The organism is Microtetraspora sp. NBRC 13810 (assembly GCF_030268685.1).
Taxonomy (GTDB): Bacteria; Actinomycetota; Actinomycetes; order Streptosporangiales; family Streptosporangiaceae; genus BSRQ01.
Genome location: NZ_BSRQ01000002.1, coordinates 570503 through 628011, shown reverse-complemented (window position 1 = coordinate 628011; position 57509 = coordinate 570503). Strand labels below are relative to the sequence as shown.

The 57509-nt window shown below is 71.5% G+C and carries 50 protein-coding genes (2 of these 50 running past the window's edge); 31 read left to right on the top strand and 19 right to left on the bottom strand.

Going from position 1 to position 57509, the window contains the following annotated elements; translation table 11 throughout:
* Positions 1-179 carry the start of a cytochrome P450 gene (locus tag QSK26_RS06600; protein ID WP_285774064.1) on the bottom strand. Its footprint begins 1036 nt before the window's first position, so the window shows 179 of its 1215 coding nt (coding positions 1-179); the start codon lies at positions 177-179; its stop codon lies off the left edge, out of view.
* A gap of 189 nt (positions 180-368) precedes the next feature.
* On the bottom strand, positions 369-3575 hold the full coding sequence (locus tag QSK26_RS06595; RefSeq protein WP_285774063.1) for a glycosyl hydrolase family 95 catalytic domain-containing protein: 3207 nt from the start codon (positions 3573-3575) through the stop codon (positions 369-371).
* A gap of 423 nt (positions 3576-3998) precedes the next feature.
* On the opposite strand from QSK26_RS06595, the gene QSK26_RS06590 reads away from it, so the two are divergent.
* From QSK26_RS06590 to QSK26_RS06560, 7 genes are all read left to right on the top strand, one after another.
* The gene (locus QSK26_RS06590; RefSeq protein WP_285774062.1) at positions 3999-5321 is read left to right on the top strand and encodes an L-fuconate dehydratase; all 1323 of its coding nucleotides are present in this window, start codon (positions 3999-4001) and stop codon (positions 5319-5321) included.
* Positions 5318-6064 (top strand): SDR family NAD(P)-dependent oxidoreductase, encoded by a 747-nt coding sequence (locus QSK26_RS06585; RefSeq protein ID WP_285774061.1) that lies wholly within the window; start codon positions 5318-5320, stop codon positions 6062-6064. The genes QSK26_RS06590 and QSK26_RS06585 overlap by 4 nt, the downstream gene beginning before the upstream one ends.
* Positions 6065-6136: 72 nt before the next feature.
* Positions 6137-7177: a sugar ABC transporter substrate-binding protein gene (locus tag QSK26_RS06580; RefSeq protein WP_285774060.1), complete on the top strand. Its 1041-nt coding sequence runs from the start codon at positions 6137-6139 to the stop codon at positions 7175-7177.
* Entirely contained in the window at positions 7174-8670 is a 1497-nt protein-coding gene (locus QSK26_RS06575; protein ID WP_285774059.1) for a sugar ABC transporter ATP-binding protein, read from the top strand. Before QSK26_RS06580 ends, QSK26_RS06575 begins: the two co-directional genes overlap by 4 nt.
* Positions 8667-9668 (top strand): ABC transporter permease, encoded by a 1002-nt coding sequence (locus tag QSK26_RS06570; protein ID WP_285774058.1) that lies wholly within the window; start codon positions 8667-8669, stop codon positions 9666-9668. Before QSK26_RS06575 ends, QSK26_RS06570 begins: the two co-directional genes overlap by 4 nt.
* Positions 9668-9973, top strand: a complete 306-nt coding sequence (locus tag QSK26_RS06565) for an L-rhamnose mutarotase (RefSeq protein WP_285774057.1) — start codon at positions 9668-9670, stop codon at positions 9971-9973. The genes QSK26_RS06570 and QSK26_RS06565 overlap by 1 nt, the downstream gene beginning before the upstream one ends.
* Positions 9970-10902 carry an aldo/keto reductase gene (locus QSK26_RS06560; protein ID WP_285774056.1) on the top strand — a complete coding sequence of 311 codons (933 nt, stop codon included), beginning with the start codon at positions 9970-9972 and terminating at the stop codon, positions 10900-10902. The genes QSK26_RS06565 and QSK26_RS06560 overlap by 4 nt, the downstream gene beginning before the upstream one ends.
* A gap of 348 nt (positions 10903-11250) precedes the next feature.
* Here the strand turns inward: QSK26_RS06560 and QSK26_RS06555 are convergent, their stop codons facing one another.
* Together QSK26_RS06555 and QSK26_RS06550 are read right to left on the bottom strand one after the other, a co-directional pair.
* Positions 11251-11925: a FadR/GntR family transcriptional regulator gene (locus tag QSK26_RS06555; protein WP_285774055.1), complete on the bottom strand. Its 675-nt coding sequence runs from the start codon at positions 11923-11925 to the stop codon at positions 11251-11253.
* 304 nt (positions 11926-12229) lie between these two features.
* A complete protein-coding gene (locus QSK26_RS06550; RefSeq protein WP_285774054.1) occupies positions 12230-12898 on the bottom strand; it encodes a TetR family transcriptional regulator in 669 nt (222 codons plus the stop codon).
* A 181-nt stretch (positions 12899-13079) separates the two neighbouring features.
* Here QSK26_RS06550 and QSK26_RS06545 point away from each other — a divergent pair, with 181 nt between their 5' ends.
* From QSK26_RS06545 to QSK26_RS06525, 6 genes are all read left to right on the top strand, one after another.
* Positions 13080-13859 (top strand): acyl-CoA dehydrogenase family protein, encoded by a 780-nt coding sequence (locus QSK26_RS06545; protein WP_285774053.1) that lies wholly within the window; start codon positions 13080-13082, stop codon positions 13857-13859.
* Entirely contained in the window at positions 13832-14221 is a 390-nt protein-coding gene (locus QSK26_RS06540; RefSeq protein WP_502888680.1) for an acyl-CoA dehydrogenase family protein, read from the top strand. Before QSK26_RS06545 ends, QSK26_RS06540 begins: the two co-directional genes overlap by 28 nt.
* A gap of 85 nt (positions 14222-14306) precedes the next feature.
* A complete protein-coding gene (locus QSK26_RS06535) occupies positions 14307-14804 on the top strand; it encodes a Zn-ribbon domain-containing OB-fold protein (protein WP_285774052.1) in 498 nt (165 codons plus the stop codon).
* Positions 14804-15226, top strand: coding sequence for a MaoC/PaaZ C-terminal domain-containing protein (locus tag QSK26_RS06530; RefSeq protein ID WP_285774051.1), 423 nt, complete (start codon positions 14804-14806; stop codon positions 15224-15226). Before QSK26_RS06535 ends, QSK26_RS06530 begins: the two co-directional genes overlap by 1 nt.
* Complete coding sequence (locus tag QSK26_RS42085) at positions 15223-15501, top strand: hypothetical protein (RefSeq protein ID WP_502888676.1); 279 nt, start codon at positions 15223-15225, stop codon at positions 15499-15501. The genes QSK26_RS06530 and QSK26_RS42085 overlap by 4 nt, the downstream gene beginning before the upstream one ends.
* A complete protein-coding gene (locus QSK26_RS06525; protein ID WP_502888675.1) occupies positions 15486-15995 on the top strand; it encodes a thiolase C-terminal domain-containing protein in 510 nt (169 codons plus the stop codon). Before QSK26_RS42085 ends, QSK26_RS06525 begins: the two co-directional genes overlap by 16 nt.
* A 24-nt stretch (positions 15996-16019) precedes the next feature.
* Here the strand turns inward: QSK26_RS06525 and QSK26_RS06520 are convergent, their stop codons facing one another.
* Together QSK26_RS06520 and QSK26_RS06515 are read right to left on the bottom strand one after the other, a co-directional pair.
* On the bottom strand, positions 16020-16670 hold the full coding sequence (locus QSK26_RS06520) for a cysteine hydrolase family protein (protein WP_285774050.1): 651 nt from the start codon (positions 16668-16670) through the stop codon (positions 16020-16022).
* Positions 16671-16798: 128 nt separating this feature from the next.
* Entirely contained in the window at positions 16799-17878 is a 1080-nt protein-coding gene (locus QSK26_RS06515; RefSeq protein ID WP_285774049.1) for a Gfo/Idh/MocA family protein, read from the bottom strand.
* 208 nt (positions 17879-18086) lie between these two features.
* On the opposite strand from QSK26_RS06515, the gene QSK26_RS06510 reads away from it, so the two are divergent.
* Together QSK26_RS06510 and QSK26_RS06505 are read left to right on the top strand one after the other, a co-directional pair.
* Positions 18087-18509, top strand: coding sequence for a RidA family protein (locus tag QSK26_RS06510; RefSeq protein WP_285774048.1), 423 nt, complete (start codon positions 18087-18089; stop codon positions 18507-18509).
* A 10-nt stretch (positions 18510-18519) separates the two neighbouring features.
* Positions 18520-19623 (top strand): aminotransferase class V-fold PLP-dependent enzyme, encoded by a 1104-nt coding sequence (locus tag QSK26_RS06505; RefSeq protein WP_285774047.1) that lies wholly within the window; start codon positions 18520-18522, stop codon positions 19621-19623.
* Here the strand turns inward: QSK26_RS06505 and QSK26_RS06500 are convergent.
* Positions 19620-20423 carry an SDR family oxidoreductase gene (locus tag QSK26_RS06500; RefSeq protein ID WP_285774046.1) on the bottom strand — a complete coding sequence of 268 codons (804 nt, stop codon included), beginning with the start codon at positions 20421-20423 and terminating at the stop codon, positions 19620-19622. The two genes, QSK26_RS06505 and QSK26_RS06500, sit on opposite strands and share 4 nt — an antisense overlap.
* A gap of 146 nt (positions 20424-20569) precedes the next feature.
* On the bottom strand, positions 20570-22540 hold the full coding sequence (locus QSK26_RS06495) for an RNA polymerase sigma factor (RefSeq protein WP_285774045.1): 1971 nt from the start codon (positions 22538-22540) through the stop codon (positions 20570-20572).
* A 474-nt stretch (positions 22541-23014) separates the two neighbouring features.
* Here QSK26_RS06495 and QSK26_RS06490 point away from each other — a divergent pair, with 474 nt between their 5' ends.
* The 5 genes from QSK26_RS06490 (at position 23015) to QSK26_RS06470 (ending at position 26930) form a co-directional block, all read left to right on the top strand.
* On the top strand, positions 23015-24142 hold the full coding sequence (locus QSK26_RS06490; RefSeq protein WP_285774044.1) for an ABC transporter ATP-binding protein: 1128 nt from the start codon (positions 23015-23017) through the stop codon (positions 24140-24142).
* Positions 24135-24794 (top strand): ABC transporter permease, encoded by a 660-nt coding sequence (locus tag QSK26_RS06485; RefSeq protein ID WP_285774043.1) that lies wholly within the window; start codon positions 24135-24137, stop codon positions 24792-24794. Before QSK26_RS06490 ends, QSK26_RS06485 begins: the two co-directional genes overlap by 8 nt.
* Positions 24791-25462, top strand: a complete 672-nt coding sequence (locus tag QSK26_RS06480; RefSeq protein ID WP_285774042.1) for an ABC transporter permease — start codon at positions 24791-24793, stop codon at positions 25460-25462. The genes QSK26_RS06485 and QSK26_RS06480 overlap by 4 nt, the downstream gene beginning before the upstream one ends.
* A gap of 32 nt (positions 25463-25494) precedes the next feature.
* Positions 25495-26406 (top strand): ABC transporter substrate-binding protein, encoded by a 912-nt coding sequence (locus tag QSK26_RS06475; RefSeq protein WP_285774041.1) that lies wholly within the window; start codon positions 25495-25497, stop codon positions 26404-26406.
* Positions 26407-26468: 62 nt separating this feature from the next.
* The gene (locus tag QSK26_RS06470; RefSeq protein ID WP_285774040.1) at positions 26469-26930 is read left to right on the top strand and encodes a flavin reductase family protein; all 462 of its coding nucleotides are present in this window, start codon (positions 26469-26471) and stop codon (positions 26928-26930) included.
* A gap of 49 nt (positions 26931-26979) precedes the next feature.
* On the opposite strand, the gene QSK26_RS06465 is transcribed toward QSK26_RS06470, so the two are convergent.
* The 3 genes from QSK26_RS06465 to QSK26_RS06455 form a co-directional block, all read right to left on the bottom strand.
* On the bottom strand, positions 26980-27921 hold the full coding sequence (locus tag QSK26_RS06465) for a LuxR C-terminal-related transcriptional regulator (protein WP_285774039.1): 942 nt from the start codon (positions 27919-27921) through the stop codon (positions 26980-26982).
* 174 nt (positions 27922-28095) lie between these two features.
* Positions 28096-29484 carry an alpha/beta hydrolase gene (locus tag QSK26_RS06460; RefSeq protein ID WP_285774038.1) on the bottom strand — a complete coding sequence of 463 codons (1389 nt, stop codon included), beginning with the start codon at positions 29482-29484 and terminating at the stop codon, positions 28096-28098.
* Positions 29485-29626: 142 nt separating this feature from the next.
* Entirely contained in the window at positions 29627-30622 is a 996-nt protein-coding gene (locus QSK26_RS06455; RefSeq protein WP_285774037.1) for a LacI family DNA-binding transcriptional regulator, read from the bottom strand.
* Positions 30623-30775: 153 nt separating this feature from the next.
* Here QSK26_RS06455 and QSK26_RS06450 point away from each other — a divergent pair, with 153 nt between their 5' ends.
* Genes QSK26_RS06450 through QSK26_RS06440 form a run of 3 tightly spaced genes read left to right on the top strand, consistent with a single transcriptional unit; the run spans position 30776 to position 33908 of the window.
* Positions 30776-31684: a nitrilase family protein gene (locus tag QSK26_RS06450; RefSeq protein WP_285774036.1), complete on the top strand. Its 909-nt coding sequence runs from the start codon at positions 30776-30778 to the stop codon at positions 31682-31684.
* Positions 31684-32868: a hypothetical protein gene (locus tag QSK26_RS06445; RefSeq protein ID WP_285774035.1), complete on the top strand. Its 1185-nt coding sequence runs from the start codon at positions 31684-31686 to the stop codon at positions 32866-32868. The genes QSK26_RS06450 and QSK26_RS06445 overlap by 1 nt, the downstream gene beginning before the upstream one ends.
* Before the next feature lie 32 nt (positions 32869-32900).
* Positions 32901-33908, top strand: coding sequence for an alpha/beta fold hydrolase (locus QSK26_RS06440; RefSeq protein ID WP_285774034.1), 1008 nt, complete (start codon positions 32901-32903; stop codon positions 33906-33908).
* Positions 33909-33923: 15 nt separating this feature from the next.
* On the opposite strand, the gene QSK26_RS06435 is transcribed toward QSK26_RS06440, so the two are convergent.
* The 6 genes from QSK26_RS06435 to QSK26_RS06410 form a co-directional block, all read right to left on the bottom strand.
* Positions 33924-35624 carry a S49 family peptidase gene (locus QSK26_RS06435; RefSeq protein WP_285774033.1) on the bottom strand — a complete coding sequence of 567 codons (1701 nt, stop codon included), beginning with the start codon at positions 35622-35624 and terminating at the stop codon, positions 33924-33926.
* Between the two features lie 39 nt (positions 35625-35663).
* Positions 35664-37643 carry a S8 family peptidase gene (locus QSK26_RS06430; RefSeq protein WP_285774032.1) on the bottom strand — a complete coding sequence of 660 codons (1980 nt, stop codon included), beginning with the start codon at positions 37641-37643 and terminating at the stop codon, positions 35664-35666.
* Positions 37644-37842: 199 nt separating this feature from the next.
* Positions 37843-40023 (bottom strand): 1,4-alpha-glucan branching protein GlgB, encoded by a 2181-nt coding sequence (glgB, locus tag QSK26_RS06425; RefSeq protein ID WP_285774031.1) that lies wholly within the window; start codon positions 40021-40023, stop codon positions 37843-37845.
* Positions 40024-40206: 183 nt separating this feature from the next.
* Entirely contained in the window at positions 40207-41523 is a 1317-nt protein-coding gene (locus QSK26_RS06420; RefSeq protein ID WP_285774030.1) for a maltokinase N-terminal cap-like domain-containing protein, read from the bottom strand.
* On the bottom strand, positions 41520-43232 hold the full coding sequence (gene treS / locus QSK26_RS06415; RefSeq protein WP_285774029.1) for a maltose alpha-D-glucosyltransferase: 1713 nt from the start codon (positions 43230-43232) through the stop codon (positions 41520-41522). The genes QSK26_RS06420 and treS overlap by 4 nt, the downstream gene beginning before the upstream one ends.
* A 91-nt stretch (positions 43233-43323) precedes the next feature.
* Positions 43324-45468 (bottom strand): alpha-1,4-glucan--maltose-1-phosphate maltosyltransferase, encoded by a 2145-nt coding sequence (locus QSK26_RS06410; protein ID WP_285774028.1) that lies wholly within the window; start codon positions 45466-45468, stop codon positions 43324-43326.
* A gap of 397 nt (positions 45469-45865) precedes the next feature.
* Between QSK26_RS06410 and glgP the strand changes: the two genes are divergently transcribed.
* From glgP to QSK26_RS06395, 3 genes are all read left to right on the top strand, one after another.
* On the top strand, positions 45866-48463 hold the full coding sequence (glgP, locus tag QSK26_RS06405; RefSeq protein ID WP_285774027.1) for an alpha-glucan family phosphorylase: 2598 nt from the start codon (positions 45866-45868) through the stop codon (positions 48461-48463).
* A gap of 87 nt (positions 48464-48550) precedes the next feature.
* A complete protein-coding gene (locus QSK26_RS06400; protein WP_285774026.1) occupies positions 48551-49567 on the top strand; it encodes a MurR/RpiR family transcriptional regulator in 1017 nt (338 codons plus the stop codon).
* A gap of 152 nt (positions 49568-49719) precedes the next feature.
* Positions 49720-51261, top strand: a complete 1542-nt coding sequence (locus QSK26_RS06395) for a glycoside hydrolase family 10-like protein (RefSeq protein WP_285774025.1) — start codon at positions 49720-49722, stop codon at positions 51259-51261.
* A 107-nt stretch (positions 51262-51368) separates the two neighbouring features.
* On the opposite strand, the gene QSK26_RS06390 is transcribed toward QSK26_RS06395, so the two are convergent.
* Positions 51369-51719, bottom strand: a complete 351-nt coding sequence (locus QSK26_RS06390; protein ID WP_285774024.1) for a DUF952 domain-containing protein — start codon at positions 51717-51719, stop codon at positions 51369-51371.
* 125 nt (positions 51720-51844) lie between these two features.
* Positions 51845-53746 carry an N-acetylmuramoyl-L-alanine amidase gene (locus tag QSK26_RS06385; protein WP_285774023.1) on the bottom strand — a complete coding sequence of 634 codons (1902 nt, stop codon included), beginning with the start codon at positions 53744-53746 and terminating at the stop codon, positions 51845-51847.
* 191 nt (positions 53747-53937) lie between these two features.
* On the opposite strand from QSK26_RS06385, the gene QSK26_RS06380 reads away from it, so the two are divergent.
* The 5 genes from QSK26_RS06380 to QSK26_RS06360 all read left to right on the top strand — a co-directional run.
* Positions 53938-54711: an enoyl-CoA hydratase/isomerase family protein gene (locus QSK26_RS06380; protein ID WP_285774022.1), complete on the top strand. Its 774-nt coding sequence runs from the start codon at positions 53938-53940 to the stop codon at positions 54709-54711.
* A 75-nt stretch (positions 54712-54786) separates the two neighbouring features.
* A complete protein-coding gene (locus QSK26_RS06375) occupies positions 54787-55173 on the top strand; it encodes a hypothetical protein (RefSeq protein WP_285774021.1) in 387 nt (128 codons plus the stop codon).
* Positions 55170-56396 (top strand): DUF6395 domain-containing protein, encoded by a 1227-nt coding sequence (locus tag QSK26_RS06370; protein WP_285774020.1) that lies wholly within the window; start codon positions 55170-55172, stop codon positions 56394-56396. Before QSK26_RS06375 ends, QSK26_RS06370 begins: the two co-directional genes overlap by 4 nt.
* Entirely contained in the window at positions 56393-57235 is an 843-nt protein-coding gene (locus QSK26_RS06365) for a M55 family metallopeptidase (protein ID WP_285774019.1), read from the top strand. The genes QSK26_RS06370 and QSK26_RS06365 overlap by 4 nt, the downstream gene beginning before the upstream one ends.
* A gap of 7 nt (positions 57236-57242) precedes the next feature.
* Positions 57243-57509: the 5' end (the start) of a flavin monoamine oxidase family protein gene (locus QSK26_RS06360; protein ID WP_285774018.1), read on the top strand. Its footprint extends 1386 nt past the window's final position; the window shows 267 of its 1653 coding nt (coding positions 1-267); its start codon is at positions 57243-57245; the stop codon falls past the right edge of the window.

Here is a 57509-nt window from a genome sequence, read left to right as displayed (position 1 = left end):
GACACGGTCACGACGTCTTCGAGCTTGGTGACCGCCCAGAAGGCGGGCCAGTCCAGCTCCTCGTCGCCCTTGTGCCGGAACACCGGCGCGTTCGCGCGCAGCCACGCGAACTGGTCGTGCGGCGCGCCCTCACGGGCGTAGTGGTCGTAGTCGACCAGGTCGATGTCAGAGGGGTTCATCGGCGGCACCCGGTTCACTAGAACGCGTTCTATACCTGGTCAAGGGTACGGCAAGCGCGGGCGGCCCACGACCACCCGCGGCGTATCGTCCCCTTTCACGCGGAGGCCGCCCGCCCCGTGCGGGGCGGGCGGCCGGTGCCGTACGGTCGCGGGCTTCGGGGGAGGGTGCCGCCCGCGGCGTGCGGCGGGTCAGAACGCGATGTCGCGCCAGGTGCCGACCTCGGCGGCGGGCAGGGCCGTCGGCAGGACGGCCATGCGGTCCACCGCGCCGGAGAGGCGCTGGCCGCCGCCCTGGTCGGCGGCGAACCGGAGCGGCCTGGCGGTGCAGCCGGTGATGCCGTCGGTCGGCACCGTGCCGCCGCCGGCGCGGGCGCCGTCCACGTAGACGTTCACCGCGCCGGTCCGGTCCATCGTGACCACCAGGTCGACATAGCGGCCGGTCGGCACGGTCGCGTTGGTGGTGATGTTCTGACCGGAGCCGATGAACCTGAGCCGGTTGTCCGGGGTCAGGTCCAGGATGATCCCGTCGTTGCCCGGGTTGCCCGAGGGCTGGCTGTCGAAGAGCCGCCGGTAGCCGCTCCCCGCCACCTTCACCTCGGCGGCGAACGTCGCCTCCTGGAGATAGCCGAGCTTCGTGTCCCCGGAGGTGAGGTAGTTCGAGCCGTCCAGGACCAGGCCGCTGCCGGTCGGCGCCGTGGCGTCGTAGGCGGCGGCGCCGGAGACGGTGGCGTTCCTGCCGTTGCCCGAGGCGTCGGCGACGGTGCCGCCCCCGGCCGGGTCCCAGGCCACCACCGGCTTGTCCGCGGGCGGTACGGCGCACGGCGGCAGGTACACCACCGCGGAGTCGGCCGCGCTCCAGGAGTCGGCGCGGACTTCGGCGGAGATCGTCGCGCTGCGGGTGCCGTCGGTCGGCGGGGCCGAGACGCTGAACGTCGCGGTCCGGGTCCTGCCGGCGGGCACGGCGGGCAGCTTCACCGTGGCGGGCTCGGCGGTCCAGCCCTGCGGCAGGCCGAGCGTGACCCTGCCCGCGGGCACGGCGCGCCGGCCGAGCGCCGAGACGGTCACCTCGACCGGGAAGGTCGAGTCGGGCGCGGCCTCGGCGGCCGGGGTGACGGTGACCGCGATCTCGTTCTTGATCGTGTAGGACTTGCCCGCCCTGGCGTTCCAGCTCAGCGTGTCGCCGGAACGGTGCGGGCCGACCTCGTGGCCCTGCTCGTCGTAGACCCGGTAGCGGCCCTTGACGAAGTCGGAGCGGACCTTGATCTGCCCCGTCCTGCTGATGTGCAGCGTGACCTCCTTGGCCGCGCCGTCCTGCCAGGACGCGTCCATGGTCACGTCACCGCGGGCCCGCAGGCCGGTGACCGAGCCCTCGCGCCACGCCGAGGGGAGCGCGGGCAGCACGTGGATCTCGTCGTTCTGGCTCTGCACCAGCATCTCGGACATGCCGGAGGTGGCGCCGAAGTTGCCGTCGATCTGGAACGGCGGGTGGGTGTCCCAGAGGTTCTCCAGGGTGGAGGACTTGAGCTGCTCGCTCAGCATCTTGTGCGCGTGGTCGCCGTCCAGCAGCCGCGCCCAGAAGTTGATCTTCCATGCCTTGCTCCAGCCGGTGCCGCCGTCGCCGCGCGCGGTCAGCGAGACCTTGGCCGCCTGGCCCTCCGGGCTGTCCGGGGTGATCTGCCGGCCGGGGTGCAGGGCGAACAGGTGGGACACGTGCCGGTGCTCGTTGTTCGGGTCGTCCCAGTCGGTCTTCCACTCCTGGAGCTGGCCCCACGAGCCGATCCTGATGCCCGGGTCGAGCTTGGCGAGCGCGGCCCGCACCTCGGCCTGGAAGGAGTCGTCGATCTTGAGGACCTTGCCCGCCTCCAGCACGTTGCTGAACAGGTCCCAGACGATCTGCTGGGACATCGAGGCGCCCGCGGAGAAGTCGCCCTGCTCCGGTGAGTAGCTGGGGGAGACGACCAGCTTGCCGTCACGCGGGTCGGCGTAGAGGTTGTCCAGCCAGAACTCCGCCGCGCCCTTCATCACCGGGTAGGCGGTCTCCCGCAGGTACTTCGTGTCCAGCCCGAACCGGTAGTGGTCGTACATCTGCTGGGTCAGCCAGGCCCCGGCCTCGGGGAACCAGAACGACGACGCGTAGTCGTGCACGCCGGTGAAGCCGAACGGGTTCGTCTCGTTCATCACCACCCAGCCGCGCGACCCGAACATGTCCTGCGCGGTCTTCTGACCGGCGGGGACCATCGACTTCACGTAGTCGTCGTAGGCCCCGGTGGTCTCGGCGAGGTTGGTCTGCTCGGCGAGCCAGTAGTTCATCTGCAGGTTGATGTTGACGTGGTAGTCGGCCGACCACGGCGGGTTGGTGGAGTTGTTCCACACGCCCTGCAGGTTGGCCGGCAGCGAGCCGTCCCTTGAGGAGGCGATCAGCAGGTAGCGGCCGTAGGCGAAGAACATCGCCTCCAGCGCCCGGTCGTCGGCCGAGGAGCCGCCGGTGTACGCCGCGCGCAGCCGGTCGGTCGGGATCGCCGGGGTGGAGCCGCCGAGGTCCAGCCTGACCCGGTCGAACAGCTTCTTGTAGTCGGCCTGGTGGGCCTTCTTGACCCGGTCGTAGCCCTGCGCCGCGGCCTTGTCCACCGCGGCGGTCACCGCGGCGTGCGGGTCGGTCCCGCGGTAGGCCGGATAGGTGTCGGCGTAGTCGGTGCCCGCCGACAGCACGAAGACCGCGCTGTCCGCCTCGCTCACGGTGATCCGGTCGGCCCCGTCGGTACGGCTGCCGCCCTCGGTCAGCACCTGGACCTGGGCCTCGAACTTCATCCCGTTGTCGGCCAGCGTGCCCTTGATCGTGAGACGCCCGCCGGAGACGGTGACCTGCTTGTCGTTGCGCGGCGACGACGTGCGCAGGGAGAAGGAGACCTTGCCCTTCTGGTCGCCCGCGATGCGGCCGACGATGACGTTGCCCGGGTAGCTGGCGAAGTACTCGCGGGTGTAGCCGACGCCGCCGGCGGTGTAGCCGACGCGGGCCACCGCGTCGCGCAGGCTCAGCTCCCTGCGGTAGTTCGTGGCGTCGGTGTGGCCGGTGTCCAGCCACAGGTCGCCGAAGGTCTGGTAGGCGCCGAAGCCGGACTTCGGCTGGCCGAGCTTCGCGGCCACGGAGTTGGGGGTCATCCGGCCGTCGCGGTCGATCTGCGCCTGCACGTCGGCGATCGCGCCGGGCCGGGGGGCGGTCCAGTTGCCGAAGTTGTAGTTGCGCGCGCCGGGGCCGCCGGTCCACAACGTCTTCTCGTTGAACTGGATCTGCTCGCTGCCGACTCCGCCGAAGACCATGGCGCCGAGGGCGCCGTTGCCGATCGGCAGGGCCTGGGTTTCCCAGTCGGTGGCGGGTTTGTCGTACCAGAGGGTCAAGTCATCGGGTCTATCCGTGGCGCTCGCCACGGTGGTCGGCGCGGCCTGAGCCGTCGCCTGAAGCGGTAAGCCGATCAGCAGGCAAGCGGCCGCCATGGCCACTGCGCTCGCCCGGAGTCTGGGGGGTGACTGCATCGAAAGCTCCGATCACGTCAGTCGTTCAGCTCAAGGGGATATCACCGAAACCCATCTGTAACAAGACATTTCATCCGATGTTTGACCGAGTAGTGATAAACCAGATAACGGTCGGATGTAGCTATCCAGGATGTCTTGACATGCCATAGGAGCCTCGATCAGCATCACGAGACAAGACATCCGATGTCTGATCGAAGGATACGGTGTGAAGGTGTTGCGAGTGGGATCGGTCGGCAGTGCCCGGCCGGTGGCGGGGGCCGCCGCTGCCCTCATCGAGGTGGTAGGCGCATGAGCGCTCAGCCGTACGGGCAGGCGGAGGAGAGCGGCTCCTACCGCATCGTGGCGATGGAGACACACGACATCCGCTTCCCCACCTCACGTGAGCTCGACGGGTCGGACGCGATGAACCCCGACCCCGACTACTCCGCCGCCTACGTGATCCTGCGGACCGACGACGGCGCCGAAGGGCACGGTTTCGCCTTCACCATCGGGCGTGGCAACGACGTGCAGACCGCCGCCATCCGGGCCCTGGAGCCCTACATCATCGGCCGCGACGCGGAGGACCTGGGCGCGCGGTACAAGGAACTCGTGTACGACTCGCAGCTGCGCTGGCTCGGCCCGGAGAAGGGCGTCATGCACATGGCGATCTCCGCCGTGGTCAACGCCCTGTGGGACCTCAAGGCCCGGCGTGCCGGCAAGCCGGTGTGGCTGCTGCTGGCCGAGATGACGCCGGAGGAGATCGTCGGCCTGGTCGACTTCCGCTACCTGTCGGACGCGATCACCCCCGAGGACGCCCTGGCCATCCTGCGCAGGGCCGAGCCGGGCCGCCGGGAGCGGATCGAGCACCTCAAGCAGCACGGCTACCCGGCCTACACGACCTCGCCCGGCTGGCTCGGCTACGGCGACGAGAAGCTGCGCCGCCTGTGCGCCGAGGCCATCGCCGACGGTTTCACCCAGATCAAGCTGAAGGTCGGCGCCGACCTCGACGACGACATCCGCAGGATGCGGATCGCCCGCGAGGAGTGCGGCCCCGGCTTCCCGATCGCGATCGACGCCAACCAGCGGTGGGACGTCGACACCGCCATCGCCTGGGTCAACGCGCTGGCCGAGTTCGACCCGTGGTGGGTCGAGGAGCCGACCAGCCCGGACGACGTGCTCGGCCACGCCGCCATCGCCAGCGCGATCGCGCCGATCAAGGTCGCCACCGGTGAGCACGTGCAGAACCGCATGATCTTCAAGCAGATGCTCCAGGCCGGTTCGCTCAGCTACCTGCAGATCGACGCGGCCCGGGTCGGCGGCGTCAACGAGAACATCGCGATCCTGCTGCTCGCCGCGAAGTTCGGCGTGCCGGTCTGCCCGCACGCCGGCGGCGTGGGGCTGTGCGAGCTGGTGCAGCATCTGTCCATGTTCGACTTCGTCGCGGTGAGCGGCTCGATGGACAATCGCGTGATCGAGTACGTCGACCACCTCCACGAGCACTTCGCCGACCCCGTGGAGATCAAGAACGGCGCCTACGTCGCGCCGCTCGCCCCCGGCTTCGGCGCCGCCATGCGCCCGGAGTCGATCGCCGAGTACACCTTCCCCGACGGACCCGCCTGGAGGAGCGAATGAGCGAGTTCACCGGACTCAAAGCCCTCGTCACCGGTGGGGGCTCCGGCATCGGGCTGGCCGCGGCGACGGTGCTCGCCGACCGCGGCGCCCACGTCGCCTGCCTCGACCTGAAGCCGCCGGGGGAGCCCTTCGTGGGCGTGCAGGCCGACGTGACCGACGACGCCTCGGTACGACGGGCGGTGGCCGAGGCCGCCGAGCGCCTGGGGGGCATCGACATCGTGGTCAACAACGCCGGCATCGGCGCGGCCGGCACGGTGGAGGCCAACTCCGACGAGGAGTGGCACCGGGTCTTCGACGTCAACGTCGTCGGCATGGTCCGGGTGGCCAGGGCCGCCCTGCCGTACCTGCGCTCCTCCCAGCATGCCGTGATCGTCAACACCTGTTCGATCGCGGCCACCGCCGGCCTGCCCGACCGGGCGCTCTACAGCGCGACCAAGGGCGCGGTGCTGTCGCTCACCCTCGCGATGGCCGCCGACCACGTCCGTGAGGGCATCCGGGTCAACTGCGTGAACCCGGGCACCGCGGACACCCCGTGGATCGGGCGACTGCTCGACGCCGCGACCGACCCTTCGGCGGAACGCGCCGCGCTGAACGCGCGCCAGCCGATGGGCCGCCTGGTCTCGGCCGACGAGGTGGCCGCTGCCATCGCCTACCTCGCGAGCCCGCTCGCCTCCGCCACCACGGGCACCTCGCTCGCGGTGGACGGCGGCATGCAGGGGCTGCGGTTGCGCCCGACGTCCTGACCGGCGATCTTCGGCCTGGGCGGCCGCCTGGCCGTCATCACCCCCCTGAAATATGTTGAATCGAGGCGAAAGATGAAGATCGGACCAGCAGCGGCCGTGGCCGCGCTCGCCCTGGCATTGGTTGCATGCGGCACCACGAACGACAGTGCCACCACGACCCCCGGGGCGTCCGGAGCCGCGGGCGGGAAGGTCGGCATCGACTTCCCGCGCGCCGACTCCGACTTCTGGAACTCCTACAACAAGTACGTCCCCCAGATGGCCACGGAGCTCGGGGTCGACCTGATGCCGCCGACCAACTCCCAGAACGACGTGGCCAAGCTGGTCGCCAACACCCAGGCCCTCACCAGCCAGGGCGCCAAGGCGATCGTCATGGCCCCGCAGGACACCGGCGCGATCGCCTCCACGCTCCAGCAGCTGGAGAACAAGAAGATCCCGGTGGTGACCGTGGACACCCGCCCGGACAAGGGCAAGGTGTACATGGTGGTCCGCGCCGACAACAAGGCGTACGGCACCAAGGCCTGCGAGTTCCTCGGCGAGAAGCTGGGCGGCAAGGGCAAGGTCGTCGAGCTCATGGGCGCGCTGTCCTCGATCAACGGGCGGGACCGGGCCGAGGCGTTCCGCGAGTGCATGTCGACGAAGTTCCCCGACATCCAGATCTTCGAGGAGCCGACGGAGTGGGAGGGCACCAAGGCCGCCTCCATGCTCCAGACGCGCCTTGAGCAGCACCCCGACATCAAGGGCATCTACATGCACGCGGGCGGCGTCCACCTGGCGCCGACCCTCCAGGTGCTCAAGGCCAAGGGTCTGCTGGTCAAGCCGGAGGACCCGAAGCACGTGTTCGTGGTGTCCAACGACGGCATCCCGCAGGAGTTCGAGGCGATCCGCAACGGCGAGATCGACGCGACCGTCTCCCAGCCCGCCGACCTCTACGCGAAGTGGGCGCTCTTCTACGCCAAGGCCGCCGTGGAGGGCAAGACCTTCCAGCCCGGCCCGACCGACCACGACAGCACGATCATCCAGCTCCCCAACGGTCTGGAGGACCAGCTCCCCGCTCCGCTGGTCACCAAGGAGAACGTGGACGATCCCAACCTCTGGGGTAACCAGGTCAAATGAGCACTCGGACCGCTGTCGAGGCCAGGAGCGTCACCAAGCGTTTCGGCCCGACGATCGCGCTCAACTCGGCCGGCATCGCCATCGCCGAGGGGGAGACCCACGCGCTGGTCGGCAGGAACGGCGCAGGCAAGTCGACGTTGGTATCGATCCTGACCGGGTTGCAACGACCCGACGAGGGAGAGGTGCTCTTCGGCGGCGAGCCCGCCCCGCCGCTGCCGGATCGCGACGCCTGGCGGCGGCGGGTCGCGTGCGTCTACCAGAAGTCCACGATCATCCCGACGCTCACCGTCGCGGAGAACCTCTTCCTCAACCGGCAGTCAGAGGGCGGCCCCATCCGCTGGGGCGCCCTCCGGGCCCGGGCGAGGCAGCTCCTGGAGCAGTACGGCGTCGCGGTGGACGCCGAGGCGCTCGCCGGCGACCTCGGCGTGGAACAGCGCCAGCTCGTCGAGATCGCCAGGGCGCTGTCCTTCGGGGCGCGGTTCATCATCCTGGACGAGCCCACCGCCCAGCTCGACGGCCCGGCCATCGAGCGGCTGTTCGACCGCATGCGCGCCCTGCGCGAGCAGGGCGTCACCATGATGTTCATCTCCCACCATCTCGACGAGGTCTACGAGATCTGCCAGAGCGTCACGGTCTTCCGTGACGCCCGGCACGTCGTGACCAGCACGGTCGCCGACCTGCCGCAGGACGAGCTGGTGGCCGCGATGACCGGCGAGGCCACCGCCGCCTTTCAGGCGAGGGCCCGCAAGACCGGCGGCGCGGACACCGCACCGGTGCTCTCCGTGCGCGGGCTCGGGCTGGCCGACCGGTACCACGACATCGACCTCACCGTCCGCCCCGGCGAGATCGTCGGCCTGGCCGGGTCGGGCAGCTCCGGCAAGGTCAGCCTGGCCGAGAGCCTGGTCGGCCTGCGCAAGGCCGACACCGGCACCGTGGCCATCAAGGGCAAGGAGGTCCGGCAGGGCGACGTGCCCTCGGCCCTGCGCGCCGGCCTCGGCTTCGTCCCCCAGGACCGGCACCACGAGGGCTTCGTCTCGATGCTGTCGATCGCGGAGAACGCGACCCTCCCGATCGCGCACAAGCTCGGCCGCTTCGGCACGGTGTCCCCGGCCAGGCGGCGGGAGCGCGGCGCCCAGATGATCGCCGATCTCGACATCAAGACCACCGGCCCCGACCAGCCGGTGGGCGACCTGTCCGGAGGCAACGCCCAGAAGGTCGTCATGGCCAGGGCGCTGTCCGACGACCCGGCCGTGCTCGTCGTGATCAACCCGACCGCGGGCGTGGACGTGAAGGCCAAGCAGTCGCTGCTGGGCGCGGTGGAGGACGCCGCCGAACGCGGCGCGGGAGCCGTACTCGTCTCCGACGAGGCGGAGGACCTGCGGATCTGTGACCGCGTGCTGGTGATGTTCCACGGCAGGGTGGTCAGGGACCTGCCCCGGGGCTGGACCGTGCAGGAACTCGTGGCAGTAATGGAAGGTATCGATCATCAATGACCACGCAGACCGCGACGGCCACGACGAGTGGGAGCCGGTTCCGGCTCGGTAGGTTCCGCGACCTCACACTGGTCCCCGTCATCATCGTGCTGCTGGTGGCGGGCGCGCTCGTGGACCCGGTGTTCCTCACCCCGAGCAACCTCACCAACGTGCTCCAGCAGCAGTCGGCCCTCGCCCTGGTCGTGCTCGCCGAGACGCTCATCCTGATCGCCGGCAAGTTCGACCTGTCGCTGGAGTCGACCGTGGGCGCCGCGCCCGCGCTGGCCGTCATGCTGGTGATCCCGGTGTCCGCGGGCGGATTCGGGTTCGGGGTGCCCGGCGTGCTCGCCATCCCGCTCTGCCTGCTGATCGGGGCCGCGCTCGGCGCCTTCAACGGGTTCCTCATCCTGCGCTTCCAGCTCTCGGCGTTCGTCGTCACGCTGGCCATGCTCATCGTGGTGCGCGGGCTCCAGCTCGGCTTCACCGGCGGCAGCAGCCTGTTCGAGCTGCCCGAGTCGTTCCTCTACCTGGGCAGCGCGACGTTCATCGGCGTTCCGGTGGCGATCTGGATCACCGCCGTGCTCTTCCTGGTGGGCATCCTGACGCTGCGCTACTTCCGGCACGGCCGCGCGCTCTACGCGATCGGCGGCAACGCCGACGCGGCGCGGGCGGCGGGCGTCCGGGTGGAGCGGGTCGTGTGGGCCGTGTTCATCATCGGCGGCATCCTCGCCGCGCTGGCCGGCCTCCTGGAGACCGGGCGGCTCGGCGGCATCAGCGCCAACCAGGGCGACGGCTGGATCTTCATGGTGTTCGCCGCGGCGGTCATCGGCGGCGTCAGCATGGACGGCGGCAAGGGCACGATCCTGGGCGCGCTCACCGGTGTGCTCGTGATCGGCCTCGTCGAGAACATCCTCACCCTGCAGGGCGTGCCCGGCGAGTGGAAGCAGCTCGTCTACGGCGCGATCATCCTGGTCGCGCTGATGATCAGTCGGGTCGCCGGTGGAAAGGCACAGGACTGATGCAGCGGGTCGCCCTGCACACCAGGCTCAGGCCCGGCGCCGAGGAGGTCTATGAAGCCGAGCACGCCGTCATCCCCGCCGATCTCGAAGCCGAGATGCGGGAGTACGGCGTGCACAGCTGGCGGATCTGGCGTGCCGGCCTGGACCTGTTCCACCTGGTGGAGGTGGACGACTACGCCGAGCTTCAGCGCAGGCTCGGCGGCAGCGCCGCCAACCAGGCATGGCAGCGGCAGATGAACCGGCTGCTGGACGCCGACTTCGATCCCGGCGCCGGCGGCCTGGGGCTGGTATGGGAGATGACGTGATCGAGCTTCCGGCCTACGGGTTCGGCGCCGCGCCCATCGGCAACCTCTTCACCGCGGTGAGCGACGAGCAGGCCAGGGCGGCGGTGGACGCGGCCTGGGCGGCCGGCGTGCGGTTGTACGACACCGCGCCGCACTACGGCCTCGGCCTGTCCGAGCGGCGTCTCGGCGCGGCGCTGCGCGACCGGCCCCGCGACTCCTACGTGCTGTCCACCAAGGTGGGCAGGCTGCTCGTGCCCGACGACCGCGGCGGGCGCGACGACCAGGGCTTCGACGTGCCGGCGACCACCCGCAGGGAGTGGGACTTCTCCGCGGCCGGCGTGCGCAGGTCGCTGGAGGAGAGCCTGGAACGGCTCGGCCTGGACTCGGTGGATGTCGCGTTGCTCCACGACCCGGACGACCACTGGAAGCAGGCCGTCGAGGAGGCGTACCCGGCCCTCGCCGAGCTGCGCGACCAGGGCGTGATCAAGGCGGTCGGCGTCGGCATGAACCAGTGGCGGATGCTGTCCGGGTTCGTCAGGGAGACCGGGGTAGACGTCATACTGCTGGCCGGGCGGTACACGCTGCTCGACCAGTCGGCGCTGGCCGAGCTGCTGCCTTTGTGCGCGGAGCGCGGTGTGTCGGTGCTGGCCGGCGGCGTGTTCAACAGCGGCGTGCTCGCCACCCACGAGCCGGGGGGCACCTTCGACTACGCGCCGGCGCCCACGCCGATCGTGCAGCGGGCCCGCCGGATCGCCGCCGTGTGCGAGCGGCACGGCGTGACGCTGCCGCAGGCGGCGATGGCCTTCCCGTTGCGGCACCCGGCCGTCGCCTCGATCGTGGTCGGCACCCGCTCGGCCGAGGAGGTCGGCCGCAACGTCAGCCTGCTGGCCGACCCGGTCCCCGCCGAACTGTGGCCCGACCTCGCCGCCGAGGGCCTGATCCCGGCCTGACCACACCCCCCGGGGTCCCGTACGGCGCCGCCGTACGGGACTTCTGGCGTCCCGCCGACGGGTGGCTCTACATCGGTGGTGCGCTCCGGCAGCGCTCTGAGCCGCACGACCGGACACGCACCTGGGAGCAGGTGGTTTCCGGCCGTGCGGTGTTCCCCTCGCCAAGCTCGTGGGGGTGCCACGGGCTGGATTGACCATAACTGTGCATTGCGGTCGATCGATATCGGGGACAATGCCTATTTCAATCGATCCAAAACGCGGGGTGCGGCCCGGGGAGCACCATGAGCGTTCCTTTTCGGTCAGCGCTCACGGTGCCCGGTCGCTTCCGCCAGGCGTGGATCGCCGGGGTCAGGCGAGTGCGCGGCGGAGCCAGTCCTCGACGCCCGCGACGTGCACGGTGGCCCAGGCCCTGGCGACCTCGGGCTGCCGGGCGGCGATGGCGTCGCAGATCGCGACGTGCTGCTCGACGGTCTTCTCCAGCGCGCCCTCCTGGGTGAGCCCGCGCCAGATCCGCGCCCGCGTCGTCGGGCCGGACAGGCTCTCGATGAGCGAGGAGAGCACCGTGTTGCCGGCCCCGCTCGCGATGCGCTGGTGGAACTCCAGATCGTTGGCGACCAGCTCTTCCACGCTGGGCCGCTCGGGCAGCGCGGTGAGGATCTTACGCAGGTCGGCGATGTCGTCGTCGCTCATGTAGGTGGCGGCGAGGGCCGTCGCCGCGGGCTCCAGGATCCGCCTGACCTGGAAGAACTCCAGCACGGTGTCGTCACGGTGGAAGTCGACGACGAAGGACATCGCGTCGAGCAGGAGCTGTGGCTCCAGGCTGGTGACGTAGGTGCCGTCGCCCTGGCGCACGTCGAGCACGTGGATCAGGGCGAGCGCGCGCACGGCTTCGCGCAGCGAGTTGCGGGACAGGCCGAGCCGCTCGGCCAGGTCGGCCTCCTTGGGGAGGCGGTCGCCGGGTGAGAGTTCCCCCGACAGGATCATCTGCTTGATCTTGTCGATCGCCGCATCGGTCACCGCCACAGACCCACCACCCTCATCCCGCCGGATACATCCGATGTCTAGTGTAAAGGTCCTATGTCATAGAGCGAGGGCTTGTGCCTGGATCCGTTCGATGATCGTAGCGGTGGCCAGGGCGCCCCTCGCGCACATGGCGATACCGGGCCGTCCAGGCCGGCGTGCAGCCAGGCGTACCTGCCGACGTGGCCGCCCTCGTCGCTCCAGAACGTCGCTCTAGTCCCGGATCCGAATGTAACGCGTTCTACCTGGCTTGACGGGATCGCCGGAACGTCGGGGAAGCGATTTCGAGGGGATTTCCGGGCGGCGGTCAGTCGAAGTCGGCGAGGAGGCGGCCGGCGGCGATCTCCAGGCGCCGCTGGACCTGCTCGTGCGTGCGCCTGCCGCGCAGCATTTCGAGCAGCTCCTGCACCCAGACGGCGGACAGCGACCCGGCCAGCGCGAGCCGCTCCTCGGTCGGCGGCGCGGGCGTGGAGACGCGCAGCAGCAGCCCCGCCATCCGCTCGCCGAACGGCGCCTCGACGTCGGCCAGGATCAGCGAGCGGATCAGCGCGTCGGCCAGCTCGGGCTCGCGCATCAGGCCGCGGGTGGCGCGCATCAGCACGTCCACCGAGCGGCCCGCCGCCGTCTCCGCGCTCGGCGGGCGGCGCTCGATGCTGCTCTCCAGCAGGTCGATCTCCTCGCCGACGACCGCGACCACGAGGTCCATCTTGGAAGGGAAGTAGCGGTAGAGGGTGCCCAGGGCGACGCCCGCCCGCTCGGCGACCGTGCGCATCTGCATCGCCTCGACGCCGCCGCGCGAGGCCAGCGCGGCGGCGGCCTGCACGATCCTCCTGCGCCGCAGGTGCTGGCTGCGGGAGCGGACCCCGGCGCCGGCGGGCGCGGCGGGGGCCGGCTCGGGGTCCACGGCGACGGGGCGGGCGGGGGTGGACCGGTGCGGGCCGTCTGGCGCCGGGGCGGTCACATGCGAGATGCGCATAAGAACACGTTATCTGATTCGCCTGTTAAGTGACGGGTTACCGGCGGGTACCGCGGAACGGCGTATTTCGTGTTACGTCCAGATGTCACGACGCCCCTTCCGTACCTGCTCTGGACAATGAATGAAATCTGTTCTAGTTCGCCATTTCGGCGTACCAAGCAATCGCTCGGTTGAAGTGTTGGTGGATTTCGACCTCGACGCGACGCAACGGGATCTCCAGGGCCTCGCCGCCGACGTGCTCGGCAAGGAGGCCCGTCAGGACCGGATCGAGGAGCACGAGCGCGGCGGCGGGCCGTACGCGCAGGGCATGTGGGCGGCGATGGCGCGGGCCGGGCTGCTCGGGGCGTGCCTGCCGGTGGAGGCGGGCGGCGCCGGGCTCGGGCCGGTGGAGCTGGCGGTGCTGCTGCGCGAGACCGGCGCGCGCGTCGCGCCGGTGCCCGCGCTGCACGCCCTGACCGCCGCCCTCGCCGTCGCCAGGTACGGCTCGCGCCGGCAGCGGGAGGCGCTGGCCCCGCTGGCCGCGGGCGAGACCGTGCTCACCGTCGCGCTGCGCGAACCGGGAGCCGCCCTCGCCGCCGCGCCCGGCACCACGGCCCGGCCGGACGGCGGCGGGTGGCTGCTCGACGGGCGCAAGACCATGGTGTCCTACGCCGCGCAGGCGTCCCGGATCCTGGTGCCCGCGCGCGAAGGGCTGTTCCTGGTGGACGGCGCCGCGGTGACCACCCGGCCGGAGCACACCTCCACCGGCGAACCCGCGGCCACCGTCACCCTGGAAGCCACGCCCGCCGAGCGGGTCGGCGGCCCGGAGGCCGTGGCCGGGCTGCGCTCCCTCGCGCTCGCCGGGATCGCCGCCACCGTCTCCGGCGTCCTCGCCGGGGCGCTCGGCCTCACCACGGAGCACCTCAGGACGCGCCGGCAGTTCGGCGCGACGAGCTGCGCGAGTACTTCCAGGCGTGCCTGACCGGCGAGGACCGGGCGGAGATCGACCGCGACCCGTTCGGCCCCGCGTACATGGAGCACTGCCGCAGGCTCGGCCGGGACGGGAAGCTCGGGCTCGGCTGGCCCGGGGAGTACGGCGGAGGCGGCTACGGCCCGATCGGACAGCAGGTGTTCGCCAACGAGATCGCCCGCGCCGGGGCGCCCTACCCGATCATCACGGTGCAGACGGTCGGCCCCACCCTCATGCAGTACGGCACGCCGGAGCAGAAGGAGTTCTTCCTGCCGCGCATCCTCGCCGGGGAGTGCCACTTCGTGATCGGCTCGCCGACCGCGCCGAGCGCCCGACTGCGAGCAGACCTACCGCCGTTACCTGCGGCTGGGTGAACGGCTGGTGCCTGTCACGGAGTTGACAGGATTCAACGGGCCGAAGCGGACGAAACTGGGCGAAGGATATTTCGTCACCTGGCGCGTGACGTGGCACTCATCGGAGGAATGGGTGGCCCGGATGCTGTTCCGGGTGCTGAAGTTTCGCCCGGGGGAGGGGATATCCCCGCCCGAGGGGCCCAAGGCGCATCCCCCGACGCCGACGGCCGGCCGGGACGAGGAGTACTTCTGGGAAGGTGTCCGCAGGGGCGAGCTCCGCATCCAGCGGTGCGGCTCGTGTGGTGAGCTCCGGCACCCGCCGGGGCCGCTCTGTCCCACGTGCCGGTCGACGGAACGCACCCATGTCGCGGCCTCCGGTGAAGGGGTGGTGTTCAGCTACGTGGTGCACCACCACCCGCCGGTACCGGGACGTGAGACGCCGTTCGCGGTCGCCGTGGTGGAACTGCCGGAAGGGGTACGGATCGTGGGCAACGTGGTGGACTGCCGACCTGACGACGTGTGGATCGGCATGCCGTTACGTGTGACGTTTCGCCGGGCGGACGACGGCCCGGTCCGGCCGATGTGGGCGCCCCGGGAGTCATGATGAGGACGCTTTCCGAAGGCGTGACCGCGGTCGGCGCGGAGCTCCCCGAGCTGCGCCTGGAGCTCACGCCCACGCTGATCATCTCCACCGCGATCGCCACGATCGACTTCACCCCCGTCCACCACGACGTCGCCAGGGCGCGGGCGCAGGGGGCGGCGGACATCTTCCTCAACATCCTCACCACCATGGGACTGGTCGAGCGCTACGTCACCGACTGGGCCGGGCCGGAGGCGATGATCTGCGCGATCAACGTCAAGCTCGGCGTCCCCGCCTACGCGGGGGACACCCTCGTCTTCAGCGGCACCGTGGTGGCCGAGGACGACGGCGAGTGCACCGTCGAGGTGCGCGGCCGGGTCAGCCTCGGCGACCACGCCCTCGGCACCGTCCGCTTCCGGCCGCCCGGGCCCGAGGGCGCCGGATGACCCCCGGGAGTGCCATCGCGGGCATCGGCGCCACCGAGTTCTCCAAGCGGTCGGGCCGCTCGGAGCTGCGGCTCGCCGCCGAGGCGGTGCTCGCCGCGCTGGAGGACGCCGGGCCGGCGCGCCTTCAACGAGCGCTCCGGCCTGCGGTTCGGCCGGCCCGCCTCGCCGCCGGGCCCGGAGACTCGCCGAGCACCAGGCGTCCCGGTGGATCGTCGAGCCGCTGCACCTGCTCGACTGCTGCCAGGAGAGCGACGGCGCGGTGGCCGTGGTGGTGACCTCCGCCGAGCGGGCCCGCGACCTGCGCCGGCCGCCCGCGCTGGTCCGCGCCGCTGTGCAGGGTTCCGGCGCCGGCCAGATGATGATGACCAGCTACTACCGAGACGACATGACCGGCTTACCGGAAATGTCGGTGGTTGGGCGGTCTTTGTGGGAAAAGTCGGGGTTGGTGGCTGGGGATATCGAAGTGGCCATTCTGTACGACCACTTCACCCCGTTCGTCCTCGTCCAGCTTGAGGAGCTCGGCTTCTGCGGGCGCGGCGAGGCCAAGGACTTCGTCGCCGACGGCGGCATCGAGCTCGACGGCCGCCTCCCCGTCAACCCGCACGGCGGCCAGCTCGGCGAAGCCTACGTACACGGCATGAACGGCATCACCGAAGCCGTACGCCAGCTCCGCGGCACCGCCGCCAACCAGCTTCCCGCCCCCCGGACCGCCCTCGTCACCGCCGGCACCGGCGTCCCCACCAGCGCCCTCATCCTCACCACCGGGTGACGGCGAGAAGGCGGCCGTCCCGGCTCACCCGGCCATGCGATCGACCGCCTCCTTGGTCGAGGGCACCGCATGGGCGAGGAACCGGTAGTTGACGATGGCCGCCTGGTAGCCGTCACCCCAGTCCGGGTGCCGGGGTCCGGCGGTCGCGTCCCTGACGACCGCGACCTCGAAGCCGTCCTCCAGGAAGCCGCGCAGGTGGGACTCGACGCACAGGTTCGCCAGCATGCCGCCGAGGATGATCTTCTGAATCGCGCGCTTGCGCAGTTGCAGGACCAGATCGTTGCTCTGCGGACCGAACACCTTGTGCGGGCCGGCGACGATCGTCCTGCCGTCCTCAATGTAGGGCTTGAAGCGGTCCAGCCAGTCCGCGCCGGAGCCGGGAAAACCGGTCAGGTCCAGCGGGCCCTTCCGCGCGAAGGTGCGCGTCCTGAACTCCTCGGTCTCCAGCGGCCCGTTGAACATCCAGCTGTCGTCGGCCGGGTAGAAGTAGTGGGGCGATATGAAGACGTGGTAGCCCCGCTGCTTGGCGGCCCTGAAGATGCGCTCCATGTTCTCCACGGTGCCGTTCTCAGTCACGCTGGCGCCCACGGCCGCCCAGCTTGACCCGGTTTCGCTCAGCACGTCGTTCTGCGGGTCGATGAACACGACCGCGGTGTCGGTGTTCTGGAATCGCATCGCCCTCTGCCCCCTCACCGTTCCCCGAGTCGCCCGGAACGGCACCGCGCCGACCCGGGCGCCTCTGCACGGTCAACTGACAGAGCTACCCGGGTCGGTCACCGCCATGCTCGCGACGACCGCGGCGGTCAGGAGGCCCAGGGCTCGCGGACGGTGGTCACGGGTGTGCCGGCGGCCTGGGAGTCGAGGATGGCCAGGCTGAGGAGGTGGTCCTGGCAGGCTTCCGCGAGGGGATAGGGGGCGGGGGCCTCGCCGCGGCACCAGGCGGTCATCTGGCACAGCAGCGCGACGACGGCGATGTCGTCGTCGGAGAACCCGCGGAACTCGTTGCGATGCACCACCCGCCCCTCGAAGCTGATGTGGTCCAGCCCGGCCCCTTCGAGGTTGAGGTCGATCCCGGTCTGCCGCCGGACGAGGTGCGACTCCACCGCGCTCGTCGCGTCGGCCAGCCGTACGACGCGGTCGTCCACGATCTCGCCCAGCGAGCCGCGGATCACGATGCGGCGGGCGCGCAGCGGGTTCCACCACTGGTTGTCGGTGAAGTCGTACAGGCCGGTTTTCCCGGCGAAGTCCAGGGTGGCGATGGTGGTGACGGCGTCCTTGGGGGTGGTGTCGCCGGTCCAGCCCTCCCGGTTGAGCGGGTCGGCCAGCGGGGCGGTGAAGGATCGCGCGGAGACCGTGGCCTCCGCGAAGCCGGCGCCGAGCAGGTGCCGGATGAGCGAGGTGGCGTGGTAGAGGTGCGTCGAGGAGACCTGCACGGAGGTCACCTCGCCGATCACGCCCTCGCGGACCAGGGCCAGCCGCGCCGCGTGCCCCGGCATGAGCAGGTACTGCTCCGCCACCTGGACCAGCCCGCTGTCGCCGACGGCGGCCCACAGCTCGCGCAGCCCCTCCGCGTCCGGCGCGGGCGGCGTCTCGGCCAGCACGGGCACGCCGAGGCCGGCGAGTTCCTCGGTCACCGCCGGGGTGACCTCCCACGGCACCGACACGATGACGAACTCGGGGCGTTCCGCCGCGAGCATCTCTCCGACGGTCCGGAAGCTCGGCACCCCCCAGGCGGCCTCCACCTCGGCCCCCCGCTCGGCGGACCGGGTCACCACGCCGGAGACGGACAGCCGCTCGGGCAGTTGCCGCGCCAGCCGTACGAAGAACTCCGACCGCCATCCGCTTCCGACCAGGCCGAAACGGCCCGCCTGCTGTGCACCCACGATGATCGCCCCTTCGTGTGACCGCTCGACGCTCACTTCTACCATTCGCGACGAACCGGCACAGAACCCCCGGGCGTTCGTGTTCCTGCCCGGCATCCCGGGACACATCCGAGGGCGCCGGGTGGGCCGGTCCGGGGGCTGATCGACCCCGCGCGTAGGCTCGGCCGAAACGCCGCCGGGCAGTGTGCGGAGCCCGGCGCGGGGAGGGATGGGGAAGATGGTTCGCCGCTGGAGTCCGGCCGGGATCGGGGCGCCGGTCGGGCAGTACAGTCACCTGGCCGCCGCGCCCGCCGGCGCGGACCTGCTGTTCGTCTCCGGCCAGGTCGGCACGCTGGCCGACGGTTCCTTCGCCGGGACCGACGCGTACGCGCAGACCCGGCAGATCTTCGCGAACCTCGCCGCCCTGCTCGCCTCCGCAGGTTCGGGACCGGAGCACCTGGTCAAGCTCTTCACCATGGTGGCGGGCGCGGACCACCTCGCGGGCTGCCGCGCCGCGCGCGCCGAGGCGTTCGCCGGGTGGTTCCCCGGCGGCGACTGGCCGGCGCACTCCCTGATCGTGGTCAGCGCGCTCGCCTCCCCCGAGATCCTCGTCGAGGTCGAGGCCGTCGCGCTCGTCCCCGCCGCCGGATGAACGCCGCGAGATGAACGCCGCGACGACCGCGGAGGAGTTCCGCGCGCTCTTCCCCGCACTCCGCTCGACGGTGTGGCTGGACACCCCCGGAGCGCCGCCCGGCGCCGACCCCGTCGTCGAAGCGTTGCGGGACGCCCTCTCCGCGTGGTCCGGCGGCGACTTCTCCTGGCAGGCGTGGGACGACGCCTCCGCGCAGGCGCGGGTGCTCTTCGCCCGGCTGGTGGGCGCGGAACCGGGCACGGTGTCCACGATGGGCTCGCTCGCCGAGGCGGCGGCCACCGTGGCCGCGTCGATCCCGCCGGGGCGGCGGGTGGTGGTCGCGGCCGAGGAGTTCCGCAGCAACCTGTTCCCGTGGCTGGACCGGCACCAGGTCACGGCCGTGCCACCCCGCGACGGGGTGACCAGGGTGGAAGATCTCGTCGACGCGCTGGACGAGGGCACCGAACTGCTCGCGGTGAGCGAGGTGACCAGCCGCGAGGGGCGGCGGCTCGACCTCGCGGCGCTCCGGGAGGCGACCGACCGGGTAGGCGCGCGGCTGTTCGTGAACCTGACCCAGTCGCTCGGCGTGCTGCGCTTCGACGCCGCCGCCGTACGGCCCGACTATCTCGCCGTGCACGGGTATAAGTGGCTGCTCTGCCCCCGGGGCGCCGCCTGGCTGGTCACCAGGGCCGACCGGCTGGCCGGGCTGCGCCCGCTGGCCCCCGGCTGGAAGTCCACCAGCCCGCCGCACGGCTACTTCGGCGGCCCCATGCGGCTGGCCGCCGACGCGGGCCGGGCCGACGCCTCCCCGGCCTGGCTGTCCTGGATCGGCGCCCGCGCCGCCCTCGGGCTCATCGGCTCCCTCGACCCGGCCCGCGTCGAACGGCACTGCCTGGACCTCGCGGGCAGCCTCGTCGAACAGGCCGCCGCCCTCGGCTTCCGGCGCACGTCGCGGGGCGCCCTGTCGCACATCGCCGTCCTCCACGCGGCCGACGCCGACCGGCTCGCCGGCCGCCTGCTCCGGCACGGCATCCGCGCGACCGCGCTCGGCGACCGCGTCCGCTTCGGCTTCCACTACTTCAACGACGAGACCGACGTCCTCGCCGTGCTGCGCGCCCTGCGGGCCGACGGCTAGCCGCGGCCGACGTACGGCATGCCGGTGGCCATGATGGTGAGGGAGAGGATGTTGGCGTCGAGTGGCAGGCTCGCCATGTGCAGGACGGTGCGGGCCACCTCGCCGGGGTCCATGGTGGGCTCGACGGCGGTGGAGCCGTTCGCCTGGGGCACGCCGCGGGCCATCGCCGCCGTCATGTCGGTGGCCGCGTTGCCGACGTCGATCTGCCCGCAGGCGATGTTGTGCCGGCGGCCGTCCAGCGCGAGCGACTTCGTCAGCCCGGTGATCGCGTGCTTCGTGGTCGTGTAGGCGACGCTGTTGGGCCGGGGGGTGTGCGCCGACAGTGACCCGTTGTTGATGATCCGCCCGCCCTGCGGTCGCTGGTCGCGCATCATCCGGAACGCCTCCTGCGCGCACAGGAACGACCCGGTCAGGTTGACGTCGACGGTCGCCCGCCAGTCCTCGTAGGACACCTCGTCCGGCGGCAGGGACGGCCCGAACGTGCCCGCGTTGTTCACCAGCAGGTCGAGCCGGCCGAACCGCTCCGCCACCCGGCCGAACAACTCCCGCACGGACTCCGGCCTGCTCACATCGGCGACCACGACAAGCGCGCCTGCCACCTCGGCGCCCGTCCCGGTGTCGGGTGTCGCGCCGCCGTACGACCGGCCCGGGAGGGAGGCGGCGGTCCGGCGCAGGGTCTCCTCGCGGCGGCCGGCCAGCACGAGCGACCAGTCGGCCCCGGCGAGCGCCCGCGCGATCGCCCTCCCGAGCCCGGAACCCGCCCCGGTCACCAAGGCCACCGCGTTCCCGTCCACAGACATCACCCCTCGCTCCTTCCCACATCCACACCAGACGGCTTGCCTACCCCCGCCGGACGGCATCGGGGCTCGGGGGGTGATGATGCCGGTCGGTCCTTCCCACATCCACACCAGACGGCTTCCCTGTCCCCGCCGGACTGCGCCGGGGCTCAGGGGGTGATGATGCCGGGTACCGCGAAGAAGACGATCATGGCGATGGCCAGGGCGACGACCAGGCCGATCACTTCCCATGCCCAGTCGTAGTGGCGTTCGCCCACCTTGATCGGCTTGAGCTTGCGGCGGCTCCGCCGTGCACCGCCGCGGGGCCGTGACGTCGCCGGGGAGGCGGACGCCGCGGGTGCCGCGCCGGGCTCGGGGTCGGGCTCGGGAGGCAGGTCGATGACCGCGAAGACATCCGTGATCTCCTCCGGCGCCTCGTCCTGCGCCTCCGTGCCGGGGGCCCGCGGAGCCGGTACGGCGGGCAGCGGCATGAGGTAGACCGGCTCGGCGACCCGCGACCGCTTCGCCGCCGGGGTGAACAGGTCCCCCGGCGTGGTGGCCTCCGGCGGCGCGGCGGCCTCGGGCGGCGGCGAGGTGGCGCCGGGCAGGGCGAGGGGGTCGAAGACGACCGGGTCGAGGATGTCGGCCGGCAGCGGCGCGGACAACGGCGCCGGCCTGGACGCCGGCATCGGCCCGGTGTCGTTCAACGCCGAGGGCGTGAAGAGCGGTCCGGTGTCGGACAACGGCGTGAAAAGCGGTCCCGTGTCGGACAACGGCGAGAAAAGCGGGCCGGTGTCCGACAGGGGAGTGACCCGCTGCGCCGGCTCCGAGGCGGGGGTGAACAGAGGCGCCGATCCGGCGGCCGGGGTGAACAACGGGGCCGACGGGGAGGCGGCCGGGGTGAACAGCGGGGCCGACGGGGAGGCGGGCGGGGTGAACAGCGGGGCCGACGGGGAGGCGGGCGCCGGGGTGAACAGGGGGGCCGACGGGGAGGTGGGCGCCGGGGTGAACAGGGGGGCCGAGCGTGGGGCGAGGTCCGGCGTGGCAGGACGTGCCGACTCGGGGGCGGGGGCCGGGCCGGAGGGGCGCGCGGGCTCGGCGGCCGGGGCGGGGGTGAAGAGGGGGGCCGCCTGCGAGGACGGGGTGAAGAGCGAGCCGGTGGCCGGGGGCGTCGAGGGGCGGAGGGTGGGGAGGCCCTGGGCGAACCTGGACGCCGCACGGTCGAGGGTGGGCATCGGCTCGGTGGTCGCCTCGTGGCGGGAACGGCCCGGCTCCGGTGGCAGGGAGGCGCGCGGGTCGGCGGGGAAGGGGTCCCCACCTGTGGTGGCGGCCCCGCCGGGGAGGCCGAACGGGTCGGCGGAGGAGGTGGGGAGGCCGAACGGGTCGGCGGACGCGGTGGGGAGCGCGCCGCCCGGAGGCGGGGGGACGGGGTGGAGGCCGGTGGCGGTGGCCGGGTCCGCGGGGGCGTCGGGGAGCGGCCAGGACGGGGCGGTGGGCCACAGGGGCTTGACCGGGGCGACCAGGCGGGCGGCAGCGGCGGCGGCGCGCGGGGAGATGCCGGCGTTCAGCCGGGCGCGGAGGGACGCGGGCGGCGGGCGCCAGGGGAGGCGGGCGAGGACGTCCCTGGTGGGGGCCACGGCCAGCGCGCCGTACACGTCCGCGACGGGGCCGGGGGCGCGGCCGGTGGAGGCGAGGGCGTGCCCGAGCGCCTGGGCGAACCGGTGGTCGGCGCTTTCCGCGAGGTCGGCGGCGGTGTCGGAGGCGACGTCGAGCACCCAGGCCAGCTCGTCCACGGTCAGCCCGCACACGACCCCGAGCAGCAGTACCTCGCGCTGGTGCGGGCGCAGCTCGTGCAGCACCCGCTCGACCAGCGCGCTGGCCGGATCGACGGTGGGATCGACGTACAGCGAAGCCTGCACGACGTCGCGCCGGTAGATCTCCCGGCGGGCGAGCGCGTAGAGCGCGGCCCGCGGCGGTTCCACGGCCGGGACCCCGGCGAGGACGGCCGCCACCGAGTCGGCGGCGGAGTCGGCGTCGCCGAGCTGGTCGAGGCAGTAGGCGAACAACCCGGCGGCGTGCCGGTCGTAGAGCTCGGCGATCAGCTCGGCTCGGGCGCGCTGATCGCTGACCGAGTGGGTCACGGGCCGTTTCCTCTGAGGGGTGAGGCGGTGCGGGGAGCGGTTCCGAAAGCGCGGTGGAAGTGTCTCCGGCCGACGTCTCGCCCGCGCCGTCGGCCGTGACCGGTGGGGCTGCACGTCGCCGTTGATCACTCCGGTGACATGGAGCAATCATGTCAAGCCCCGGTGACCGCCGCACTACCGGATGCCTATTTGATAGAAAACACGTGAAGTTCTATCAATAAGATCATTTTTGCCTTTCTGGCAGCCTGTCAGCGCTCGCCCCCACCTGCGGACCCGTTCACCGATCAGGTAGGTCATGAGGGGATTCGGGGGGACAGGCGCGCGGCGGTCGCCGTAGGCTGTCCCGAAGGGAGATCATGGGCGGTCGCGGCCCGAGAGCCGCGGCCAGGCCGCCGTACGGGGCGCGAGGGGGCGCCGGGAAGGCGGCTGCGCCGTTCCCCCGGACGAGCTCAGCCGATAACCACGAGGACACACGTGATCACATTTGACGGTGTCACCAAACGATATGCCGACGGAACCGTCGCCGTGGACCACCTCGACCTGGAGGCCCCGACGGGTGAGATCACCGTGTTCGTCGGTCCCTCCGGATGCGGGAAGACCACGTCGCTACGGATGATCAATCGCATGATCGACGCCTCCGAGGGGCGCATCCTCCTCGACGGCGTGGACGTGCGCACGATCGACCCGCCGACGCTGCGGCGCGGCATCGGGTACGTCATCCAGCAGGCCGGGCTGTTCCCGCACCGCACGATCGTGGACAACATCGCGACGGTGCCCTTCCTGCTCGGCTGGAACAAGAAGAAGGCCCGGGACCGGGCGATGGAGCTGCTCGAACGGGTCGGACTCGCCCCCGAGATGGCCTCCCGGTATCCCTTCCAGCTCTCCGGCGGCCAGCAGCAGCGGGTGGGTGTCGCCAGGGCGCTCGCCGCCGACCCGCCGGTGCTGCTCATGGACGAGCCGTTCAGCGCGGTCGACCCGGTCGTCCGGTCCAGCCTCCAGGAAGAGCTGCTCCGGCTCCAGTCCGAGCTGAACAAGACCATCGTCTTCGTCACCCACGACATCGACGAGGCGATCAAGCTGGGGGACCGGGTGGCGGTGCTGCGGGTCGGCGGGCGGCTGGCGCAGCTGTCCGACCCCGCGACGCTGCTGTCCGACCCCGCCGACGACTTCGTGCGCGGCTTCCTCGGCCGGGACCGCGGCATCCGCCGGCTGTCCTTCATCGGCGACGAGGGCCTGCGGCTGCGGACCGACCTGACCGTCCGGCCGGGCGAGGCCGGCGAGGCCGTCTCCGGCGACTTCCCCTGGCGGGCGGTCGTGGACGGGGAGGGACGCCCGCTCGGCTGGGCCGCCGCCGGCGACCTCCCCGCCAAGGACGCGGGGCTGCTGCCGTACGGGACCTACGTGCGCGGGAAGGACTCGCTGCGGGCGGCGCTGGACGCGGCGCTGCTGTCGCCCTCCGGATGCGCGATCGCGGTGGACGACGACGGCAAGGTGGTCGGCGTCGCCACCCGCGAGTCGCTGGACGAGGCGATGTCCGCCGTGGCGGCCCCGGCGCAGCCGCGCGACGCGGTCCAGGGCACGGCGGGAGAGCCACGTGGATGAGCCACTCGTCCGCTGGGACTGGATCGGCAGGAACCTGCCGGAGATCCAGGAGCTGATCGTCGACCACGTGGTGATCGCGCTGGTCCCGGTGCTGATCGCACTGCTCATCTCGCTGCCGCTCGGCCTGGCCGGCGCCCGGTGGCGGTGGCTCTACCAGCCGTCCGTGCACATCATGAACGTCTTCTACTCGCTGCCCTCGCTGGCGATCTTCATCGTGCTCATCCCGATCACCGGGCTCGCCCAGCGGGCCACCGTGATCGTGCCGCTCACGTTCTACGCGGTCGCCGTGCTGCTCCCCGCGGTGGTGGACGGGCTGCGCTCGGTGCCCGACCACGTGCGCCAGTCGGCGGTGGCGATGGGCTTCACGCCGCTGCGCCGCCTGCTCAGGGTGGAGCTGCCGATCGCCGTGCCCGTCGTGCTCGGCGGGCTGCGGGTGGCCACCGCCTCCAGCATCGCCCTGGTCACCGTGGGCGCGCTGATCGGCAGGGGCGGCCTCGGTTACCTGTTCATCGACGGCTGGCAGCGGCAGTTCTACACGCCCATCGTCGTCGGCGTCGTGCTGGTGGTGGCGCTCGCGGTGGTCGCCGACGCGCTGCTCGTCACCACGCAGCGCCTGCTGACCCCGTGGGCACGGGCGAGGAGGTCAGGGTGAACTGGCTGATCGAGTTCTTCACCGACCCCGCCAACTGGTCCGGCACCTACGGCATCCCGCACCGGCTGCTCGAACACCTCCAGTTCTCCGTGACGGCGGTCCTGATCGCCGTGCTGATCGCGGTGCCGCTCGGGCTGCTGATCGGACACACCGGCAGGGGCGCGCTGGCCGTGGTCATCTCGGCCAACGCGGCGAGCGCCCTGCCCACCCTGGGCCTGCTGGTGCTCATCGTGCTGCTCGTCGGGCCGGGTTCCGTGCTGCCGGTGCTCATCCCGCTCGCCCTGCTCGCCGTGCCGCCCATCCTGGTGAACACCTTCGAGGGCATCAGGGGCGTGGACCGCGACCTGCGCGACGCCGCGTACGGCATGGGGCTGCGCGGGCCGCAGGTGCTGCTGCGGGTTCTCGTGCCGTCGGCGCTGCCGGTGATCCTGCTGGGCATCCGGCTGGCCGCGATCCAGGTGGTGGCCACCGCGACGGTCGCGGCGTTCGTCGGGCTCGGCGGGCTCGGCCGGTTCATCGTGGACGGCCTCGCGACGAAGAACTTCCCGAGCACGATCGGCGGGGCCGCCCTGGTGGCCCTCGCCGCGGTGACCACGCAGGGCCTTTTCGTGCTGATCGAGAAGGTGGCGGTCTCCCCGGGGGTGAGCCGGCGCCTCAAGGTCCGGTAGGTTGAGAATTACCCCCTGATGGAGAAGGGATTATGATGAGACGTCTCATAAGCGCGGTAGCGGTCGCTGTGTCCGCGGCGCTCGTCCTTACCGCGTGCGGCGGCGGGGATCCGCTCACCGCCTCACCAGAGCCGGCCGGCTCCACCGGTTCCGGCGGGCCGACGGTCGTCGTCGGCTCGGCCAACTTCCCGGAGAACGTGCTGCTCGCGTCCATGTACTCCCAGGCGTTGCAGGCCAAGGGGGTGAAGGTGCAGGAGACGTTCAACGTCGGCAGCCGCGAGATCCTCTACGACCAGGTGCAGAGCGGCAAGCTGACCGTCCTCCCCGAGTACATCGGCTCCCTGCTGGCCTTCATCGACAAGGACAGCACGGCGCGGACCAAGGACGAGATCGTCGCCGGCCTCAAGGAGAAGCTGCCCGCCACCCTGGAGGTGCTGGAGCCGTCCCCGGCCGAGGACAACAACTCGCTGACGGTCACCAAGGCGACCGCGACGGAGCACGGCCTGTCCACGATCGAGGACCTGGTGAAGGTGGGCAAGGACTTCACGGTCGGCGGCCCGCCGGAGTTCAGGACCCGCCAGGAGGAGAACTTCAAGAAGGTCTACGGCCTGGAGTTCAAGGAGTGGCAGCCCACCGGTGACGCCACCGCCGACGCCATCAAGGACGGCACCGTCCAGGTCGGCAACGTGTTCACCACGGACCCCAAGATCGTGCTGAACGACCTGGTCTCCCTCAAGGACACCAAGAACGCCTTCGGCGCGGACAACATCGTCCCCCTGGTCAACAAGGCCGGCGTCAACGAGACGGTCACCTCCACGCTGAACGGCATCTCCGCCAAGCTGGACACCCAGACCCTGCTCGGCCTGATGAAGCGCGTCGCCATCGACAAGGAGGACGCGCCCGCGGTGGCCAAGGACTGGCTGACCCAGAACGGCCTCCTCTGACCCTTCACCCGTCGCCGCCCCCCTTCCCGGGGGGCGGCCCTTCTCACCGGATGTCCCCAGCGATGTTTCTCGAAGCGATGCGGCAGGTGCCCGCCGCGGTGACCGTCGTCTCCGTGCGGGAGGAGCGCGACGACATCGGGGGCACGGTCAACACGTTCGCGTCGATCTCCCTGGACCCGCCGCTGGTGCTGGTGAGCCTCGCCGGTTACCTCGCCGAGGTGCTGCTCAGGCGGGACACCTGGGCGGCGACCGTGCTCGCCGCCGGGCAGAAGGCCGTCGCCAGCAGGTTCGCCACCCCCGGCCGCCCCAGCGCCCGTCTCCTGCTGGCCGGGCTGCCGCACCACCGCGGCGAGGCGAGCGAGGCGCTCATCGTGGAGGGCGGGGTGGCCGCGCTGGAGGCCGAGACCACCCAGGTGGTACCGGCCGGCGACCACACCGTCTTCATCGCCCGTGTCGTACGCGTCGACTACCTCGACGAGACCGCCGAGCCGCTGGTACGGCTCCGCGGCAGGTACCGCCCCTAGCGACTGTACGGTCAAGGTCGCGTGTGACGGCCGAGGCCGAGCGTGGCGATCAGGCCGTGACGTGCGGACCGCCATCGCGGGACGAACAAGGTTCAGTGCAGGAGAAGCGCGTTCTGCGACGCGCAGGGATCTTGCCGTCGCTTCTGACCGGGCGGCCGGTTCGAGCTCTGTTCCCGCGAGGTGCCAGCCCGTGTTCGTATGCGTAGATGACAGCGTGTACGCGGGTGCGGAGCCCGAGTTTGCTGAGGATACGGGCGACGTGGGTCTTGACGGTGCCCTCCTCGATGGTCAGGGCTGCGGCGATCTCCGTGTTACTACGCGACGCGGCTGCCAGGGAAGTGGGCAGCTCACCACCGCCGGCCAGGTGCTCGATCAGTTCGAGGACGGCCCTGGAACCGCCGTTCGCCTGGAGCCACCGGCTCACCCGGCATGCGGCCTTGGCATACGTGTCCCGGTCGGCTTTCGCCGTGCGCAGCCAGTCGTCGAGCGTCCGCGGCAGCGCCTCCTGCGTGGACACCCGGCATCGGTTGCCGGCCGTCTCGGGCTTCAGGTAGCGCGGGTCGCCGGAGACCACGACGGCCAGTCCTTCGTCGAACCATTGCGGCATCGGCCCCGCGCCGGACCCGAGGCGGGCGTGCAGCTCGACATGTGACATCTCGTGTGCGGCGATCACCGGGTCGATGCCGTTCGGTGACAGCATGACCGCGCGGTTCAGCACGGCGATCCCGCGCTCCCGGCCGCCGCCGATCTTCTGGTAGCACGTGTCGGTCAGGCAGGCCAGGATGTCGGGAGAGCTCCGGCGTCCGCCGTAGAAGTCCGCCACCCGGCGGCCGGCCGCATCGACGACCTCGGTGACCTGCCGCTCCCGGGCCGCCGGCAGGCCGGGCTCCAGATACAGGCCGGGCCTGACCTGTTTCATGCCGTAACAGCCGGGACAGGTCGTGGCGGCGACCGACGGGAAGGCCACCGCGACACCGGCCACCGCGGTCACCACCAGCCCCGTGACGATGGCCGTCAGCCACCGCCACCACGTCCTGCGCCTTCGACTCATCGCACCGCTCCCCATGTCGATGTTCCGTACCATCCTGTCCCGCCGAACGGGTCTCCGAGGCTGTCGATTTTGCTGCTGTCCGGTCATGCACGCCACGCCGCTTCCGGTATCGGGTCAGGACGGGGCCGGGCCGCAGGCCGCTCCGGGCGGCGGCATCTCGCCCGTCGTCAGGTAGCGGTGCACGTGCCGGCGTACGCACGGGTGGCCGGAGAAGTAGAGGGCATGCCCTCCGACAGCCTTCAGGTAGCGGGCGCCGGGAAGCGCGGCCGCCAGCCGGCGGCCGTCACCGGCCGGAGTGTTGTCGTCGTACTCGCCGTTGGCGATGAGCACGGGCGGCAGGCCCGGCGCCTTGATGGGGTGGGGCGCGTACGTCCTGGTCGGCGGCAGGCCCGCGCAGTGGTTGGCCATCGGCCACACCGCGCGCCAGCCGATGCGGGGCGTATCGCGGCGCAGTGCGGTCTCCAGCTCCTTGAGCTTGTGGTAGCCGGGGTAGGGCATATCGGCGCAGAGGATGACGCGTGACAGGCTGGGGTCCGGAGCCCCCTCCACCTTGGCGAAGAACGAGGCGTCACCGGCCTGCGCTCGTTCGAGCCCGGCGGCCAGGCGCTCCCAGGTGGCCTCGTGGGTGAAGTCGGCACGGGAGGCTATCTGGGTGTCGCTGATGCGCACCCCGGGACCGGCTCCGGGGGCGGGGATGGGCTCGCGGCGGGCCTTGGCCGTCACCTCGTCCCAGACGGCCACCGGATCCTTGCCGTGCAGCGCGCAGGTCGCGGTGCTCTGACACCAGGCGGCGAAGCGTTTGAAGTTGCTCTCCAGGGCCTTGGCCCGCGGCTGGAGCCAGGCGCGGAGGTCGGGGGTGGTGTGGTCGAAGACGCTGTCGAGGTACATCCGGCCGACCTTGCGGGGGAACAGCTCGGCGTAGGCCTGCCCGAGCACGGTGCCGTGCGAGTTGCCCAAGTAGGTCAGCTTGGCCTGACCGAGGGCCTTTCTGATCGCCTCCATGTCGTGCGCGATCTGCCAGGAGTTGAGGTTTCCCGACAGCTTGCCCGCCTCCTTGGCGCACGCCTCCCCGAACGTGCGATTCTTCGCAGTGTAGGCATCGTAGGCTGGCTTACCCGGAAACACCCATTCGGTGGCGAAGGGCGCGGGTATAGGGCAGTTGATCGCCGTGGACCTGCCGAACCCCCTCGGGTCGAAAATCACCACGTCGAACCATTTAGTCAGATCTGTAAAGTATTCCGTCCCTTGGCGGAGAAGCGTGATCTGCTCGCCAGGCCCACCCGTGTTGACCAGTACCACGCCCTTCTTGCGGGCCTGATCCTGAGCGGGCAGCTTGGCGAGACCGATCTCGGCCTTCGGTCCCGATCCGCGGGTCCAGTCGGCCGGCACCTGGATCTGCGCGCATTGCAGACCGTCTCCGCAGTCCTGCCACGACAGCGGCATGGCCGTGACCGGGGTGACGACGGTGACCGCGCCGATGACGAGCGACGCAACGATGTTCATGCCGGAAGGATCGCCGGGCCCGTACCGCTCGCGCGTCCCTCTTTCTGCATATCTTTTTCACTGGAGCAGGATTGTGCGGGAGATCGGAGGGCCGGGCAAGCGTGTCACCCGGGCCACCCGTGTCGTCAGCCCTGGGACGTGCTCACGTGTCCGCGCCGGTGGAGGCGCGGGCGGTCAGTGTGGGGGCCAGGCGCTCGGACTCGATCTCGTCGCCGGCCAGGAGGCGGGACAGCAGGACCAGCGCCCTGCGTCCGATCTCGCGCACGGGCACGGCCACGCTGGTCAACGGCAGCGGCAACTCGGCGGCCAGCGGCGTGTCGTTGTAGCCCATGATCGCGATGTCCCTGCCCACGGTCAGGTCGTGGTCGCGAGCCGCGCCCATGGCGCCGATGGCGGCGAAGTCGTTCACCGCGAAGATCGCCGTCGGCCGGTCGGCGTCCGCGAGCAGCGTCTCGGCGGCGGCCCGGCCGCCCGCGGTGTCGAAGGGGGAGTGCAGCACCCGCGGCGCGGGCAGGCCGCGCTCCCGGTAAAGGCCGACGAAGCCCGCGGTGCGGTCGACGCCGGTGCTGGCGTAGGGCTCGCCCGCGATGACGGCGGCGTCGACGTGGCCGAGCGCGAGCAGGTGCTCCGCCGCCAGCCGGCCGCCGAGCCGGTCGTCGGCGGTCACCGCGGGATGGTCGCCCGCCCGCCGGTTGACCAGCACGAACTTCGTGCCGTCCGCGGCCAGGCGGTCCAGGAAGCCGCTGTCCAGGCTGGCGTCACCGAAGATCAGCCCTTCCACCCGCCGGGCGAGCAGCATCCTGGTGCGCAGCCGCCGGGTCTCCTCGTCGTCGCGGCTGTTGGCGGTGATCGTGGCGAGCCCGAGCTCGCCCGCGGCCTCGTCGATGCCCTCGTAGATCATCGCGAGGACGAGGTCGGACAGCCGTGGCACGAGGACGCCGATGAGCTTGCTGCGGCCCGTGCGCAGACCGCTGCCGTGCGGGTCCGGCTGGTATCCCAGCTCTTCCGCCAGTCGCCGGACGCGGGTGGCCGTGTCGCCGGAGGCCGCCCGCGCGCCGTCGTCGGCCCGCCCGTTGAGGACCCTGGACACCGTGGAGACGTGCAGGCCGAGCTCGTCGGCGATGAAACGCAGGGTCACCTGGCGCGCCTTGGAATCCGCCACGAACGCCTCGCTTTCGCAGAGAGATGGGGCAGATGACACCGTACGACGTCTTGACGCCGTCCCGGCACGGAGTACATGCTAACCCAAACGTTTGGCCCAAACGTTTGGGTAACGGAAGGAACCACGAAGATGACTGACACATCGCCTCCAGCGGACCCCCCAGTCAGCCCGGCCAGGGTGGCGGTGGTCCAGTTCGATCCTCAGGTGGGCCTGGACAATCGCGCGGCCAACGCCGAACGCGCGCTCGCGCTCGCCGGGCGTGCCGCGGCGGACGGGGCGACCCTCATCGTCCTGCCCGAGTTGTCCACCACCGGATACAGCTTCCGCGACCGCGCCGAGGCATACCGCCATGCCGAGGACGTCCCCGGCGGGCAGACGGTGAAGGCGTGGGAGTCCTTCGCCCGCGAGCACGGCGTGCACCTGGTCGGCGGCCTGGCCGAGCGTGACGGCGTGCGGCTCTACGACACCGCCGTCCTCGTCGGCCCGGAGGGGTACGTCGGCCACTACCGCAAGGCCCACCTGTGGAACAGGGAGAAGCTGTGGTTCACGCCGGGTGATCTCGGCTTCCCGGTGTTCGAGACCCCGATCGGCCGGATCGGCCTGCTGATCTGCTGGGACATCTGGTTCCCCGAGGTGCCCAGGCTCCTGGCCCAGCAGGGCGCGGACATCATCTGCAGCGTCAACAACTGGGTGTGGACCCCGCCCCCGATCTTCGACGAGACCGGCAGGTGCATGGCCTCCTACCTGACCATGACCGCCGCCCATGTGAACAACGTGTTCATCGCCGCGGCCAACCGGGTCGGCACCGACCGCGGCGCGCGCTTCCTCGGCTGCTCGCTCATCGCCGGCACCAACGGCTGGCCCATCGGCCGGGTGGCGGGCGCCGAGGAGGAGACCATCCTGACGGCCGACATCGACATCGTCGCCGCGCGCAGCGCGCCGGTGTGGAACCAGCTCAACGACCTGATCCGCGATCGGCGCACCGATCTGTACGACCCCATGCTCGGCTACACGCTGGGCCGGGCGGCGCCACGCTGATGGGAACCGTCACAGCGGCAGCCGACGCTCTCGGCGCGCGCCGCCTGGGAGCCGCCGCCACGGTCGCCGCCCTTGCGGCGGGACTCGCCGTGTGGCTGGCGGAGGCGCGTCCCGCGCTGCCGGGGATCGTGCCCGACTACGCCTCCTGGGGCCTGGGATACACCGATCCGACGTGGTACGCCTACTGGATTCTCGGCGACACCACCGAGGCGACCCTGGCCAAGTCCGCGCTCGGCGGCCTGCTGATGATCGCCGGGGCTGCGTTCGCGTACGACGCGCGCCGTCGTGGCCGGCGCTGGCAGGGCTTCGCGCTGGCCTGCGGCAGCGGCGTGCGCTGGCCGTGGGTACTGGTCGCCGCCGGTCTCGGCCTGGTGGCGAGCAACCTGCTGTGGGGCTGGACGCTCACGGTGATCGGCGGCTGGCAGCCGACGTTCGTGCCGATGGTGTCCGTCCCGCCGGCCATCGTGATCATCTACGGCGCGGGCTGGCGCGTCGCGGCGACCGGCGCGGCGCTGGGCGCGACCCTGGTCACGCCTCTCGCCCTGGTGCTGGTCAACGCGGTGTGCGTGCCGCTGGGCGTGTCGACCGTCGTGGGCAGCACCCTCGCCATGTCCGCCGGCGGGCTCGCCGCGTTCTGGGCGTGCCGGAGGCTGCCGTGGATGCCGCCGCCGCGACCGGCGGCGGTGGCGCCGCCGCCCGCGCGGTACGGGGCCTCCTGGGTACCGCGCCGCATCCTGGCGGACTTCACCGAGGCCCACTTCTACGGCAACGAGTGGGCGGGAGCCGGTCTGCTGCTGGGCAGCGTGCTGCACTTCATGCTCAATCCCGCCGGACCGGCCTACGGCAGCGGGCTGCTGCCCCACCTGCTGGCCGCGCAGGTTCTCACGGCGGCCTGCGGGATGGTGATGTGGGGCAGGCGGTGGGCGTCCAGGGGGTGGTACCCGACGTTCGTGCCGATCGTGTCCGTCGCACCGGCCACGGTCCTTGCCTTCGGCGGCACGCTGCCCTCGATCGTGGCCGGAGCCGTACTCGGCGCGGCCCTCGCCCCTCCGCTCGCGGCGGCGCTGGCCCGGCGGCTGCCGGACGACGTCCAGCCCATGGTGGCCTACACCGCGACCATGGCCGTGTGCACCGCGACCGTCATCCCCCTGCTCGACCTGCTCCCCGGCTTCCAGCTCCCCTGACCCCCGACTCCGTACATCCCCTGGAGAAACCCGTGTTCGACATCTTCGACCTGCCCGCCTTCGAGCTGGACGGCGGCGCCGTGCTCGACCCGGCCCGGCTGGCCTACCGCACCCACGGCGAGCTGAACGAGTCCCGGACGAACGCCGTCCTCTTCCCCACCTGGTTCGCCGGAGACCACACGTCCCACGAATGGCTGATCGGCCCGGACAAGGCACTCGACCCGGGCGAGTACTTCGTCATCGTGCCGAACCTCTTCGGCAACGGCGTGTCCTCCTCACCGTCCAACACCCCGGCGCCCCACGGCGGCGCCGACTTCCCGCAGACCACGATCCGCGACAACGTACGGGCCCAGCACCGCCTGGTCACCGAGCACTTCGGCATCGAACGGCTGGCGCTCGTGCTCGGCTGCTCGATGGGCGCCCTGCAGACCTTCCAGTGGGCGGTCAGCCATCCCGAGATGGTCGCGCGGGCGCTGCCGTTCTGCGGGGCGTCGAGTACGTCGCCGCACAACCAGGTCTTCATCGAGAGCCTGCGCGCGACCCTCACCCTCGACGCCGCCTACGACGGCGGCCGTTACCGCGAGCAGCCGCTGGCGGGAATCCGGGCGTTCGCGCGGGTGTACGCGGGGTGGGGGTTCTCGCAGGCCTTCTACCGGGAGGAGACCTACCGGCAGCTCGGGTTCTCCTCGCTGGAGGAGTTCCTGACCGGCTTCTGGGAGACCAACTTCACCGGATACGACGCCAACGACCTGCTCGCGATGCTCAGGACGTGGCAGGACGCGGACGTCGCGACCACGCCGGGAGCGGACGGCGACATCGGACGCGCCCTCGGCGCCATCAAGGCCAGGGTCCTCGCCCTGCCGGCGGAGAAGGATCTGTACTTCCCGCCGGAGGACGAGGTGCGAGCCTCCCGGCACATCCCGCAGGGGGAGGTACGCGTGATCCCCGGCATCTGGGGACACCTGACGGGCGGCGGAGGCAACCCCGTGGACGTCGCCTTCATCGACCAGGCCGTGCGTGACCTGCTCGCCATGAGCTAGCCGGGCGGTCACCCGTCAGCGAATGGTCCAGGTCCCGGGGAGGAGGAGCGGGCCGTACGGCGGGAGGCCCAGCTCGGTGGCGATGCCGGCGAGCGGGCCCCAGGCGGACAGCCGTACCCGGGCGAGCGCGGCGGCGCGGTCCTCGCTGGACTCCGGCGGGCGCAGCCGCTCCAGCGGGTTGAGCTTCGGGTAGACGCGGACCGTGGCGTCCGGCGCGAGGCCGGCCTTGCCGCGGGCCAGGGCCAGCGCGTCCTCCAGGCCGCCGAGCTCGTCGACCAGGCCGCCTTCCCGGGCGTCGGAGCCGGTCCACACCCGGCCGCGGGCCAGCTCGTGCGCGCGGTCGCGGTCGAGCCCGCGGCCCTGGGCGACCTTGCCCACGAAGTCGTCGTAGATCCGGTCCAGCCAGGCGTTGACCCGCTCCCACTGCGCTTCGGAGAACCCGCTGCTGGTGGAGAACATGCCGGCGTTGGCGCCTTCGGCGACCGACTCGATGGCCACGCCGACCCGGTCGAGCAGGCCGCCGAGCACCGGCTTGCCGCCCAGCACTCCGATCGAACCGGTCAGCGTGCCCGGCTGGGCCACGATCACGTCGGCGGCCATCGAGACGAAGTAACCGCCGGAGGCGGCCAGGTCGCCCATCGAGATCACCACGGGCTTGCCGGTCTTGCGGGTCAGCACCACCTCGCGCCAGATCGCGTCGGAGGCGACGTAGGACCCGCCGGGGCTGTCCACCCGGAAGACGATCGCCTTGACGTGCTCGTCGCGGCGGGCGGCGCGCAGCGCGGCGCAGATCGAGTCGGAGCCCATCGAGTGGCCGCCGCCGAGCGGGCTGCGCCCGCTGCGGCCGAGCCGGATCGGGCCGGAGCCGTGCACCAGTGCCACCACGGGCTCCGCCGGCCTCGGCAGCTTCCTGGCCAGCGCGGTCTTGGCGTAACGGGTGACGAAGAGCAACTGGCTGTCCTCGCCGGCCGCCCGGTGGACCTCGGAGTACACCTCGTCGCGGTAGGCGAGCCTGTCCACCAGACCGGCCTCGACGGCCTCCGCGCCGATGAACGGGCCGCGGTCGATCAGCTCGCGCACCTTGCCCGGGTCGAGCCTGCGGGCTTCGGCGACGCCGGCGACGATCTGCTCGGTCACCGACTCGGCGATCCGGGCGATGGACTCCCGGTGCGGCTCGGTCATGTGGTCCTGGGTGAACATGTTGGCGGCCGTCTTGTACTCGTGCCGCTGGCCCACCTGGTATTCGACGCCGAGCTTGCCGAGCGCGCCGCGGACGAACCGCTGCTCCAGCGCGACGCCGGTCAGGCCGAGGTCGCCCGAGGGCTGGAGGTAGACCCGGTCGAAGGCACTGGCCAGGTAGTAAGGCACCGTGCCCGCGCCGAACTCGCCGAACGACTCGGCGAACGCGACCGTCAGCTTGCCCGCGGCCCTGAGCCTGGCCACGGCCGCGCGCAGCTCCTGCACGGTGCCGAAGCCGAGCGGCTGGCCGCCGATCTTGACGATCAGCCCCTTGACCCGGGGATCCTGCCGGGCTCGCTTGAGCCCGCCGAGCACGTCGCTCAGGCGGGCCTTGCGCATGGACAGGACCGCGGTGAGCGGGTCGCCGGGTGGGCCTTCGGTGAGCCCTTCTGTGAGGTCGAGCTCAAGGACCAGCGGCGCCGTGCGCCGCTGGCGGAACCGGTCAACCGTGTCCGTGATCGCCTTGGTCGCATCCATGAACCCACCCTAAGCGACACTTTCTGCGCGTGTGGTCAACTATTTGTTGACTCGTGTTTGGAGCAGGACGGCGGATCGGGTGTACTGGGCGCTGTTCGTGCGGGTGCCCAGCCGCTGGCCCTCCGCCGTGGCGAGCACGGCCTTCAGGGTGGCGGAGCCGTTCACCTTCGCGGTGATGTTGCGCGCGCCGTGCGCCCAGTTGAGCCAGGCCGCCAGCAGCTCGCGGTCCAGCGCCGCCCGGCTCGTCCGGACCGGCGCCTTCGACGTCGCCCGCGCCTTGGCGGCGAGGATCCTGGCGGCGGAGGCGGGCGTGGACAGCTTGGCGACCTCGGGGAAGACGTCGCTGGCCTTCTTCACCAGGCTCAGGTAGCAGCCGAGCGTCCTGTCGGTCAGCGTGCCCTTCCCGGTGCCCATCTCGCTCGCCCACCGGGCGGCGGTCAGGCCCTTCTTGGCGGTGCCGCGGGTGCACACCTGCGGCGCGGTCGTGGGCGCCGGGGGCGTCGGGGTGACGGTCACCGTGACCGTGACGGTCACGGCCGGCAGCGGGACCACCGGCGCGGGCGGCTCGGCAGGCGGCGGGGACGGCACGGGTTCGGTGGTCGGCGACGGCACCGGCGGCTCGCCGGTCTCCCGGTCGTCCCCGCCGGCGCCCTGGTCACCCGGCTCGTCGGGGTTCGCCGGCGGGGGCTGGGTCACCGGCGGAGCCGGGGCGCCCCCGGTGAGCGCGGCGTAGACGTCGACGCGCGGCGTGACCGCGGCCCCGTAGTGGATCTGCCGGCCGGAGGACTTGAGCAGGTCGATCAGTTCCTGCACCGGCCGGTCCGGGAACTTCTGCTTGAGCAGCGCCAGCGCGCCCGCGACGTGCGGGGCCGCCATCGAGGTCCCGCTGTAGCCGGTGTAGGCGTCGTCGGGGATCGCCGAGTCGATGTTCACGCCCGGTGCGAAGAGGTCGAGCAGCGGGCCGGAGTTGGAGAAGGGGGCGATGGTGTCGTCGTCGTCGGTCGCGCCCACGGCCACCGCGGTGGAGATGCAGGCGGGGTACGCCGTGCCGTCGAAGAACTCGTTCCCCGCGGCGACCACGGTGGCCACGCCCTGGGCGAGCAGCGCGTCGATGCCGGGCTTGAGGTCCTGCGCCTCCTCGGCGTCGTCGCACGCCACGTCGGACAGGCCGCCGCCGAGGCTGAGGTTCACCGCGGCGATCCGGTGCGTGGCGGCCAGGCTCGCCACGTGGTCCATGGCGAGGCGCAGCGTGGAGTCGAAGGCGAGCAGGCAGGCCGCGGCGCCGCACAGGTCCGGGTCGTTGACCCGGCTGAAGATCTGCACGGCGACGATGTTCGCCCCGGGCGCCACCCCGGCGCCCGGCGACCCCGGTACGGCGGCGCCGGCGGCGATGCCCGCGACGTGCGTGCCGTGGTCGCACATGTTGACCGTGCCGTCCAGGCACTTGGGCGTCTCGGCGTCCGCGGCGCCCTCGCCGATCTGGCTGCTCTGCCCGTTGGGGCACAGTGACTCCAGTTGGAGCCCTTCCTCGTCGGTGGCGGAGAAGCACGCCTCGGCGACGATCCGGCCGGCCAGCGCCGGATGGTCCCGGTCGATCCCGGTGTCCAGCACCGCGATCGTCTGGCCGGTCCCGGTGACGCCCTCGGCCTGCGCCCGGTCCGCGCCGATCACCTTGACGCTGGACTCCAGCGACGGCGTGTAGGCGCGGTCCCTGCGGATGGACACGACGCGTGGGTCGGCGGCCAGCTCGGTGAGGTCGTCGCCGGTGCCCTCGACGACGATGAACGGCTGCCGCTCGGGCTCCAGCACCACGTCGGTGCGGGCCAGCTCGTCGGCCTCCTGGGCCACCGGGGCGGCGACTGACGGGTCGCTCAGCTCGACGATCACGCGTGCGGGCGCCTCGCCCCCGGCCAGGCCCGTCTCCAGCTTCCGCAGCCCGGGTGGTTCCTGGGCCATCGCCGGGGTGACCGGCACCAATGCGAGCAGGAGGGAGCACGCCAGCAGGCGTCGAAGTCGCACACGTCCTCCGGGGGGACAGGAGGTGACACAACACGGCCGGATGTGAGTCTAGATGGGATCTTCTGCCCAAGAGAAGAGTGATCAGACCGATTCGGGGTGAACGGTCGGTATCCGCGGCCGAGTGCGCGCGTACATGGCTCGACCCCCCGCGGCGTTGACGCGTACGAGGGGCCGAGCGATCAAATCGTAGTGCAGACGATCAGGCCAGGTCCGTGCGGGGGTCCGGCGCCGGACCGGCGTGGCGCAGCCACACCGCGCCGAGCGGCGGGACGCGCAGCCGCACCGAATGGGGCTGGCCGTGCCGCGGCTCGTCGGTCGCCTCGACGCCGCCCAGGTTGCCCACCCCGCTGCCGGCGTACTCGTAGGCGTCGGTGTTCAGGATCTCCTCCCAGTGCCCCGGGTACGGCAGGCCGAGGTGGTAGTCCTCGTGCGGGCCGCCGGAGAAGTTGGCCACGCACGCCACCGCGGAGCCGTCGGCGCCGAGGCGCAGGAAGGAGAACACGTTGCCGGAGGCGTCGTCGGCGTCGATCCAGCGGAAGCCGTCCGGGGTGGCGTCCTGCTGCCACAGGGCGGGGGTGTCGAGGTAGAGCCGGTTGAGGTCGCGGACCAGGCGCTGGGCGCCCTTGTGCACGTCGAAGTCGAGGACCCACCAGTCCAGCCCGCGCTCCTCCGACCACTCCGACCCCTGGCCGAACTCGCTGCCCATGAACAGGAGCTGCTTGCCCGGGTGCGCCCACATGAAGGCATAGAGCGCGCGCAGCCCGGCGAACCGCTGCCACTCGTCGCCGGGCATCTTGCCGAGCAGCGAGCCCTTGCCGTGCACCACCTCGTCGTGCGACAGCGGCAGCACGAAGTGCTCGGAGTAGGCGTACATCAGGGAGAACGTCATCTGGTGGTGGTGGTACTGGCGGAACACCGGCTCGTGGGCCAGGTAGGCGAGCGTGTCGTGCATCCAGCCCATGTTCCACTTGAAGCCGAAGCCGAGGCCGCCCAGGTAGACGGGCCGGGAGACGCCGGGCCAGGCGGTGGACTCCTCGGCGATGGTGACGATGCCGGGCGCCTCGCGGTAGACGACGGAGTTCATCTCCTGGAGGAAGGCCACCGCGTCGAGGTTCTCCCGGCCGCCGTGCTCGTTGGGGTGCCACTCGCCCTCGCGGCGGGAGTAGTCCAGGTAGAGCATCGAGGCGACGGCGTCCACCCGCAGGCCGTCGATGTGGAACTCCTTCAGCCAGTAGAGCGCGTTGGCCACCAGGAAGTTGCGCACCTCGTTGCGGCCGAAGTCGAAGACGTAGGTGCCCCAGTCGGGGTGCTCGCCGCGGGTGGGGTCGGCGTGCTCGTAGAGCGGGGTGCCGTCGAAGCGGGCCAGCGCCCACTCGTCCATCGGGAAGTGCGCGGGAACCCAGTCGAGCAGCACGCCGACGCCCGCCTGGTGCAGAGAGTCGACGAGGAACCTGAAGTCGTCCGGCCGCCCGAAGCGCGACGTCGGCGCGTAGTAGGAGGTCACCTGGTAGCCCCACGACGGGCCGAACGGATGCTCGGCCACCGGCAGGAACTCCACGTGGGTGAACCCCATCTCCTTGACGTAGGCGACGAGCTGGTCCGCCAGGTCACGGTAGGACAGGCCGGGACGCCAGGAACCGAGGTGCACCTCGTAGACGCTCATCGGGCCGTCGATCGGGTCGCGGGCGGGCCGGCCGTCCATCCAGGCGTCGTCGCCCCAGACGTGCTCGGGACTCTCCACCACGGACGCGGTCGCCGGCGGGAGCTCGGTACGGCGGGCCATCGGGTCGGCCTTCTCCCGCCACCTGCCGTCCACGCCGAGCACCGCGAACTTGTACCGTTCACCGGCCCCGATCCCGGGCACGAACAGCTCCCACACGCCGGACCGGCCGAGCGAGCGCATCGGGTGCCCACCGCCGTCCCAGTGGTTGAAGTCGCCGATCACCCGGACGCCGCGCGCGTTCGGCGCCCACACGGCGAAGGCGGTGCCCTCGACGTCCTCGTGGCGCAGCACCCGCGCGCCGAGCGCCTCCCACAGCCGCTCATGCCGCCCTTCGCCGATGAGGTGCAGGTCCACCTCGCCCAGCGTGGGCCAGTGCCGGTAGGGATCCTCCGTCTCGTACGCGTCCGCGTCCGGGTAGGACACCCGCAACCGGTAGTCGGGCACCTTGTCCAGGCCCGGCAGCGTCACCTCGAACACGCCGTACGCCAGGTGCGGCATGTCGTGCGCCTCGCCGTCGAGGACCACCTGCACCCGCTCCGCGAGAGGTCTGAGCGTTCTGAAGGTGACCCCGTCCGCGCCCAGATGGGCACCCAGAATCGCGTGGGGATCGTGGTGCGCGCCGCCCGCCAGCCGATCCAATTCCGTCTTGTCCCGCATGTCCCTAACCCTGCCCGAGTGCCATGCTTCAACCCACCTTTTCCCCCGACGTCACAGGAAAGTTCTGCGTGTCGGACCGTCAACATGCCCCGACGCGCGACGGTGAAGCCTGGACACGCCAGGCTCCGGGCCGTCGCTCGACATCACTCGATGTCACTCGACATCACTCGATGTCACTCGATGTCAGGAGAAGGCGGACAGCGGGATGGAGATCCACGAGGGCCGGTTGCGTGCCTCGTAGACGACCTCGTAGACCGCCTTGCTCAGCTCCAGCGCGTGCAGCAGGGCCGCGTCGTCGCCGTGCAGCCGCCCGCCGCCCTCGGAGTAGCCGGCCAGGAAGGCCGCGCGGTTGCGGGCGGCCCACTCCTCGGCCCTGGGCAGCAGCGCCGCGGCGTCCGGGTGGTCGGCGAGGATGTGCCGGGCGGCGTAGTCGAAGGAGCGCAGCATGCCCGCCACGTCGCGCAGCGGCGAGGCCAGGCCGCGCCGCTCGGCCAGCGGCTGGCCGGGCTCGCCCTCGAAGTCCAGCACCACCCAGTCGGTGGGCGTGCGCATCACCTGGCCGAGGTGGTAGTCGCCGTGCACCCGCTGGACGTTCACCGAGCCGTCGATGTCGGCGACCCGGTCGAAGGCGTCGTGCGCGACCCCGGCGTACCGCGCCAGTTGCGGCACCTCCGAGACGGCCCGGTCGAGCCGTCTGCGGAAGCCCTCCGTCATCCGTTTGACCTCCGGCGCCTCGACGACGCCGGTGGGGAACGCCTCGGCCAGTTCCTTGTGCACGTGCGCGGTGGCCGTGCCGAGCCGGAACGCCTCCGCGGCGAAGTCGCCGCCCGCCTCGTCGGCCGACACCCCCGGCATCGAGGCGTAGAGGTCGCGGACGCTGGTCAGCGCCAGCGCCCAGCCGTCGTTCGCCGCGGACAGGAACTCCTGCATGATCGCGAGCGTGGTGCTCTCGCCGTCGATGTCGGTCTCGATCCACCCGTAGGGCCGGGCGATGTTGGCCGAGCCCTGGGCGGCCAGCGCGGTGACGATCTCCAGCTCGGGGTTGAGCCCGGGGGTGAGCCGGCGGAACAGCTTGCAGATGTAGACGTCGCCGTACACCAGCGAGGTGTTGGACTGCTCCGCCCCGATCACCAGGCTGCGCGGCGAGACGTCGATCCGCACGCCCGGCAGGTGCCGGAAGCGCAGCGGGCCGATGTCCCGGTCGTCGGCCATGGCTTCGAGGAGGGCGCCGGTGCGTTCGGCGTCGTGGGTGCCGTCATACGTGTGCGGCCCGATCCGGGCGTGCGTGAGACGTTGCGGCATCTCGTCGTGTGTCCCGACGAGGAGCTGGTAGAGATCGCGTTCCTCGCCCTGGCGAACCGCGATGATCACGTGGTTGAGCCCGGGACCGATCTCCACGTCCGATTCGACGGTGACTTCTTCGATGGCACGGCCCTTACCGGCGAACCACCGCTGACGGGCGATCCAGCCGGTAAGGAATTCATGGAAGGAAGTCGTCACTCCTCCTTGGTCTTCGTGTCATCCGGCGGCAGGGTGAACCAGTAGAACCCATGCCCAGGAAGCGTCAAAAGATACGGAAGTTCGCCAATTGGGGGGAAAGGAACTCCTCCCATGCACTCCACCGGCACCGCACGCTCGAATCTGCGCAGGTCGAGCTCGACCGGCTGGGGGAAGCGGGAGAGGTTGTTCACGCACAGCACCCGGTCGTCACCCAGCTCCCTGACGAACGCGAGGACGCTCGGGTTGGAGGAGTTCAGCTCGGTGAAGGCGCCGATCCCGAAGACGGGGTGCCGCTTGCGGATCTCGATCATCCGCTTGGTCCAGTGCAGCAGCGACCCGGCGTTGCGCTGCTGAGCCTCGACGTTGATCGCCTGGTAGCCGTAGATCGGGTCCATGATCACCGGCAGGTAGAGGCGGCCGGGGTCGCAGTCGGAGAACCCGGCGTTGCGGTCGGGCGTCCACTGCATCGGGGTGCGCACGCCGTCCCGGTCGCCGAGCCAGATGTTGTCGCCCATGCCGATCTCGTCGCCGTAGTAGAGCACCGGCGAGCCGGGCAGCGACAGCAGCAGGGCGGTGAACAGCTCGATCTGGTTCCTGTCGTTCTCCAGCAGCGGGGCCAGGCGGCGCCGGATGCCGACGTTCGCCCGCATCCTCGGGTCCTTGGCGTACTCGGAGTACATGTAGTCGCGCTCTTCGTCGGTCACCATCTCAAGCGTCAGCTCGTCGTGGTTGCGCAGGAAGATGCCCCACTGGCAGTGCTCGGGGATCTTGGGGGTCTGGGCCAGGATCTCCGAGATGGGATAGCGCGACTCCCGGCGCACCGCCATGAAGATGCGCGGCATCAGCGGGAAGTGGAAGGCCATGTGGCACTCGTCGCCACCGGTCACCGGATCGCCGAAGTACTCCACCACGTCGCTCGGCCACTGGTTGGCCTCGGCGAGCAGCACCCGGTCGGGGTAGATCCGGTCGATCTCCGCCCGGATCCGCTTGAGGTAGGCGTGCGTGGCCGGCAGGTTCTCGCAGTTGGTGCCCTCGACCTCGAACAGGTACGGCACCGCGTCCAGCCGGAAACCGTCGATGCCGAGGTCCAGCCAGAAACGCAGGACCTCCATCATGGCTTCCTGCACGTCCGGATTCTCGAAGTTGAGGTCCGGCTGGTGGGCGAAGAACCGGTGCCAGTAGTACTGCCCGCGCACCGGGTCGTAGGTCCAGTTGGACGTCTCGGTGTCCACGAAAATGATCCGGGCGTCCCGATACAGGTCGTCGTGGTCGGACCAGACGTAGAAGTCGCCGAAAGGCCCTTCCGGGTCGTGCCGGGACGCCTGGAACCACGGGTGCTGGTCGCTGGTGTGGTTCATCACCAGGTCGGCGATCACCCGCATGCCGCGCTTGTGCGCCTCGTCGACCAGTTTGACGAAGTCCCCGAGGTCCCCGAAGTCCGGCAGGATCTTCATGTAGTCGGAGATGTCGTATCCGCCGTCGCGCAGCGGTGACTCGTATAGCGGGAGCAGCCATAGGCAGTCGACGCCGAGCCACTGGAGGTAGTCGAGCTTGCCGATAAGCCCGCGAATGTCTCCGGTGCCGTCCCCGTTGGAGTCGGCGAAGCCCCGGATCAGCACCTCATAGAAGACGGCCCTTTTGTACCAGTAAGGATCGTTCGGCTTCTCGTGGGTGAAGGTGTTCGGGACTGGCTGAGGTGTCGAGCTCACCTTGTGGACTCCCCGTCGCTCTCGTGCGTGGCCGGTCCGCCGGCCGGTCCCCGGCCGGCGGTGGTCGCTGTGCCTAAGCGCACGTCACCGGCTACAGCGGATGTGCCGGTGCCGCGCGCACCGTGAAAACATGTGCAGGTTGGATGTGGGGGTCGAGGCGAACGTAGTTGGCCTGCCGCCACCGGTAGGACTCGCCGGACAGCTCGTCGTCCACGACGAACTCGGCTTGCCAGTCCAGCCCGAGGGCGGGCATGTCGAGAGATACGGTCGCCTCACGCGTGTGGTGCGGATCCAGATTGACGACAGCCAGAACCACGTCGCCTAGCCCGTTCCGTCGTGAGGCGGGATCGTAGGCGCCGGTCGGTCGCTCCGGCGGCAGGCGCTTGGAGAAACAGATCAGGTCCGGCTGGTCGATGCTGTGGAACCGTAGGTTACGCAATTCCTGGAGCGCGGGATGGGCTCTTCGGAACAAATTAAGCTGCGTGATGAACGGCGCAAGGCTACGCCCTTCTCGCTCAGCCTGCTCCCAGTCTCGCGGTTTGTACTGATATTTCTCGCTATCGAGGTATTCTTCACTCCCCGGGCGAACCGGGACATTCTCCGCGAGTTCATATCCGGCGTACACTCCCCATGAAGGAGCCATCAACGCCGCCAGAACCGCCCGAATCTTGAATGCCGGTACCCCGCCCTGCTGAAGGTACTCGTGCAAGATGTCGGGGGTGTTGACGAAGAGATTCGGGCGCAGGAAATGCGACGTGTCGTGCGCCAGCTCCGCGAGGTATTCCTCCACCTCCTCCCGGGAGTTCTTCCAGGTGAAATAGGTGTAGGACTGGTGGAAGCCGACCTGGGCGAGCGTCCGCATCATCGCCGGGCGGGTGAACGCCTCGGACAAGAAGATCACGTCCGGGTCGGTGGCGTTGATGTCGGCCAGCAGGCGCTCCCAGAAGCTCACCGGCTTGGTGTGCGGGTTGTCCACCCGGAAGATCCGCACCCCGTGGTCCATCCAGAGCCGCACGACCCGCTTGACCTCGGTGTAGATGCCCTCGGGGTCGGTGTCGAAGTTGAGCGGGTAGATGTCCTGGTACTTCTTCGGCGGGTTCTCCGCGTACGCGATCGACCCGTCGGCCCGGATGTTGAACCACTCGGGGTGGTCCTTCACCCAGGGGTGGTCGGGGGAGCACTGGAGGGCCAGGTCGAGCGCGATCTCCATGCCCAGCTCGCGGGCGCGCCGGACGAACGCGTCGAAGTCCTCGAAGGTGCCGAGGTCGGGGTGGATGGCGTCGTGGCCGCCGTCCTCCGACCCGATGGCCCACGGGGAGCCCGGGTCGTAGGGCTCGGGCTGGAGCGTGTTGTTCCGGCCCTTGCGGTGGCTGGTGCCGATGGGGTGGATCGGGGGCAGGTAGACGACGTCGAAGCCCATGGCCGCGACGGCGGGCAACCGCCTGGTCGCAGTCTTGAAATTTCCGGACTTGGGGGCTGACACCGTGTCCACGATCGCGCCCTCGGAACGCGGGAAGAACTCGTACCACGAGCCGACCAGCGCCCTGCGCCGGTGCACGAGGATCTGCCGTCGCGGGGATCTCGTCACCAGGTCGCGCAGCGGATGAGCGGCCAGCAGCGCGGCCGTCTCGGGCAACTGCGCCACCGCGAGCCGGGCCCGCGGGTCGAGGTTCTCGTCCCTGAGCCTGGCCGCGACCTCCTGCAACGCGGCCCGGTGCCCGCACGCGGAGACGACCGCCTCGCGCGCCCACCGGCCGCTCTTCGCGTCACGCGCCCGCCCCTTGGCGCCCGCCGCCGCGGGACCCGGCCCGCCGGCCCGGCCGGCGTGCGGGCACTCGGTCGGCCGTACGGCCTTCGCCGCGCGCTCGAAGAGCCGCGCGCCCTCCTCGCACATCAGGTCGGTGTCCAGACCACGGGGGATCTTGATGTCCGCGTCGTGCAGCCACGTCGCGATCGGGTCGCTCCAGGCCTCGATCCTGAAGTGCCACGCGCCCTCGCTCGGCAGCGTGACCGGCACCGCCCAGCGGTCGGTGCCCGGCGCCTCCTCGCGCATCGGGAGCAGGGGCTGACGCGTCCCGGCGGGATCGGTCAGCACCACCCCAGCCGCGACCGCGTCGTGTCCCTCGCGGAACACCGTGGCGCCGATGTCGAAGGTTTCGCCCGCGGCGGCCTTGGCGGGGCGCCCGCCGCAGTCGACCACGGGATGGATGTCCTGTATCGGGATTCGTCCAATCATCGCGTCTCAAGGTAGCGACGACGCACTCGGCGCCGCCGGAAATGGTGAGGCCTGAACGATCTCTGATTGTGCACCCGTGGAGGCATGCGGCGGCCGCCACCACGCGAGTTGATCGGAGAGCCGTGTGAACCTGGAAGCTCCTCCAAGGAGGTGCCCCAATAGTCCCGCTTCATGCGTGGAGAAGAAAGAGTCTGCGGCTCTCTGCTCGGGCGAGTTGTTCTCAGTGTGCGAGAAGCGCCTGTTCTGTGCATCATCGAGGGTATGGCGGCGAGAACCTTAGGGGGATCTTCGGTTTGAGAGGGTTTGGTGCTGGTGAAGGGGAGACGATGAAAGCTGACCACCTGGCAGTCGAGTTTCGGTCGCGCCCCGTGGCGCCGAGTAACTAGGGTCTGGCACCGTGAGAGCAATCCGCAGGTTCACCGTCCGTACCGTCCTCCCCGACGAGCTGGCCGCCCTGGGCGTGCTCGTCCACAATCTGCGCTGGTCCTGGCATCCCGAGACCCTGGACCTCTTCGCCGAGGTGGATCCGGTCGTGTGGGATCGCGTCGGCCACGACCCCGTCGCCCTTCTCGGTGAGGTCGAGGCCGCCCGCCTCCGCGAGCTCGCCGGTGACCGGCGCTTCCTGCGCAAACTCGCCGACGCCGCGGACGACCTGCACGAGTACATGACCGCGCCGCGCTGGTACCAAACGCTGCCGGACGCCTCGCAGGCCATCGCCTACTTCTCCCCGGAGTACGGCATCGCCGCCGCCCTGCCCCAGTACTCCGGCGGCCTCGGCATCCTCGCCGGCGACCACCTCAAGGCGGCCAGCGACCTCGGCGTGCCGATCCTCGCGGTCGGCCTCCTCTACCGGCACGGCTACTTCACCCAGTCGCTCTCACCCGAAGGCTGGCAGCTTGAGCACTACCCCAGCCTCGACCCGGGCGGCCTGCCGCTCACGCTGCTCAAGGACGCCGACGGGGCCTCCGCGCGGGTCCGCATCGACCTGCCCGACGAGCGGGCGCTGCACGCGCAGATCTGGGTGGCCCAGGTCGGCAGGGTGCCGCTGCTGCTGCTCGACTCCGACGTGGCCGACAACGACACGGCGGCCCGCGACGTCACCGACCGGCTCTACGGCGGCGGCACCGACCACCGGCTGCTCCAGGAACTGCTGCTCGGCGTCGGCGGCGTCCGGGCGATCAGGTCCTACTGCCGGATCGCCGGGCACCCCGAGCCCGAGGTCTTCCACACGAACGAGGGGCATGCCGGCTTCCTCGGCCTGGAGCGCATCCGTGAGCTGACCGAGAACCGCCTCTCCTTCGACGAGGCCATCGAAGCCGTCCGCGCGGGCACCGTCTTCACCACGCACACCCCGGTGCCGGCCGGCATCGACCGCTTCCCCGCCGACATGATCGCCCGCCAGTTCGGCGGCGCCAACGCCTGGCCGACCGTCCCGGTGGAGCGGATCCTCACGCTCGGCGCCGAGCCGGGCGGCGCCGAGGGCGGCAAGGCGGTCTTCAACATGGCCGTCATGGGCATGCGCCTGGCCCAGCGGGTGAACGGCGTCTCCGAGCTGCACGGCGAGGTCAGCAGGGAGATGTTCCAGGGGCTGTGGCCGGGGTTCGACATCGAGGAGGTGCCGATCGGCTCCATCACCAACGGCGTCCACGCGCCCACCTGGGTCGGGCGCGAGCTGATGGAGCTGGCGGGCAAGGAGCTGCCTCGGCTCGTCGAGCGCAGCCAGGGCTGGGAGGGCGTTCAGAAGATCTCCGACGCCGACCTGTGGGCGATCAGGGGCCGGTTGCGCGGGCGGCTGGTCGACGCGGCCCGGGTACGGCTGCGCAGGTCGTGGCGGGACAGGGGAGCCTCCACCGCCGAGCTGGGCTGGATCGACGACGCCCTCGACCCGGACGTGCTGACCATCGGCTTCGCCCGCAGGGTGCCCTCGTACAAGCGGCTGACGCTCATGCTGAAGGACCCCGAGCGGCTGCGCGAGCTGCTGCTGCACCCGGAGCGGCCGGTGCAGATCGTGATCGCGGGCAAGGCCCACCCCGCCGACGAGGGCGGCAAGAAGCTGATCCAGCAGATCGTGAAGTTCGCCGACGCCGAGGACGTCAGGCACCGGATCGTCTTCCTGCCCGACTACGACATGAACCTCGGCCAGCTCCTCGTCCAGGGCTGCGACGTGTGGATGAACAACCCGCTGCGCCCGCTGGAGGCGTGCGGCACGAGCGGCATGAAGGCGGCCCTGAACGGCGGCCTCAACCTCTCCATCCGCGACGGCTGGTGGGACGAGTGGTACGACGGCACCAACGGCTGGGCCATCGCGACCGCCGACGGCGTCGCCGACGCCGACCGCAGGGACGAGCTGGAGGCGGCCGGCCTCTACGACCTCATCGAGCACGAGGTCGCCGACCGGTTCTACGACCGCGCGGGCGGCGGCCCGCCCCGGCGCTGGCTGGAGATGGTCAAGCACACGCTCACCTCGCTCGGCCCCAAGGTCCTCGCCGGCCGGATGCTGCGTGACTACGTGACCGCCCTGTACACGCCGGCCGCGAAGGCCGCGCGGGAGCTGTCCGCCGAGGGGCACGCGGGCGCGAAGGGGTTCGCCGCCTGGAAGCTGCGGGTCACCCGGGCCTGGCCGGGGGTGCGGGTCGAGCACGTGGAGGCGTCCGGCGTGGGGGACACGCCGGAGGTCGGCGCGGTGCTGGAGCTGCGGGCCACCATCGCTCTGGGCGACCTGGAGCCGGGCGACGTGTGCGTCCAGGCGGCCTACGGCAGGGTCGGGCCGCACGACGAGCTGGAGGCCCCCGAGCACGCCGTGCTCAAGCCGGGGCCGGTCGGGGACGACGGCAAGGCCACCTTCTCCGGCACGGTCCCGCTGGACCGCACCGGCCCCTTCGGCTACACGGTCCGGGTCGTCCCCGCGCACCCGCTGATGGCGTCGTCCGCCGAGCTGGGCCTGATCGCCGTTCCCGAGGAGCCCGCAGGCATGACCAACGGCACCCTTCGCTGACCCCCGCCTTGCACAAGCCGCCTTCACCGGCGAGCCTGTGATGACGGAAGTCTTCATCGGGCTCCCGAACGACGACGTGGAGCGGCGATGGGCGACAGCGAGCGACTGGACGGATCGGCTGGGATCGACGGCGTCGCCGTCCACCCCCGTCCGGCGCCCTCCCCCACCGCCACGGGGGAGGGGCCGCCGTCCGTCTCCGACGTCGCCGGTGGGCCGGTGCGGGTGGGGGAGGGGCCGCCGGTGGAGACGCTGGTGGCCACCGTGCGCGGGGTGCTGCCGTCGCTGACGCCGGCGGCCAGGACCGTCGCCCGGCTGATCATCGAGGATCCCGCGATGGTGGCCCGCAGCACGATCACCGAGCTGAGCGCGGTCTCCGGCACCAGCGAGGCGACCATCGTGCGGACCGCGCGGGCGCTCGGCTTCGCCGGCTACCCCCAGCTCCGGCTCGCGCTCGCCGCCGCGTCCGCCGGCCGTACGGCGGACCGGCTGGTGCCCGGCGACCTGGCACCTGACGACCCGCTGTCCGAGGTCATCCTCAAGGTGTCCCGCGCCGAGTCGGCGGCGATCGAGGACACCGTGGCCCAGCTCACCGCCGAGCGGCTCGGCGTGGTCGTGGCCGCGATCGCGGCGGCGCGCCGGGTGGACGTGTACGGCGTGGGCGCGTCCGGCCTGGTCGCGGCGGACATGGCGCAGAAGCTGCTGCGCATCGGCCTGTCCAGCAACGCCTTCACCGACGCGCACCTGGCGCTGACCAGTTCGGTCCTGCTCCGCCAGGGGGACGTCGCGGTCGGGGTGAGCACCTCGGGGGAGACGCCGGACGTGCTCGCCCCCCTGCGCAACGCCCGCCGCTCCGGCGCCACCACCGTCGCGATCACCAACAACCCGCGCTCGTCCCTGGCCGGTGCCGCCGACCACCTGCTGATCTCCGCCGGCCGGGAGACGGTCTTCCGCCCCGGCGCGCTCGCCAGCAGGATCAGTCAGCTCCTCGTCGTGGACTGCGTCTTCGTCGGCGTCGCCCAGCGCACCTTCACCTCCTCCGCCGAGGCCCTCCAGGCCACCCGCCACGCCATCAGCGACTACCTCGGCGACACCGGCAAACCCTGACCCGCTCCCGCTACCTCGGCGACACCCGCCAACCCCGCCCCGTTCTCGCGGTCCGGCTCGTCATGACGGTTTTCTTCATTGTCATTGACGGGTCGGGAGATTTCTGTCATGTTCCGCCGGAGAGCCCTTGCGCCCCCTCCCGAGGAGTCACGATGGCCGTTTCCAGCAGACTGGCCCGCCGTACCGTCCTGCGTGGTCTCACCGCCGCGGCGGCGGTTCCGCTGCTGCCCGATCTCGCCCACGCCGGTGCCGCGGAGGCGGCGCCGCTGCGGCAGATGCGCGGCATGTGGATCGCCTCCGTCGCCAACATCAACTGGCCGTCCCGGCCGGGACTCACCCCCGACCAGCAGCGCGCCGAGTACCTCGCCTGGCTGGACGTCGCCGTCGCGCGGAAGCTGAACTCGGTCTTCGTGCAGATCCGGCCGACCGCCGACGCCTTCTGGCCCTCGCCGTACGAGCCGTGGTCGCAGTACCTCACCGGGACGCAGGGCCGGGATCCCGGCTACGACCCGCTGAAGTTCGCCGTCACCGAGACGCACCGGCGGGGGCTCGCCTTCCACGGCTGGTTCAACCCCTACCGGGTCTCGATGCAGGCCGACCCGGCGCAGTTGCACCCCGACCACCCGGGACGCAGGCACCCGGACTGGATCGTCGCCTACGGCGGCCGCCTCTACTACAACCCGGGGATGCCCGAGGTGCGGAGGTTCGTCCAGGACGCGATGATGGACGCGGTGCTCCGGTACGACCTGGACGGGCTGCACTTCGACGACTACTTCTACCCCGTCAACACCACGGCCTTCGACGACGCCGCAGCCTTCGCGGCCCACGGCGGCGGCTTCCCCGACCTGGCCTCCTGGCGGCGGAACAACGTGGACCTGCTGGTCAGGGAGATGCAGCAACGGGTGCGGCGGGCCAAGCCGCACGTCGCGTGGGGCATCAGCCCGTCGGGCATCTGGCGGAACAAGGGCACCGACCCGCTCGGCTCGGACACCAACGGCAGCCAGTCCTACGACAACCTGCACGCCGACACCCGGGGCTGGGTCAGGAAGGGCTGGCTCGACTACATCGCGCCGCAGCTCTACTGGAACATCGGCCTGCCCGTCGCCGACTACGCCAAGCTGGTCCCCTGGTGGGCCGGTGTCGCCGCCGGGACCGGCGTGCAACTGTGGATCGGGCAGGCTGCGTACAAGGTCGCGCTGGCGGGACAGCCGGCCCAGTGGTTCGAGCCGGGGGAGCTGTCCTCGCACCTGACCCTCAACGCCGCCCATCCCGAGATCGGCGGGGACGTCTTCTACAACGCGAACGACGTGCGCGAGGACCGGATCGGCTCGATCGGCCGGGTGGTGGCCGACCACTACACCCGCCCGGCGCTGCCGCCCGTGCTGCCCCGGCTGTCCGGGGAGCGCCCGGCGGGCCGCCCGCTGATCACGCACGCCCGCCGTACCGGCTCGGGCGTGGAGCTCGGCCTGCTCGCCACCGGCAGGGAGGCGCCCCGCCTGTACGCGGTCTACCGGGTGGCCAGGCGGGGCACGCTGGACACCGACACCGCGCGGGACCTGGTCGCCCTCGTCCCCGGCGGGCGCACCGCGAGCTGGACCGACCCCGACGGCGGGCGGGACGCGGTCTACCACGTCACCGCCGTGGACCGGGCCAACCGGCAGAGCCCGCCCAGCCTGCCGCGCAGCCCGCGCTGAGCCACGGGTGAGCCCCGCCCGGCGACCGCCGGGCGGGGCACTCCACGATCAGCGGCGTGGGTGACGCCGGGTGCGGGAGGTGACGCCGGGTGCGAGGTGAGGCCGGGTCACGCCTCGCCGAACCGGAAGCGTCCGTCGGGGCCGGGGGCGAACGGGACGGTCCGCAGCACGGCGGTCACGTCGAGCGGACCGTAGATGTGCGGGAACGGTTCCTCGCCGCCCGGCACGTCTTCGTACCTGATCTCCGGTTCGACCCGGTCCTCGTCGATGACCAGCACCAGCAGGTCCCGGTCGGACGCGTAGAAGGCGTCGGCCACGGCCGCCACCTGGTGGGCGCGGCTCGCGTGGATGAAGCCCTCCTCCGCCAGCGACCGGCCGCGCGTGGACGTCGTGTACACGCCCTCGCGCCGGGCCCGCTCCCAGTCCGCGCCGGACGCGATGTGATAGATCAGCCCCACCTGAACGGCTCCTCCAGATTCGCGAACAGCCGATTGTGGCACGGGCCGGCATTCCGCCCACCCGCCCGTGCCATGGTCGCCTGAACGCGGCCGATCAGGAGAAGCCGGTCAGGAGAAGGAGCCGGTCAGGAGAAGGAGACCGTCACGTCGTCCGCCTTGACGAACATGACCCGGTGGCCGAACTGGATCTGGTAGTACTTCAGCTTCCCGCGCACCACCACGTGCCGGGAGGCGTCGAAGGTGACCGCGCGGTAGTACTCGCCGTACGCGGTGAGGCCGAGCGTGTACCGCTGGCCCGCCGGGAACGTGTACTGCAGCGGGACGAGCTCCTGCACGGGCACGCCGGCCGGATACGCCTCGGGCTCGGGATAGGCCCTGCCGTACACGGGGACGGTGGCGCGGCCCGGCTTGGGGGTGACGACCAGGCCGCGGGACGGGACGGCGACCGGGTTGGCGGGCGGGTTGTGGAACCACGCCTTCTGGCCGAGGTACCAGATGGCGGTCCACTCGCCCTCGTGGCCGGCGAGGGCGTAACGCTGGCCGGTCGAGGCGCGGGCGCTGTGGTCGTAGACGCTGTACAGGGACTCGCCCGTCGGGTGCTTGCCGATGTCGGCGACCAGCGGCGCGTCCGCGCGCGGCTCGGTGTGCAGCCAGACCGACGAGGAGCCGTGCGGCGGGCAGGCGGCGTCCGGGTTCTCGGCGTCGCAGCCGTAGTAGTAGGGCTGGTTGCGCTGGTAGTCGGGCAGGATCACGACCGACTGGCCGCGCGGCCCGCCGGAGCGGTGCAGCGGCGCGCCGAGCAGGTCGAAGTAGTGCGCCCAGTCCCAGTAGGGGCCCGGGTCCTCGTGCATGCCCCGCACCGTGGCGGGGGTCGTGCCCGGCACGTTGTCGTGGCCGAGGATGTGCGCCCGGTCCAGCGGGATGCCGTACTCCTTGGCGAGGTGGCGCACCAGCTTGGCCGAGGTGCGGTACATCGCCTCGGTGTACCAGGCGCCGCCCTGGGCGAGGAAGCCCTCGTGCTCCAGGCCGATGGACTTGGCGTTGACGTACCAGTTGCCGGCGTGCCAGGCGGCGTCCTTGGTCCGCACGTGCTGGGCGATGTGGCCGTCCTGGGAGCGCAGCGTGTAGTGCCAGCTCACGTAGGCCGGGTCCTGGACCAGCCGGAGCGTGGGGTCGTAGAGCGTCTCGGTGTCGTGGATGACGATGTACTCGATCTTCTGGTTCTTCGGCCGGTCGGAGATGTCGTGGTTGCCGTAGTCGCCGGCTCCCAGGTCCTGGTAGGGCGCGGGGATCCACTCGCACGACAGCGAACGCGGGCAGTCCACCTGCCCGGGGCGCGGCTTGCGCAGCCCCAGCCGGTCCAGCCAGCGCCTGGCCGGTCGCACGCCGGGCACGGCGGGCAGCCGCACCCGCTCGCCGCTGTCCACGACCCGCTCGGCGCCTTCGGCGATCACGGAGTAGACCTCGTCGGCGAAGGACCTGGCCGCCGCCGCGTCGGCGGCGCCGGAGTAGCGGGCGACCGCGCCGTACCAGTCGCCCGGCCCGCCGTCGGCGGGCGCGCCGAGCTGCCGCTGGTAGTCGGCGAGCAGCGCGGCGCCGCCCATGATGTTGGCCGCCGGGTCGGCGCGCAGGCTCTCCCTGCTGGCGCCGGTCAGCTCGGCGGCCCGTTCCAGGGTGCGCAGGGACGGGCCGGCGACGGGCGGCGGGCTCGCGGCGGGCGTCTTGGCGGGCCGGGCCGTGTCGCCGCGCGGGTCCTCGGTGCCGGTCGAGTGGTGCTGCCGGGCGGTGGTCAGCGCGGCGGCGTCGGTCAGGTGCATGGGGCCGAACCCGGCGGAGGTGCTCGGCCGGCCGGCGTTCGCGTCCCAGCGCGACTCCAGGTAGGAGACGCCGAGCAGCACGCTCTCCGGCACGCCGTACTTCGCGGCGGCCTCGGTGAAGAGGCGTTGCCGGTCAGGCGGCGCCGCGCCGGCGGGGGTGGGGGACAGCAGGGCGAGGCCGGTGAGGGCGGCGACTGCCACAGCGGTCACCCCCTTCCTGTGGGGTCGCATGGTGGCTCCTGGGGCTGGGGGACTCCTGGAGCAAGGGTGCGGAGCCTTGATCGAGATGTCAACGATTTCCTTCGGCGGTTGTCAGATGTCGAAGGTTTCCTTCACTCCCTAAGCGTGCTCTTCCCGGATATGTTGGGCGTCGATCGAGGAAGAACGCACGGAGGACAGGCATGGGGGAGTTCGTACGCGTCGAGACGGCTGACGGCGTCGCGACGATCAGGCTGGACCGGCCCAAGATGAACGCCATCGACGCGCGGCTGCACGGCGAGCTGGCCGAGTGCGCCCGCGAGGTGGACGCCGACCCCGCCGTGCGCGCGGTCGTGCTCTACGGCGGTGAGCGGGTCTTCGCCGCCGGCGCGGACATCAAGGAGATGACCGGCCTGTCCTTCGCCGAGATGTCCCGCTACTGCGCGGCGCTCCAGGCGTCCTTCGACACGGTCGCGGCGATCGGCAAGCCGGTGATCGCCGCCATCACCGGGTACGCCCTCGGCGGCGGCTGCGAGCTGGCCCTGTGCGCCGACTTCCGGGTCGCCGGGGAGAGCGCCAAGCTCGGGCAGCCCGAGATCCAGCTCGGCATCATCCCCGGCGCGGGCGGCACCCAGCGGCTGCCCCGCCTGATCGGCCCGGCCCGCGCCAAGGACCTCGTCTTCACCGGCCGGCACGTGCCCGCCGCGGAGGCGCTGGCCATCGGCCTGGTGGACCGGGTCGTCCCGGACGCCGACGTGCACACCTTCGCCGTGGAGCTGGCGGCCAGCTTCGCCGCCGGGCCGCCGCTCGCGCTGCGCGCCGCCAAGCAGGCGATCGACCGGGGCCTCGACGCGGACCTCGGCACCGGCCTGGAGATCGAGCGCATGCACTTCGCCGGGCTCTTCGCCACCGACGACGCCGGGATCGGGATGCGGGCGTTCGTGGCGAAGAACAAGCCTGAATTCACCGGAAGCTGACCCCTTGGGCAGATCCATACTTTGCGTGCAGGATGAGCCAGGGTAGATCGTGTTTTGCCGCTATCGTGACCGTTCATGGTGCGGTTGTGGAAGCTGGCGCCGGTGCCCACGCGGCTCCGGCGCGCCGTACGTGCCTGGCTCGACGCCCGCTACGTCACGCGGGTGGACCACCGGCACGACATACGGGACTCCCTGTGGGAGGTCCAGGCCCTCGGCAGGGAACTGGTGGCGCTCCGGCGCGAGGTCGAGCGGCTGCGCGCGCAGGTCACGACGCTGACGGAGCGGCCGCGCGCGGCGGCGGCCCCGGACCCCCGCCAGACCGCCCGATGGGACGAGGCGCACCGCCTGGCGCATGAGACCGCCACGGCCGTGGACCGGCTGTTACAGAACGAGGTCCTGCTCTGGCAGGCCGTCGACCGCATCGACGCCGGCGCCAGGCCCGCCGGGGAAGGCGCGCGGTGAGGGTCGCCTGGACCCGGGACGACGACGTCTGGCGACTTGACTTCCGGCTCGATGCCGACGACGACCTGGCCGGCACCGTCACCGACGGCCAGCGGGTACGGCTGGCCACCAACTCCTGCCGGCTGCGCCTGCCGTACCCGGTGGACGACGTGCACCCGGACCTGCTCGCGCTGGCCGCCTGGACCGTCGTCGCGCCCTACACCCGGAGCCGGATCGTCTTCGACCGGCCGGTCTCCGCCGGGCTGGCGGCGGCCCTGGAGGAGGGCTGGCCGGTGCAGGCCGGGCCGGTGGGCGGGTCGCCCCGGTCGGGCGCGCGGCTGGCGATCTCCTACAGCGGCGGCGCCGACTCCGCGGCGGTGGCCTCGATCCTGCCCGACGCGCCGTTCGTGCACTTCCAGCGGATCTCGCACCCCAGGGTGCCCAACCGCTGGACGCACTACCGCGCGGACATCCTCGCCAAGCTCGCCGCGCAGACCGGGAGAGAGCTGACCGTCGTCCGGTCGGACCTGGAGTTCACCCTCGCCGAGCCGCGCCCCGGCTACCCCGAGCATCACGCGGTCGCCGCCGGCGCCGCGCTCATGGCGGACGAGCTCGACCTCGCCGGGATCGCGTTCGGCTACGAGATGGGCTCGCGCTGGCTGGGCGGCGGGCGTTATGTGCACCGCTACACCCCGGACAACCCGATGTGGTCGGCGGACGGCAGGTGGGGCCGGCTGTTCGCCGCCGCCGGGCTGCGCGTCGTGCTGCCGGTCGGCGGGATCAGCGAGGCCACCACCATGCGCCTCGCCCTCGGCTCCGGCCTGCGGCGGCAGGTACGCTGGTGTCTGCGCGGAGGCGACGGCGGGGCCTGCGGCACCTGCGGCAAGTGCCTGTACAAGGAGCTGATCCAGGCCGCCGTCGAGCGCCGCCCGCTCAGCACCACGATCACCGCCGACCGCCCGGTGGCGGCCAAGTGGCAACAGCCTCCGCCCTACGGCGGCCAGGAGATGATCGAGTACGGCTGCGCCCGGGTGCCCGGCATCGAGACCACTCCCTTCGCCAGGGCCGCGGAGCACCTGCGGGCCACCGAGGAGTCGACCCGCTGGCTGGACCACTGCTACCGTCCGGCGCTGGACGAGATCCCCGATCCGTGGCGCAAGCAGATCGCGGACTTCATGGCGGAAGAGGTCGGCTTCATGACCGAGGACGAGGCGCGCCGCGTCGAAAGCTGGGGGCAGCAGTGAAGGTTTACCTGTCGGTCGACATGGAGGGTGTCACAGGACTGACCGATCCGGAGGAGATGCACGCCGGCGGCCGGGGCTACGAGCGCGGCTGCGAGCTGATGACCGCCGACGCCAACGCGGCGGTCGAGGGCCTCTTCCAGGCGGGCGCCACCTCCGCCGTGGTGAACGACGCCCACGGCTCCACCAAGAACCTCAGGATCGACCTGCTCGACCCGCGGGCCACCCTGATCCGCGGCCCGGGCAAGCCGATGCGGATGGCCCAGGGCCTGGAACGCGACCACGTGGCCGCCTGCTTCGTCGGCTACCACGCCAGGGCGGGCGTGCGCGACGGCGTGCTCAACCACACCTGGATGGGCAAGGAGATCCAGAACGTCTACCTCAACGGCGAGGTCTGCGGCGAGACCCGGGTGGTGGCGGCCTACGCGGGCTACATGGGCGTGCCGGTGGCGCTGGTGACCGGGGACGAGGCGGTCTGCGCGGAGGCCCGCGAGCTGTTGGGGGACGTCGAGACGGTCGCGGTCAAGAACGGCGTGGACAAGTTCGCCGCCGAGCTGCTGCCGCCGAGCGTGGCCCAGGAGCGGATCAGGGAGGCGGCCGCGCGGGCGCTGTCCCGGGTGTCGTCGCTGCGGCCCTACGAGCTCGCGGCGCCGTACACGCTGGGGGTGGAGTGGAACTCCACGGCCATCGCCTCCGGGTGCGCGCTCATCCCCGGCGTCAAGGCGGTCGGCCCCCGGCACACCGAGTTCAGCACGGACGACTTCACCCAGATCATGGGACTCTTCGGCATCTTCGCCATGATCGGCGGCCAGGTGGCCTGCAACAGCGGCGTGTACGGCTGACCCTCCGATGTCCGGCACCCCCCAGGTCGATCCCCCGAAGCCTCCCGCGCCCGCCCCCGGCGGCGGGCTGACCCGGCGCGCCCTGCTCGTCGGCGTGGGCGCGGCCGGCGGGGCGGGGGCGATGTTCGCCGCGATGGGCGCGCTCGGCCTCGCCCCGCAGGAGCGCAGGGAGGACTACACGCCGCCGCGGGTGTCGGACTTCCACCTGACCGGGCGCGTCGCCGCCGACGTGGTCGTGCTCGGCGCCGGGGTCGCCGGGCTGACCGCCGCCTAC

Excerpts from the sequence above, each read along its gene's own strand:
- QSK26_RS06590 (WP_285774062.1), top strand. The coding sequence starts at position 3,999 with ATGAGCGCTCAGCCGTACGGGCAGGCGGAGGAGAGCGGCTCCTACCGC.
- QSK26_RS06565 (WP_285774057.1), top strand. The coding sequence starts at position 9,668 with ATGCAGCGGGTCGCCCTGCACACCAGGCTCAGGCCCGGCGCCGAGGAG.
- QSK26_RS06520 (WP_285774050.1), bottom strand. The coding sequence starts at position 16,670 with ATGCGATTCCAGAACACCGACACCGCGGTCGTGTTCATCGACCCGCAG.
- QSK26_RS06380 (WP_285774022.1), top strand. The coding sequence starts at position 53,938 with ATGGGGGAGTTCGTACGCGTCGAGACGGCTGACGGCGTCGCGACGATC.
- QSK26_RS06395 (WP_285774025.1), top strand. The coding sequence starts at position 49,720 with ATGGCCGTTTCCAGCAGACTGGCCCGCCGTACCGTCCTGCGTGGTCTC.
- QSK26_RS06550 (WP_285774054.1), bottom strand. The coding sequence starts at position 12,898 with ATGCGCATCTCGCATGTGACCGCCCCGGCGCCAGACGGCCCGCACCGG.
- QSK26_RS06400 (WP_285774026.1), top strand. The coding sequence starts at position 48,551 with ATGGGCGACAGCGAGCGACTGGACGGATCGGCTGGGATCGACGGCGTC.
- QSK26_RS06580 (WP_285774060.1), top strand. The coding sequence starts at position 6,137 with ATGAAGATCGGACCAGCAGCGGCCGTGGCCGCGCTCGCCCTGGCATTG.
- QSK26_RS42085 (WP_502888676.1), top strand. The coding sequence starts at position 15,223 with ATGACCCCCGGGAGTGCCATCGCGGGCATCGGCGCCACCGAGTTCTCC.
- QSK26_RS06510 (WP_285774048.1), top strand. The coding sequence starts at position 18,087 with ATGGGGAAGATGGTTCGCCGCTGGAGTCCGGCCGGGATCGGGGCGCCG.
- QSK26_RS06570 (WP_285774058.1), top strand. The coding sequence starts at position 8,667 with ATGACCACGCAGACCGCGACGGCCACGACGAGTGGGAGCCGGTTCCGG.
- QSK26_RS06445 (WP_285774035.1), top strand. The coding sequence starts at position 31,684 with ATGGGAACCGTCACAGCGGCAGCCGACGCTCTCGGCGCGCGCCGCCTG.
- QSK26_RS06470 (WP_285774040.1), top strand. The coding sequence starts at position 26,469 with ATGTTTCTCGAAGCGATGCGGCAGGTGCCCGCCGCGGTGACCGTCGTC.
- QSK26_RS06375 (WP_285774021.1), top strand. The coding sequence starts at position 54,787 with ATGGTGCGGTTGTGGAAGCTGGCGCCGGTGCCCACGCGGCTCCGGCGC.
- QSK26_RS06450 (WP_285774036.1), top strand. The coding sequence starts at position 30,776 with ATGACTGACACATCGCCTCCAGCGGACCCCCCAGTCAGCCCGGCCAGG.
- QSK26_RS06410 (WP_285774028.1), bottom strand. The coding sequence starts at position 45,468 with ATGATTGGACGAATCCCGATACAGGACATCCATCCCGTGGTCGACTGC.
- QSK26_RS06585 (WP_285774061.1), top strand. The coding sequence starts at position 5,318 with ATGAGCGAGTTCACCGGACTCAAAGCCCTCGTCACCGGTGGGGGCTCC.
- QSK26_RS06475 (WP_285774041.1), top strand. The coding sequence starts at position 25,495 with ATGATGAGACGTCTCATAAGCGCGGTAGCGGTCGCTGTGTCCGCGGCG.
- glgB (WP_285774031.1), bottom strand. The coding sequence starts at position 40,023 with ATGCGGGACAAGACGGAATTGGATCGGCTGGCGGGCGGCGCGCACCAC.
- QSK26_RS06505 (WP_285774047.1), top strand. The coding sequence starts at position 18,520 with ATGAACGCCGCGACGACCGCGGAGGAGTTCCGCGCGCTCTTCCCCGCA.
- QSK26_RS06530 (WP_285774051.1), top strand. The coding sequence starts at position 14,804 with ATGAGGACGCTTTCCGAAGGCGTGACCGCGGTCGGCGCGGAGCTCCCC.
- QSK26_RS06500 (WP_285774046.1), bottom strand. The coding sequence starts at position 20,423 with ATGTCTGTGGACGGGAACGCGGTGGCCTTGGTGACCGGGGCGGGTTCC.
- QSK26_RS06460 (WP_285774038.1), bottom strand. The coding sequence starts at position 29,484 with ATGAACATCGTTGCGTCGCTCGTCATCGGCGCGGTCACCGTCGTCACC.
- QSK26_RS06435 (WP_285774033.1), bottom strand. The coding sequence starts at position 35,624 with ATGGATGCGACCAAGGCGATCACGGACACGGTTGACCGGTTCCGCCAG.
- QSK26_RS06575 (WP_285774059.1), top strand. The coding sequence starts at position 7,174 with ATGAGCACTCGGACCGCTGTCGAGGCCAGGAGCGTCACCAAGCGTTTC.